Here is a 57,671-nt window from a genome sequence, read left to right as displayed (position 1 = left end):
GCGCTCGCCGCGGCGGTCGCGAGCGGCGACGACGCGGGTGCCGCCGGGGCGCTGAACAGCCTCGGCTTCATCCAGGCGCGGCTGGGCCGGCACGACGAGGCGGCTGAGCATCTCCAGCGCGCACGGGTCCTGTTCCATCGCGCCGGCGACGCGATCGGAGAGGCGCGGGCGCTCAGCAACCTCGGTCACGTCGAGGCCACGCGCGACCGCCTCCGGGTGGCCCTCGGATACCAGGAGGAGGCGCTGGAGGTCTTCCGGCGCGCCGGAGACGCCCTGGCGACGGGCCGGGGGCTGACCAGCATCGGCAACCTCGAACAGCGGCTGGGACGGTTCGACAGTGCCGCTGAGCACATCGGGGCGGCGCTGGGCATACTGCGCGGGGCCGGCGACCGCGAGGCCGAGGGGTTCGCGCTCTACAACCTCGGCGTCGTCGAGACGCGCCGCGGGCGGCTCGACAGCGCCGCCGCGTATCACCAGGCGGCGCTCGTCGCCTTCCGCGAGGTCGGCAACCGGGCCGGCGAGGCATGGGTACTGGACGGCCAGGGCGCTCTCGAACTGCGTCTCGGCTGGCCGGGCAAGGCGGCGGCGCGGTACCGGGCGGCGCTGGAGCTGTTCCAGGAACTCGGCTACCGGGACGGCGTACCGTGGGCCCTCAACGGTCTGGGGGAAGCCGCGCGCGCCGACGGGCGTGCGGCGGAGGCGCTCGACCACCACACCGGCGCGATCGCCGCGGCGGGCGGCTCGGATCTGCGTGACCAGCAGGCGCGGGCGCATACCGGGCTGGGGCTGGCCCACCGCGACCTGGGTGACCGGGAACGCGCCCGCGAGCACCTGGCGGCGGCACTGTCCACGTACGACGAATTCGAACTGCCCGAGGCCGGCGAGGTGCGCGCGCACCTCGCCGCGCTCTGACGGCGCCCACCTGTGTTCTACTTGCCGAAGCCGAGTGTCAGTCCACTGAGGAGCTGGCGGCGGCCGAGGGCGTACAGGACGAGGATCGGCAGCGTCGCCAGGACGACAGAGGCGAGCACGGCGGGTACGTTGACGCCGTACTCGCCCTGGAAGGTCCACAGCGCGAGCGGCAGGGTGCGCTGCGCGGGGCTCTGGGTGAGGATCAGGGGCAGCAGGAAGCCGTTCCAGATACTCAGTCCATTGTAGATCGATACGGTCACCAACGCGGGTCTGGTCAACGGAAACGCCAGATGCCACAGCGTGCCCCACTCGGAGGCGCCGTCCATCCGCATCGACTCGAAGAGCTCCTTCGGCACGTCGCGGATGAAGGTGGCCAGTACCAGCACCGACAGCGGCACGGCGAACGCGATCGACGGCAGGATGATGGCGAGCAGGGTGTCGTACATCTGCAGCCGGATGATGATCAGGTAAACCGGAATGATGGTGGCCTGCAAGGGAATGGCCAGTCCCATGAGGAACAGCACGTTGGTCCAGCGCAGAAACCGGCTGCCGGCCGAGCCGCGAATGATGGCGTAGGCGGCCATGAACGAGACCAGGACGGCGGGCACGACCGAGCCGACCGTCACGATGACGCTGTTGGTCAGGTAGCGGACGAACTCCGACTCGATGACAAGCCGGTAGTTCGCAAGCGTCGGGTCGGACGGCGGGGCGAGCGGGTTCTGTGCGTAGTAGCTCGAGCGTTCCTTGAGGCTGGTGATGACGATCCAGTAGAGCGGCACCACGACGATCACCAGCCACACCCAGCCGGCCAGCCCGCCCAGGACGTTGAAGCGCCCGAGGCCACCGCTCCGGGCACGGCCCCGTGGCCCCTGCCCGGGTGGCGCGCCGGCTGCCCTGCCGGTATCGGTCGTCAGCGTCGCCATGTCACATTCCTTCCTGCTGGCTCGCGCTGGCGTCGCGACCGCCGAGCCGGCGCAGCAGCAGCGCCAGCGCCAGGCCGACGAGAACGAGGATGACCGCGATCGCGCTGGCGGGCCCCATCAGGTTGGCCTGGAAGCCCCGCTTGTACATGTCGAGGGCGAGCACGCGGGTCGCGTCGCCGGGGCCGCCCTCGGTGAGCACGAAGATCAGGTCGAAGAAGGTCAAGGACCCGACGACCATCAGCGTCGACGAGGTGATGATCGTGTACTTGAGCTGGGGGAGCGTGATGCTGAAGAACTGCCGGATCCGCCCTGCCCCGTCGATCTGCGCCGCCTCGTAAAGGGTCACCGGGATCTGCCGCACCCCGCCCTGGTAGATCAGCGCGTGAAACGGTATGAACTGCCACGACACCACGAAGACGACGACGCAGAGCGCGAGGGTGCTGCGGCCCAGCCAGTCCTGCGCCAGCAGGGGGATGCCCAGGCCGGCGCCGAGGCCGAAGTTGGGGTCCAGCAACGCCTTGTACGTGATGGCGAGCGCCGCCGAGCTCAGCAGCAGCGGCACGACGTACACGATGGCCAGGATCTCGCGGTATCGCTGATGCCCGGCGAGGAACACGCCCATGAGCAGGCTCATCGGCGTCTGGAAGGCCCACGACAGCGCCATCACCAGAAACGTCACCCACAGCGCGTGCGGCAGGCCAGGGTCGGTGAGCACGGTGCGCCAGCTGTCGAGGCCGGCCGGGTGGATCGCGCCGATCCCGTTCCAGCGGGTGAAGCTGAGCAGCAGTACGCCGACGAGCGGTATGACGCCGAACGCGACGAAGATCGCGAGCGCGGGCAGGGCCATCCACGCGATCGACCCGCTACGCCCGCCGGCAGAGCCGGTCGCTGGCCGAACCCGGACGGCGGGCGGAGCGAGGCCTGTCATTGGCCGATGACCTGGTTCATGTTGTCAACGTACTGCTGGGGTGTGATCGACAGCTGGAAGAGTTTGGCGATGTTGTCCAGCAGCTTCTCGGCGGCGGTCGGGCTCAGCGCCTGGTCCCAGGACTGCGCGAAGACCTTGGCCTTGCTCGCGGTCTCGTTGACGAACGTGAGGAACTCCGGCGCCTTGGAGCTGGCGATCTTGCTTTCGCTGCCCTTGACGATGGGCACGCCGCCGGTGTCGAGCCACTCGCCGATCTCGGTGTCGTCGAGTACCGCGGTGCTGAAGAACTTCTTCGCCGTCTCCTTCTGCTCGGCGGACGCCTTCGAGGAGATCGCCAGGTACTGGCCGGGGTTGCCGACGGTGTCGCTCGGGTCGCCCTTGCCGCCCTCGACCGGCGGGAAGTTCATGAAGCCGAGGTTGCCGCCGGAGACGAAGTTGCCGCCTTCCTCCGCCATGGACCCGTACGTCCACGTGCCGTGCACCATCATCGCGGCCTTGCCGGTGTAGAGCAGGGCCTGGTCGGCGTTGGCGTCGGCGACGACGGACGAGAAGCCCTTGACGAAGCCGTTGGCCTTGATCAAATCCTGGATCTTGGTGAGCGCGTCGAGCGACGCCGGGTTGGACCAGGCACCCTTCTCACCGTCGAAGACGGCCTGGAACACCTCGGGGCCGCCGATACGGTCGAAGAGGAACTCCAGCCACATCATGTTGGTCCAGCGAGACTGCCCGGCGAGCGAGAACGGCGCGATGCCGGCCGCGTTGAACCTCGGCACCAGCGACATGATCTCGCCCCACGACTGCGGCGGCTCGGCCTTGATCTTGTCGAACGCCCGCTTGTCGTAGAACAGCACGATCGGCTCGACCGTCTCGCACGGCATCGCGTAGATCTTGCCGTTGACCGTCGCGGCGCCGAACGACGACGGGAACAGCCGGTCCTTGACCGCGGGGTTCTGGGCGAACCAGTCCGTCAGGTCGTCGACCTGGCCGGCGTCGACCCAACTCTTCAGGCCGCCGCCACCCCAGCCCCAGATGATGGTCGGCGCCTGGCCGGCGCCGATCGCGGTCCTGATCTTCGTCTTGTACGCGTCGTTCTCGAACGCGGTGGGTTTGATTTGACTGTCGGAGTTCGCCTTGTTGAAGCGGTTGACGGTGTTCGTGCGGATCTGCTCGCCCGGCGCACCCGTCAGGTACCAGTAAGTGGCCTCGCTGCCACCCTCGCCCTGGCCCGGGCCCGAGCTGCCGCAGGCGGCGAGCGCCACCCCCGCGCCGGTGCCGGCCGCGAGGTTGAGGAAACTCCGTCGGGACATCGCACTGTGTGCCACGCTGACCTCCGGATACCGGAAAGTTTACGGAGAGATTCAGGCCAACGTATGCAGCGGAAGGAGGCGTGTCAATATCGACCTGAGTCGGCGTGATGGCCGCCGTTCGGGGCGCGGTTGGCGAAACTTTCGGGGAAAGCGCGTGCCTGGATCGGGCTTGACGCGTACCTAAACTGACCGTGTGTCCGAGACGCAGCAGCGGAGAGGTGCCGCCGAGCCGGCCGTGCGGGTCAGCACGCTGGAACTCTTCTTCGACCTCGTTTTCGTCTTCACGCTGACCCAGCTCACCGGGCTGCTCGCCGACGACCTCAGCGCCCGCGTCGCGGTCCACGTCGCGCTGATGCTGGGCATCATCATGTGGATGTACGACGGTTTCGCGTGGCTCACCAACGCCGTCGTCCCCAACAACCGCCTGCGACGCACCCTTGTCCTCGTCGACTATTCGTGATCGCGGGCGGCCCCGGCTCGGCGCAGGCGATGCGGCGGCTCGCACCGATCAACCTGGCCATTGCGCTTCTGGTGCTGGTGGGCGGCTTCCTGCCTGACGAGTGGCGATACGGCGCGTGGGCGCTGGCGATCCTGCTCATCGCGGCGGCGCCGTACGTGCGGCAGCTCGGCGGCTTCACCATCTCGCCGGGCCACTTCGTCGAGCGGCACGGGCTCGTGGTGATCATCGCGTTGGGCGAGTCCATTGTGGCCATTGGTGTCGGTGCCGCCGGTCTCGACGTCGACCTGACGCTCGTCACCGTGGCCGCCCTGGGACTGACTTTGTCGTACCTGATGTGGTGGGTCTACTTTGGAGAGGGCGACGCGGCGGCTGAGCACGCGCTCAGCGCGGTCCCGCGGGAACGGCGGGCGACGGTGGCGGTGCGCGCCTACGGTTACGCACACTATGTACTGCTGCTGGGCATCGTGGTGGCGGCCGCCGGCGTGAAGAAGGTGATCGGGCACGCCGGCGACGAGCTGAAGCTGGCCGAAGCGGTCACGCTCGCGCTGGGCGTCGCCCTGTACCTGCTCGGAGACGCGGCGTTCCGGCGCGTGCTACGCATCGGCAGCACGCGCTTCCGTGCGGGCGGGGCGGTGCTCGCGCTGGCGACGATCCCGCTGGGACTACTGATCGGCGTCGGCCAGCTCGTCATGCTGATCGTGGTGCTGTTGGCGATGCTGATGATCGAGGCACGCGCCGCGGCGAGTCGGGTCAGTACGTGACGTCCTCGACCTCTTCGTACAGGGTGAAGTCGCGGGCTTCGACGCCGGCCCGCTCCTGAGCCTCCTTCAGCTCGGTGCTCTGCGCGAACCCGCGCGCCTCGTCGGCATCCCGGTACTCGGTGACAACGACGACCTTGTTGCGGTCGTCCAGACCACGGTGAAGCCGGTGCCCGGTGGCGCCGTGCTCCTTCCGCAGCTGGCTCACCGAGTCGAAGACGGCCTTGAAGGCGTCGAAGTCCTGGACATGGAGCTGGGCGATGAGCTTGACGGTCATGGCGGCCTCCGTGGCGATTTGTCGCACTTACCCACCTTCAACCTACGCCCACCCCCACTTCTCCACCCACCCTTCCCCCTTTCCCGCCGCGCCCGCCCCGTGCCGCGGCGCGGGGGATGCGGCGGCGTAGCCAGCGGGGGAGCCACCAGTTGGCGGGGCCGAGCAGCGTCATGGCGGCGGGCAGGAGGAACAGCCGGACGATCGTGGCGTCGAGCAGTACGGCGGTGGCCAGTCCGATACCGATCATCTTGGTGAACGGGGAAGGGCTGGCGGCGAAGGACAGGAAGACGGCGGTCATGATGAGCGCGGCCGAGGTGATCACCCGGCCGGTGCCGGCCAGGCCCCGTGCGATCGATTCCGTGGTGTCGCCGCTGGCGTTGTACTCCTCGCGCACGCGCGACAGCAGAAACACCTCATAGTCCATGGACAGTCCGAAGAGGACGGCGAAGAAGATCATGGGAAGCGGTGAGGCGATCGTGACGGTGTCCTCTGTGAACCATCCCCATTGGAACACCACGACCACCACGCCGTAGGCCCCGCCGATCGACAGCAGGTTCATCAGGACGGCCTTGAGCGGTACCAGGATGGAGCGGAACACGAGCATCAGCAACAGGAACGACGCGGCCAGGATGGCGCCCACGAAGATGGGCAGCGTGGTCGAGAGGTGGTGGGTGAGGTCGGCGGTCATGGCGGTGAGGCCGGCGACATAGGCGTTGTCGGGCAGCATCCCGCGTACGCGTTCCAGGGTTCGCGACGTCGCGGCGTCGGCGGGTGCGGTGGTGGCGGTCAGGCGCAGTATCACGGTGTCGTTGGCGGGAGACGTCACCGGTTCGCCGACCGAGGCGATGCCGGGATCCGCGGCGACGCGTCGCGCCAGCTCCCGGATGTCGCCGGCGCCAGTGCCGCGCAGGTCGACGACCAGGAGCAGGGGACCGTTGACGCCCGGGCCGAAGCCGTCGGCCAGCAGGTCGTAGGCGCGCCGTTCGGTGGTGCTCGTCGACTCGTCTCCGGCGTCGGGAAAGGCGGTCCGCATCGCCAGCGCCGGGGCGGCGAGGGTGAGCAGGAGCGCGACCGAAACGACGAGGTACGGCCACGGCCTTCTCGCGATGTGGTGTGCGAGCCGCCACCAGCCGGTACCTTGCGCGCGCCGCCGCCGCCGCGACGGGAGCCGCCCGCGGTCGAGGCGGTCGCCGAGGAGTGTGAGGAAGGCGGGAAGAAGCGTCAACGCGGCGGTGCCGGCACCGAAAACCACCAGTGCGGTGCTGAGCCCTACCGATACCAGAAAGCCCATGCCGGTCAGCAAGAGAGCGGCCATCGCGATGATGACGGTACCGCCGGCGAAAACGACCGCGGAGCCGGCGCGTCCCATGGCATCGACCAGTGCGGTGCTGTTGTCCGCGCCGCCGGCGCGGTTTTCGCGGTAGCGGGCCGTGATGAACAGGGCGTAGTCGATTCCGACGCCCAGTCCTATCATCGCGGCGATCGTCGGCGCGGCGGTCGACACGTCCATCGCGTTGGCGAGCAACAGGATGCCGGCGAGTCCGGCGGCGACGACGATGAGCGCGAGCACGATCGGCACCAGCGCGGCGACGACCGTACCGAAAGCCACCAGCAGAATCACCAACGCCGCCAGCAGCCCGACCGCCTCCGCGCCGGAGGTCTGTGTCTCGGAGTTGATGAACGCCGCGTCGCCGCCGAGTTCCGCGGTCAAACCGGCCTGACGGGCCGGTTCCAGCGCGCTGCCGACGGCTTTGAAGGGTTCGGGACCGAGCCTTGTCGCCGGCGCGGCGAAGGCGATTTCGGCGTATGCGACGCGGCCGTCGGGTGAGACGGTGCCCGCGGCGAACGGGTTCGCCACCGTGCTGACGCCCTCGGCCGTCGCGATCCGCGTCACCGCGGCGTCGACGGCGGCCCGGTGCTGTTCCAACCGTTGCCCGTCCGGCGCGGCGAACACGGCGAGCGCGGCGCCGTTGGCCGCCTCGGGAAACCGCTCCTCGAGCAGTTGCCGCGCCCGTTCGCTCTGGCTGCCGGGCGCGACGAAGTCTTCGGCGAACGCGCCGCCAGCCATGCCGGCCAGCGCGATGATGACGGCTGTGGCGACCGCCCACGCGGCGATCGTCGTCCATGGCCTGCGGGCGCTGGCCGCGCCCAGGCGGCGGGTGAAAGCACTCATGGCCGCCATCGTGGGCGTCGCCACCGTCCGCCGTCTCCCGGCGGGAGACGGGCAGGATCCGGGCGCGGCCTCCGCCCAGCGGGGGAGGACGGCCCCGTCGCCCAGGCGGATGACAGCATTTCCTGTACTGGCCTACCGTGAGCCCTTGTGAGGGTGGTGTCGTCCCGGGGCTTTCGTGGCCCGTTCGCGCGGTGGCCGCGTGCGTCTGACGCGACCCTCGCCGCCGTGCTGTTCCTGACGACCGTGTTCCTCACCGACGGGCCCGGCGACTCGTTGCTCCTCCGCCCGATCACCGACGTGCCCGTTTTCGTCCTCGTCATCTTCGCCGTCACCGGGGCCGTGTTCTACCTGCGCCGCCGCCGGCCGATCCTGGTGCTCGGCGTGGCGGTCGCCGGCTGGGCACTCCTGCTGCCGGCCGACCCCGCCGATCTTGTTGGCCTGGTCACGATGTTCGCGCTGTACAGCGCCGGCCGCTACGCCGCCAGCAGCCGCCACGGCCTGGCCGGCCTCGCCGCGGCCATCGCCGTGCTCGTCGTCGACGACGGCGTGCGAGGCTCGCTGTGGGCGGAGGTCAGTTTCGGCGCCGTCCTCATGTTCGTCGTCTGGTACGTCGGGCGGCGGCTGCGGCTGCGCGAGGAGCACGCGGTCGAGACCCGGCGCCAGCAGGAGGCCGAGGCGCGCCGGATCGTCGCCGAGGAACGCACCCACATCGCGCGCGAGCTGCACGATGTGGTCGCCCACCAGGTGAGCATGATGACGGTACAGGCCGGAGCGGCTCAGGCGGTGGTGGCCGCCGATCCGGAAGGCGCCCGCCAGGCGATGGCCGCCGTCGAGCTGGCCGGCCGCCAGGCCCTGGACGAGCTGCGGCACCTGCTGGGCGTGCTGCGCCCCGAGACCGAACGCGGCGGCCTCGGCCCCCAACCCGGGCTGGCCGACCTGCCCCGGCTCATCGCGCAGGTACGCGCGGCGGGGCTGGACGTGCGGATCACCGACGGCTTGCGGACGGCGCTCCCGACCCGGGTGCAGCTGTCGGCGTACCGGATCATCCAGGAGGCGCTCACCAACGTGCTCAAGCATGGCGGACCGGGCACCCGCACCGAGGTACACCTGCGCGAGGACGGGACGGACATCACCATCGAGGTCGTCGACCACGCCCCGCCGGGGTTGACCCGCCCGCAGGCGGCCGGCCACGGCATCGTCGGTATGCGCGAACGGGCGACCCTGCTCGGCGGCAGCCTCGAAACCGGCCCGCGTCCCGAGGGCGGCTTTCGCGTCGTCGCCCGCCTGCCACTGACCGGGGAGTCAGCATGAGCATCAGCGTGCTCGTCGTCGACGACCAGGCGCTGGTCCGCGGCGGCTTCACCATGATCCTGCGTACCCATCCCGACATCGAGGTAGTGGCCGAGGCGGGCACCGGGCTCGAAGCGATCGAAGCGGCCCAGCGGCACCGCCCGGACGTCATCCTCATGGACATCCGCATGCCCGAGCTCGATGGTCTCGAAGCAACCTCGCGGATCGTTCAGGAGGCCGACTGGCCGGTCCGGATCCTGATCCTCACCACGTTCGACCCCGACGAGTACGTCTATCAGGCGCTGCGCGCGGGTGCGAGCGGCTTCGTCCTGAAGGACATCCCGCCCCACGAACTCGCCACGGCGGTGCGGACGATCGCCGACGGCGGCGCTCTCATCGCCCCCTCGATCACCCGCCGCCTGATCAGCCGTTTCGCCGAGGGACCGACCGTCAACACCGCCGTCGCCGAACGCCTGCACCGCCTCACCGACCGCGAACGCGACATCGTCGCGGCAGTGGCGCGCGGCGACACGAACACCGAGATCGCCCAGCAGCTCTACATCGGACCCGCCACGGTCAAGTCACACGTCTCCAGCATCCTGACCAAGCTCGGCCTGCGCGACCGCACCCAGATAGTCGTGTTCGCGTACGAGAGCAGCCTGGTCAAGCCCGGCACCCAAGACATAGGCACCTAGCGGCGGCCCCTACGAGCGGGTGCCGATCAGCAACCCGAGGCACATCTCGTCGCTGGTGCCGTCGCCCCACACGACGTACCGGGGTGGCAGTTTCTGAAGCTGCGGGAGCATCCGGCGCAGGCCGGCGTCGTGGGTGCAGGTTACCCGGATGGTGTCGCCTTGCTTGACTTTCACGGGCGCGGCCAGCGGACGGATGGCCTGGTCGTCGAAGTTGTACTGCGGCACGTCCAGCAGCGTGGTCGCGCCGGCCGTACCCGGGTTGAGCTCGACCTTGATGGAGCGGCCCAGCAGGTGCATGTGCCCAGCCGTGGCGTAGATGGTGGCCGCTTCCTCCGCCGGGATGTCGCAGTGCTGGGTGGGCCCGGGTGCGGGCTTTCCCTTGCTGCACCATTCGACCAGTGCTCCGGCGGTGGAGCCGACGTCCTCGCCGAATCGCTTGGTCACGTCTTTGATCGCGGTCTCGCGGTCGCAGAGTGGGCCGCTCTCCTGCGGGGTGCAGGGCAGCTCGATCGGTGCGGACGCCAGGAATGTGTTCAGCGGGGTCATGCGGGTGCTGTCGTCGGCGAGGCGCAACCTGATGCGGGACTGATCGGTGCCGCCCGCCTTGCCGTCCGTGGCCAGCAGGTTGTAGTGCACCTGCATGACCATCTGCGAGCCGGGCGGCATCTCGTATCCGAGACCCTCGCCCAGCAGCACCTCGTTGGCGCCGGGCGCCCAGTGGGCCACCCACGCGCCCTCGCCTTCGCTGTCGACGCCGGAGTCGCCGAAGCACTGCCAGCCCTCGCCGGGACTGCGCTCGTCGAGCTGCCGGGCCTCCTTCACACCCACCGGCGAGAGCCGGAAGAAGATGGCGTGATGCACGATGTCGGCGTTCTGCGGCAGGAACTGGCTGCCGGTCAAGTATGCCTTTGTGGACAGTCCCGGATCCACGAGGAAGCAACGGTACTCATCGGTGCCCCCGTTCGGCGCGACCGGTGTGTACGGCCGCGGCATCGCCAGCTCGACGAAGCGTTCACCGGTCCGCAGCGGCTTCTCCACCGGCGGTGAGAGCTTGCCGTGCCCGGCGTGTGGTGAGCCGCTCGACTCCGCCGGAGCGGCGGGCTCGGTGTCGTCGGCGGCGCACGCCGCCCCGGCCCCGGCCATCGCCAGGATCGCGACTCCCACCACGAGTCGCCGGCCAACCCCCGTCGTGCGCATCATCGATGCCTCCCCTGTCGCCGGATCGCACTACCTCGATGATTTCGCCGTCGAGCGGTCGTGGATATCCGGGTTCACCCCCTGAATCACCCCAGAACCGCCTCAGGGGTCAGCTCGCCGATCGCCGCGATCACGAGCGCCGCCCGTCCGCGCGCGTCGTCGTCCAGCGGGTACTGCTGGTGCGGTACCGCGATCACCCGCATGCCCGCGGCGGCGGCCGACCGGATCCCGTTGGAGGAGTCCTCGACCGCGACGCTGCTGGCGGGGTCGGCGCCCAGCTGGTCCGCGACGGCCAGGTACACGTCCGGCGCGGGCTTGCCGCGCGGCACGTTCTCGGTCGACAGCGTCACCGCGAACGTCTCGGCGAGCCCGGCGGCGTCCAACGCGGCCGAGATGAGCCGCGGCGGCGACGAACTGGCCAGGCCGAGCGGCCAGCGCGCGGCCAGCTCGCGCACGACGCCGTCCGCGCCCGGCACCAGGGGCACCCGGGTCGCGTACCGGTCGACCATCTGCTCGACCACCTCGGCGGCGACCTGCTCCGCGGTCCGGCGCACGCCGAGCTCGCCGCTGAGATAGCGGGCCCATTCGCCGGTGCTCATACCCATGAGGCGGCGCTGGGTGTCGGGCTGCCACTGCCCACCGTTGTCCGCGACGTACCGCCGCCGGACCTCTTCCCACACCGGCTCGGAGTCGACGAGTACGCCGTCAAGGTCGAAGATCACCGCATCCACCACATGACCATCCTGCCTGGCGCGTCGCGTGGACCGGAGGAAAGCGCCACTACGCTCAGGCCGTGGCGCGATACTTCGAGGTGCATCCGGACAACCCGCAGCCCCGGACGATCCGGCAGGTCGTCGACCTCGTCCGCGACGGTGGGCTGATCGCGTACCCGACGGATTCGTGCTTCGCGCTCGGCTGCCAGCTGGGCAACCGCGCCGGCCTGGACCGGATCAGGAAGATCCGTCAGCTGGACGAGCGGCACCACTTCACGCTGGTGTGCCACGACTTTGCCCAGCTGGGCCAGTTCGTGCACATCAGCAACTCGGTGTTTCGCATGGTCAAGGCGTGTACGCCGGGCAGCTACACGTTCATCCTGCCGGCCACGCCGGAGGTGCCGCGCAAGCTGATGCATCCCCGGAAACGCACCGTGGGCGTACGCATCCCGCGGCACACCGTCGCACAGGCGCTGGTGGCCGAGCTCGGCGAGCCGCTCATGTCGAGCACCCTGATCCTGCCCGAGGAGAACGAGCCGATGACCCGGGGCGACGACATCAGGGAGCACCTCGACCACGCCCTCGACGTGATCCTCGACGCCGGCGAGTGCGGTATCGAACCGACCACCGTCGTCGACCTGTCACAATCCGAGCCGGTGGTCCTGCGACGGGGAGCCGGCGATCCGTCCCCGTTCGAGTAGCGGGACCGAGAGCTGCCCAGAACCGCGTAACGAAGAACCGGGAACGAAGGTGGGAGATGGATTCGGCGAGCTTCGCTGATTTGGGGCTTCGGGAAGAGCTGCTGCGGGCGCTGTCCAGCCTGGGGTACGAGGAGCCCACGCCGATCCAGGGTGAGGCGATCCCGCCGCTGCTAGAGGGGCGTGACCTGCTCGGGCAGGCGGCGACGGGCACGGGAAAGACGGCCGCGTTCGCGTTGCCGGTGCTGCAGCGGCTGGCCGCCGGCGAGCAGGGTACCGATCCGGTGGGGCTTGTCCTGGTGCCCACGCGTGAGCTGGCCGTGCAGGTGTCGCAGGCGTTCCACCGGTACGGCCGGGACCTGGGCGTGCGGGTGCTCCCGATCTACGGCGGGCAGCCGATCGGCCGGCAGTTGCAGGCGCTGGAGCGCGGCGTCGACGTCGTGGTGGCCACGCCGGGGCGGGCGCTTGACCACATCGGCCGCGGCACGCTCAGCCTCCGGGCGGTCGCGACCGTGGTGCTCGACGAGGCCGACGAGATGCTCGACATGGGCTTCGCCGAAGACATCGAGGCGATCCTGGACGAGACGCCCGAGGCCCGGCAGACCGTACTGTTCTCGGCCACGATGCCCTCCCGGATCGACGCGATCGCCCGGCGGCACCTGCGCGACCCGGTCCGCATCGAGATGGGCCGCGAGCCGGTGGCCCAGGGTGAGGCACCGCTGGTGCGGCAGAGCGCCTACGTGGTCGCCCGTGCCCACAAGCCGGCCGCCCTGGGGCGGATCCTGGACGTCGAGGCGCCCTCGGCGGCCATCGTGTTCTGCCGCACCCGGGAAGAGGTCGACGAGCTCACCGAGACGATGAACGGGCGCGGCTACCGTGCCGAGGCGCTGCACGGCGGGATGGGCCAGGAGCAGCGCGACCGCGTCATGGGGCGGGTGCGCGCGGGTACCGCCGACCTGCTCATCGCCACCGACGTGGCCGCACGCGGGCTGGACGTCGAGCACCTCACCCACGTCGTCAACTACAACGTCCCGTCGGCGCCGGAGGCGTACGTGCACCGCATCGGGCGGGTCGGGCGCGCCGGGCGGGAGGGCGTCGCGATCACCCTGGCCGAGCCGCGCGAGCACCGGATGCTGAAGGCGATCGAGCGGGCGACCGGCCAGCGGATCGTCGTGGAGAAGATTCCCACCGTCGCCGACCTGCGGGCACGGCGCCTGGAGCTGACCCGGGCCGCCCTGCGGGAGAGCCTGCTCGGCGAAGACCTGGAGCGCTTCCGCGTCGTGATCGACACGCTCACGGACGAGTTCGACATCGTCGACGTGGCGCTCGCCGCGGTGAAGCTGGCCCACGAGGCGGAGGGCGGCACCGACGACGACGAGGTGGAGATCCCGCACGTCTCGCAACGGGCCTTCGAGGGGCGGCCGGAACGCCGCGACGGCGATCGCCGCCCCGGCCACGGTCGCACCGCGGACCGCCGGATGGCGAAGGTGTTCTTCGGCATCGGTCGCAGCGCCGGTGTCCGCCCGCAAGACCTGGTCGGCGCCATCACCGGCGAGTCGAGCCTGAGCGGGCGAGACATCGGCGCGATCGAGATCACCGACCGGTTCTCCCTGGTGGAGGTGCCGGAGGGCGCTGTGCGCGAGGTGGTCGCGGCACTGCGGCACAGCGCGATCAGGGGCAGGAAGGCGACGGTACGCCCGGAGCGCGACCAGCAGAAGAGGCGCCCACGCTAGGGCTACTCGTGCTTGCGTCCGATCGTCTGGTGGCCGGTCAGCGCGATCTCGCCGTCGGTCCACACGCCGCAGGCGCCGCCACCCGGACTGACCTCGAGCTCCAGCGGCGTGCCGTCCATGCGCAGGGCGGGGTGGTAGTAGGTGGCGACCTGTTGCGCGTCGCCCTGGATGTAGTGGCCGATCAGGGCGCGCCGGAACCGGTCGGTGGTGGAGTTCGGCGCGCTGCCGTGCACCAGTGAGCCGTTGAAGAACAGCACGTCACCGGCCTCCATCACCACGGGCTCGACGGGCTGTCCGGGCGGCAGCGGCACGGTCACGTCGGTGAAGCTGACCGAGGTGTCGGCCTTCTCGACGCACAGGATCGGCCAGCGGTGACTGCCGGGCACGACGAGCATGCAGCCGTTGGCCTCGTCGGCGCGGTCGAGCGCCATCCACGCGGCCACACAGGTGCCGGGATCGGCCCGTAGGTAGTAGTTGTCCTGGTGCAGGGCCTGGCCGCGGGCGCCGGCCGGTTTGAAGTACAGCATCGTCTGCACCGCGTACGGGTCCGAGCCGACCAGCGCGACCAGCGCGTCGCGCAGCCGGGCGTCGAGCAGCCAGCGCAGCGAGGTGTCGTCCCAGCGGTGCATCTGCGCCATCCGGGGGTACCGGCGCAGCGGGTCCCGGCTGGTCGGATCGACGCCGACGAGATCCCTTTCGTAGGAGCCGCGCCTACGCAGCGTCATGTAGTGCTCCCGCAGCTGGTCCACCTCCGCCGTGCCGAACAGCCCGCGGGCCACCACGTAGCCGTCCCGGTCGAAGGTGTCCTTGAAAGAATCGCTCATGAACGAAAGCATCGGAGCTGCAGGGCCTTGATGGCTGGTGCTTCGACACGCAAGGAGTTGCACTTTTGACGCAGCTGAGCTTCAACTCGCCGCCCACGTACTGGCGGTGCGAGCCCGGCTGGTTCTGGCACTCCCGCCCGTTGCACGACCATCTGCTGTGGTGCGTCATGGACGGCGTCGGCGAGCTGACGCTGGACGGCCGCCAGGAGCAGCTCGGGCCGGGCAGCTGCGCGGTGTTCCGCCCCGGAGACGCCCCGATCGCCAGGCACGACCCGCACCGGCGGCTGCTGGTGTTCGGCATGCACTTCGACATCGAGGCTGGTGAGCTGCCGCCCCCTGGGCCGGTACGGGTGCAGGACATGACGCTGCTCGGTGCGCTGGCGCGCCGGTGCGACCGCAGCTTCCGCCGCGGCGGGCCGCTGGGCGCCCGGCACAGCCAGCTCTGCCTGGAACAGCTGCTGTGCCTGCTGCACGAGGAGGCCACCGACGAACCGCTCGGCCCGGTCGACGCCGAGCTGGACCGGATCACCGAGGCGATGCGGCAGGACCCGAGCCGGCGCTGGACGGTGACGGAGCTCGCCCGGCTGGCGGCGCTGTCCCGCGCGCAGTTCACCCGCCGGTTCATCGCCTACACCGGGTTGACCCCGGCCCGATATCTGATCAACGTCCGGCTCGCCCGCGCTCACGAACTGCTGACCGAGACGAACATGACGGTCACGCAGATCGCCGCGACCCTCGGGTACATCGACGTCGCGTATTTCAGCCGGCAGTACAGGCGGCACACGGGACGCCCGCCCAGCGCCGTCAGGCAGGAGTAGCGCGTGAGGAGATCCTCCGTTACCGTTCACGTTAACGGTAACGGAGGCTTGCAATGGCGCATCAGCTCCGCCCCCGTGCCGCGGGCGCCGCCGGCGGCATGCGGAACATCCGGAAGGCCCACCGCCTGGCCGTCCTGCGTGAGATCTACGCGGCCGGGGCGGCCACGCGGCGCGACCTCGCGGCCCGCGCGGACGTCAGCGTGGCCACCGCGTCCAACATCGTCGCGGAGCTGATACGAGCCGGGGTGGTGCGGGAGACCTCGTACGAGGAGTCGGATGGCGGGCGCCCGCGCGGCCGCATCACCGTCGACGCCCGCCGCGGCGCGCTCGTCGGGGTCGAGGTCCGCGCGAGCAGCATCCACATCGACGTGTACGACCTGGCGCTGGAGCCGCGTACCCAGCGGATCGTTCCCGCGACAAGCCGGCGCGACCTCGCGCGGGTGGTGTCCGCCGCGCTCGCTCAGGCGGGGATCGACGCCGGCCGGCTCGCCGGCGTGGGCATCGCCGCACCCGCTGGGCCGCACCGCGCCTGGCTGGACCCGGCGGTCCTGCCGGCACCCGTGCACGTGGCCGAGCCCGCGACCGCCGCGGCGGTGGGTGAGCTGTGGCTCGGACCCAGCCGCCACGCCGCCAACCTGGTCAGTGTCACGCTGGCCGACAGCGCCGGCGCCACCGTGCTGGTCGGTGGCGCGCCGCTGGCCACGACCGGCGGCTGGGGTCACACCACCGTGGTACTCGACGGCCGGCCCTGCTCGTGCGGCCGGCGCGGTTGCGTGGAGTCGTACCTCGGCGCGCCCGGAATCCTCCAGACCGTCCGCGAACTGGCCCCCGGTAGCCGGCTCGCCCGCGACACTCCGGAGGCGACGGTCCGGGAACTCGGCCGCGCCATTCGAGACGGCGATCCCGCGGCGGCCGCGGTGATCGACGCCACCGGCCGTCACCTGGGCATCGGGATCGCGAGGCTGGTGAGCGTCATCGACCCGGACGCGGTCGCGCTCAACGGCTGGGTCGTCGGCGGGCTGGGCCGCTGGCTGCTGCCGGCCGCCCGCGAGGAACTCGCGCGCCGGCGCTGGCCGTCCAGCGTGCGGATCGAGGCCAGTCCGGTGCCGCGCAACGCGGTCACCGCCGGCGTCGCGGCAGCCGCCCTGCAAACATCGGCGTACCTGGCGACCGCGCGCCGGTGACAGCGACCGGGCCGGGCCCGGTAGATCGAGACGTGTGGCAGCATCGCGGGGGTGGCGAAACAGGTGCCCAGACCGATCAGGAATCGAGAAGCGCTGGTCACCGCGCCGCGGTTAGCGTGATGCGCTGAACCCGTACGGATAGATGGAGTGACGATGCCGCACCGTGCCGACAGCCACGACCTGATCCGCGTGCAGGGCGCGCGCGTCAACAACCTGAAGGACGTCAGCGTCGAGATACCGAAGCGCCGGCTGACGGTGTTCACCGGCGTGTCCGGCTCGGGCAAGAGCTCGCTGGTGTTCGGCACGATCGCCGCCGAGTCGCAGCGGATGATCAACGAGACCTACAGCGCCTTCGTGCAGGGCTTCATGCCGACGCTCGCCCGGCCCGAGGTCGACGTGCTCGAAGGGCTGACCACCGCGATCATCGTCGACCAGGAGCGGATGGGTGCCAACGCACGCTCCACGGTGGGCACGGTGACCGACGCCAACGCCATGCTGCGCATCCTGTTCAGCCGGCTCGGCAAGCCGCACGCCGGCCCGCCCAACGCGTACTCGTTCAACGTCCCCTCGGTGAAGGCCAGCGGCGCGATCACCGTCGAGCGCGGCGGCAAGACGAAGGCCGAGAAGGCGACGTTCACCCGGCTCGGCGGCATGTGCCCGCGCTGCGAGGGGATGGGCTCGGTCAACGACTTCGACCTGTCCGCCCTGTACGACGACAGCAAGTCGCTCAACGAGGGCGCGTTGACGATCCCCGGGTACAGCATGGAGGGCTGGACCGGCCGGCTCCTGCGGGGCTGTGGGTACTTCGACCCGGACAAGCCAATCCGCAGGTACACCAAGAAGGAGCTGCACGACCTGCTCTACCGCGAGCCGACGAAGATCAAGGTCGAGGGCATCAACCTGACGTACTCGGGCCTGATCCCGCAGATCCAGAAGTCGTACCTGTCCAAGGACGTCGACGCGATGCAACCGCACATCCGCGCGTTCGTGGAGCGGGCGGTGACGTTTCAGACCTGCCCCGACTGCGATGGCACCCGGCTCGCCGCGGAGGCCCGGGCCTCGAAGATCAAGGGCAAGAACATCGCCGACGTGTGCGTGATGCAGATCAGCGACCTGGCCGAGTGGGTCCGCGGCCTCGACGAGCCGTCCGTGGCGCCGCTGCTCGGCAAGCTCCTGCACAGCCTGGAGTCCTTCACGGAGATCGGGCTCGGCTACCTCAGCCTCGACCGGCCGTCGGGCACGCTGTCGGGCGGCGAGGCGCAGCGCACCAAGATGATCCGCCACCTCGGTTCGTCGCTCACCGACGTCACGTACGTCTTCGACGAGCCGACGATCGGCCTGCACCCGCACGACATCCAGCGGATGAACGAGCTGCTGCTCCAGTTGCGCGACAAGGGCAACACGGTCCTCGTCGTCGAGCACAAGCCGGAGGCGATCGCGATCGCCGACCACGTCGTCGACCTCGGTCCCGGCGCCGGCACGGCGGGCGGCACCGTCTGCTTCGAGGGCACCGTGAAGGGCCTGCGGGGCTCCGACACCATCACCGGCCGCCACCTTGACGACCGCGCGAAGCTCAAGGAGGAGGTGCGTCCGGCCTCCGGCGCGCTGGAGGTCCGCAAGGCGTCGACCCACAACCTCCAGGACGTGAGCGTCGACATCCCGCTCGGCGTGCTGTGCGTGGTCACGGGCGTCGCCGGTTCCGGCAAGAGCTCGCTGATCCACGGCTCGGTCGCCGGCCGCGAGGGCGTGGTCGTGATCGACCAGGCCGCGATCCGCGGCTCGCGGCGCAGCAACCCGGCGACGTACACCAGCCTGCTCGAACCGATCCGCAAAGCGTTCGCGAAGGTCAACGGCGTGAAACCGGCACTGTTCAGCGCCAACTCCGAGGGCGCCTGCCCCACCTGCAACGGCGCCGGCGTCATCTACACCGACCTGGGCGTCATGGCCACCGTCGAGTCCACCTGCGAGGACTGCGAGGGCAAGCGGTTCCAGGCGGCGGTGCTGGAGTACACGCTGGGCGGCCGCGACATCGCCGAGGTGCTCGCGATGTCGGTGACCGAGGCCGAGGAGTTCTTCGGCACCGGGGAGGCCCGCACCCCGGCCGCCCACGCCATCCTCGACCGGCTCGCCGACGTCGGCCTCGGATACCTCAGCCTCGGCCAGCCACTCACCACGCTGTCCGGCGGCGAGCGGCAGCGGCTCAAGCTGGCCACCCACATGGCGGAAAAGGGCGGCGTCTACGTCCTCGACGAGCCGACCACCGGCCTGCACCTCGCCGACGTCGAGCAACTGCTGGGCCTGCTCGACCGGCTCGTCGACTCCGGCAAGTCCGTCATCGTCATCGAGCACCACCAGGCGGTCATGGCGCACGCCGACTGGATCATCGACCTGGGTCCGGGAGCCGGTCACGACGGCGGGCGGATCGTCTTCGAGGGCACCCCGGCCGAGCTCGTCAAGGACCGCTCGACCCTTACCGGCAAGCACCTCGCGGCGTACGTCGGGGCGGCCAAGCTACGGTAAAGCCATGGCGGTTGTGAAGATCAACGCGATCGAGGTCCCCGAGGGCGCCGGCCCGGAGCTGGAGAAGCGGTTCGCCGCGCGGCTGCACGCAGTGGAGAACCAGCCCGGCTTCCTGAGCTTCGAGCTGCTGCGCCCGGTCGCGGGGGAGAGCCGCTACTTCGTCTACACGAAGTGGGAGAGCGAGGAGGCGTTCCAGGCGTGGACCAACGGCCCGGCCAAGGAGGCGCACGCGGGCGCCCGCGCCAAGCCGGTCGCCTCCGGCGCTTCCTTGCTGGAGTTCGAGGTCGTCCAGAACGCCTGACTCAGCCGGCACGCACCGGAAGGTGCGCGTAGCCGCGGAGCACGAGGCGGTCGCGGCGCACCGGGGCGCCGTCCGGGCGGAGCTTGGGGAAGCGGGTCAGCAGCAGCGGAAACGCGATCTGCGCTTCGAGCCGGGCAAGAGCTGCACCCAGGCAGAAATGCGCGCCCGCGCCGAACGACAGGGGCGCGTTGTCCGAACGCGCCGGGTCGAACGTGTCGGCCGCCGCGAACCTCTCGGGGTCGCGGTTGGCCGCGCCGAGCAGCACCGTGACCTCGACACTCCCGTCGACCGCGGCGTCGCCGACGGTCATGGCCGTCGCGGGCACCCGGCTGGTGACCTGCACCGGGGCGTCGAAGCGCAGGAACTCCTCCACATAGGCCGGTGCCAGGTCGGGCGCCGCGCGCAGCCGCGCCATCGCGGCGGGATGATCGAAGAGTACGGCCACGCCGTTGCCGATGAGGTTGGTCGTCGTCTCGTGCCCGGCGAGCAGTAGCAGCGCCAGGTTGCCGAGCAGCTCAGTGCCCGACAGGGCAGCGCTGTCCGACGCCGCCGCGGTGGCGAGCTGGCTGGTCAGGTCGTCGGTGGGGCTGCGCCGGCGGTCGGCGACCAGGCCGATCAGGTAGTCGCGCAGCTGGGCGGCGGCATCGTCGGCGCGCTTGGCGGTTTCGGCGCTGGCCGCGTACTCGACGGCACCGGCGAAGTCGACCGCCACCGGCCGGAACCAGGCGCGGTCCGACTCCGGCACGCCGAGCAGCTCGCAGATGACCGCGAGCGGCAGCGGCACCGCGAACTCCTCGATCAGGTCGACCGGCCCGCCGCTGTCGAGCCGGTCGGCCAGCCGCGCGGCCTGCGCGTCGATCGCGGCGCGCAGCCCGGCCACCCGCCGGGGCGTGAACGCGCCGCTGACCAGTTGACGCATCCGCCGGTGGTCGGGCGGGTTGGTGTTGAGCACCGAGTCGGTGAGCAGCGCCTGCGACGGCCGGGCCGCGTACGCCGGACCGAGCTGGCGCCGCAGCATGTCGCGGTCGGCCACCAGCATCCGCGGGTCTCGCAGCACCGCGCTGGCCTGCTCGTACGAGGTGACGATCAGCTGGCTGCCCAGGTGCAGTACGGGCCCGTGTGCGCGCAGGGCCGCGTAGAGCGGGTACGGGTCCTGGCGGCCCCGCGCGGTCATGAGGTGGCTCGCTGCCGACACGGGATCCATGCCCACGATCGTGCCAACAACCGGCAACAGGGGTCAGCGCGGGTGTAGGACGGCGCGGACTGGTTCGGCGGGGCGGAGGGTGATCATCGGTGTGAGGGGGAGGCGTTCGTCTAGCGCCTCGATCCGGTACCGGGCGAGCACCGTGCGCAGCAGTACAGCCGCCTCCAGCAGCGCGAAGTGCTCGCCGATGCAGCTGCGCGGCCCGCCGCCGAACGGGAAGTACGCGTACCGGGGCCGGTCGTGCCCGCCGGTGAACCGGTCGGGGTCGAAGCGATCCGGGTCGGGCCAGAACTCCGGGTGCCGGTGCGTGACGTACGAGGAGAGCATCACCCTGGTGCCGGCCGGCACGTGGTAGCCGGAGAGCGTGGTGTCGACGTCGGCGAGGCGCTCGGTGCTGTACGCCGGCGGGTACAGCCGCATGCCCTCCATCAGGGCCGCGCGGATCAGGCCCGGGTCGCCCGCCGCGACGCGCTCCTGCGCCGCCGGGTCCCTGCCGAGCAGGTACAGCGTGAAGGTCAGCGCCCCCGCGGTGGTCTCATGACCCGCGAGCAGGAACACCAGCACCTGGTCGCGGATCTCCGCCGCGGACAGCGGCTGGCCGGTTTCGGGGTCGCGGGCGGCGACCAGCCGGCTGAGCATGTTGTCGCCGTCTTCGCCGGCGCCGCGGCTGGCGTGCTTGGCGATGATCCGGTCGACGATCGCGTACTGCTCCGCGCGCGCTCGCACGATCCGGCGGGCCCGGGGCGTGGGCCAGCGCAGCGACGGCCGCACCACCTGCAGGGCGCGTGCCAGCGCGAGGTCGCCCAGCACCGGCACGAGCCGTTGCAGCTCGGGCACCGCCTCGTCGACGTCGTCGCCGAACAGCGCCCGGCTGACCACCCGCAGCGTGTACAGCTGCATGAGCTGGTGCAGGTCCACAGTGGAGCCCGACTCGACGCCGGGCTCGGACGCGATGCGCGCCGCCTCGGCGGTCATCAGCTCGGTGTATCCGGCCACGCGGCGCGGCGTGAACAGCGGCTGCAGCGTGCGGCGCTGGCGCAGCCACACGTCGCCGTCGCTGGTCAGCAGGCCGGTGCCGATGAGCTCGGTGAGCACCTGGAACCCGGTCGTGCGGCGGCTGAAGGTCCGGCCGGTGGTGAGCACCTCGTGGACGGCGTCGGGGTGGTGGGCCATGATCACCTCGACGCTCAGCGGTGGCCGCCCCCAGCGCGGCCCGAACTGGTACGCGACGACGTCGCCGTGGTCGCGGAAGCCGGCCATCAGCGTGCCCAGCATGTCGCGCTTGAAGGCGGGCGCCATGCCCAGAAACGGATGCCCGGCCGGACCGGGAGCGGATGCCCGCGCCGTCGATTGCGCCGTCATATCGACAAGCTTCCCACGCCTCCGCAATCGGCGGGGAATTTTCTTGAGTGACTCCAGAAGATTTTCTTGACTGATTCCAGAAAAGTGATCCATACTCGTCCGGTGCGATCTACGCTCGATGCTGAGCCCCTGCTGCGGGAGGCTGCTCTGCGCGTGACCCGACCCAGGGTCGCGGTGCTGACAGCGGTGCACGAGCATCCCCACGCAGACACGGACAGCATTGTCGGCATAGTTCGTAAGGATCTTGGTGAGGTGTCCACGCAGGCGATCTATGACGTCCTGCGGGCGTTGACCGCCGCGGGTCTGGTGCGGCGCATCCAGCCGGCCGGTTCCGTGGCCCGCTACGAGTCGCGGGTCGGTGACAACCATCATCACGTCGTGTGCCGGTCCTGCGGGGCGATCGCCGATGTCGACTGCGCCGTCGGTGAGCCGCCCTGCCTGACCCCGTCCGACGATCGCGGTTACGTGATCGACGAGGCCGAGGTTGTGTACTGGGGCCGGTGCCCGGCTTGTACCAGCTCAGCAAGCATCTGATTTACCGCCTAAGGAGAGCAACGTGGCAAGTGAGAACAATGGCCTCATCTCGGGCGAGGCCCCCGTGCGCCCGCCGAAGGCGAGGTCCAACCGTGACTGGTGGCCCAACCAGCTGGACGTGAGCGTCCTGCACCAGAACCCGCCCGCCGGTGACCCGATGGGCGACTTCGACTACGCCGCCGAGTTCAAGACCCTTGACCTCGCCGCGGTGAAGGCGGACATCCACGAGGTCATGACCACCTCGCAGGACTGGTGGCCGGCCGACTACGGCCACTACGGGCCGCTGTTCATCCGGATGGCGTGGCACAGCGCCGGCACGTACCGCACGAGCGACGGCCGTGGCGGTGGCGGCTCCGGCGACCAGCGCTTCGCGCCGCTGAACAGCTGGCCGGACAACGCGAGCCTCGACAAGGCGCGGCGCCTGCTGTGGCCGGTCAAGAAGAAGTACGGCAAGAAGATCTCGTGGGCCGACCTGATGATCCTCGCGGGCAACGTCGCGCTGGAGTCGATGGGCTTCAAGACCTTCGGCTTCGCCGGCGGCCGCGCCGACGTCTGGGAGCCGGAGGAGGTCAACTGGGGTACCGAGGACACCTGGCTCGGCGACAAGCGCTACAGCGGCGACCGCGAGCTCGCCAAGCCGTACGGCGCGGTGCAGATGGGCCTGATCTACGTCAACCCCGAGGGCCCCAACGGCAACCCGAACGCGCTCGCGGCCGCCCGCGACATCCGGGAGACGTTCGGCCGGATGGCGATGAACGACGAGGAGACCGTGGCGCTCATCGCCGGCGGTCACACGTTCGGCAAGGCGCACGGCGCCGCCAACCCCGACCGGAACGTCGGTCCGGAGCCGGAGGCCGCTCCGATCCAGGAGATGGGCCTGGGCTGGAAGAACGCCCACGGCACCGGCAAGGGTGGCGACACCATCACCAGCGGACTCGAAGGCGCGTGGACGCCCACGCCGACCGCGTGGGACAACAGCTTCTTCGAGACGCTGTTCAGCTTCGAGTGGGAGCAGACCGAGAGCCCCGCCGGCGCGAAGCAGTGGAAGCCGACCGATCCGGCCGCGGGCGATCTGGTACCGGACGCACACGACGCGTCGAAGCGCCACGCGCCGATGATGCTCACGACCGACCTCGCCCTGCGCGTGGACCCGATCTACGAGCCGATCGCGCGCCGCTTCTACGAGAACCCGCAGGAGTTCGCCGACGCCTTCGCCAAGGCGTGGTTCAAGCTCACCCACCGCGACATGGGCCCGATCGCCCGGTACCTGGGCCCCGAGGTCCCCGCTGAGCCGCAGATCTGGCAGGACCCGGTCCCGCCGGTGACGCACGAGCTGGTCGGCGCGGATGACATCGCCGCTCTCAAGGAGACGATCCTCGGCTCGGGCCTGTCCATCGCCGAGCTGGTCGCCACCGCGTGGGCGTCGGCGTCGACGTTCCGCGGCACCGACAAGCGCGGTGGGGCCAACGGCGCCCGCGTCCGCCTCGCGCCGCAGAACGAGTGGGAGGTCAACGACCCGGCCCAGCTGGCGAAGGTCCTGCGGACCCTGGAGACGATCCAGCAGCGGTTCAACGCGACCGCTGGCGCCAAGCAGGTCTCGCTCGCCGACCTGATCGTGCTCGGCGGTGCCGCCGCCGTGGAGCGGGCCGCCAAGAACGCCGGGGTCGACGTCGAGGTTCCGTTCACGCCGGGGCGCACCGACGCCACGCAGGAGCAGACCGACGTGGAGTCGTTCGCGGTACTGGAGCCCACCGCCGACGGTTTCCGCAACTACCTCGGCAAGGGCCAGGTACGCCCGACCGAGCAGCTGCTGGTCAACCGGGCCCAGCTGTTGACGCTGAGCGCCCCGGAGATGACCGTGCTGGTCGGTGGCCTGCGGGTGCTGAACGCCAACACCCAGCAGTCCAAGCACGGCGTGTTCACCGAGCGGCTGGAGACGTTGAGCAACGACTTCTTCGTCAACCTGCTCGACTTCGGTACCACGTGGGAAGCGACCTCGGACGAGGAGGAGACGTTCGAGGGCCGCGACACCGCCACGGGCGAGGTGAAGTGGACCGCCACCCGCGTCGACCTGGTCTTCGGCTCGAACTCGGTCCTGCGGGCGCTTGCGGAGGTCTACGCGAGCGACGACGCGAAGGAGAAGTTCGTGCGTGACTTCGTCGCCGCGTGGGTCAAGGTCGCCAACCTCGACCGCTTCGAACTGGTCTGATCCGCCTACTGGCGAACCGCGAAGGCACCGTGCGATCCCGCGCGGTGCCTTCGCCGTACCGGAGCGCCGCTCGGTCCCGGCGCAGGATGTGGACCGCGACGGCCACACCGGTAACCGTCAGCGCGGCACCGACGAGGTAGAGCGAGCGCATGCCGAGGCCGCTGTCGATGACTCGGCCGCCCAGCCAGCCGGCGAAAGCCGCGGCGAGCTGGAATCCGGAGGCGTTGACGGCGATCGCCAAGGTCGGCGCCGAACGGGCGGTCGTGAGGACGCGTGCCTGCATGCCCGGGATGATGGCGAAGGCCAGTACGCCGGTGGCGAAGACCATGATCGTCGCGGTCGCCTTGCTGTCGCCGACGAGCCAGAACAGGGCCAGGACACCGGCGAGGGCGGCGAGCAAGCCGATCAGCGACGGCATCAGCGCCTTGTCGGCCAGCCAACCGCCGAGGAAGTTACCGGCGACCGCGCCGACCCCGTACACGAGCAGCAGCACCGCGACGGCGTCGGCGGTGAATCCGCTGACGCCGGTCAGCAGCGGCGCGATGTATGTGAAGACGGTGATGACGCCGAGGTTGCCCAGTGCGGTGAGGGCGAGCGCCCACTGGACCCGGCGATCGCCGAACACCCGTAGTTCGCTCAGTACCGGCCCCGAGGTGGCGGCGGGTTGGTCGGGTACGAAGCGCAGCACCAGCAGCAGCGCCGCGACACTGACCGCCGCGACCGTCAGGAACGTCGCCCGCCAGCCCACGTTGTGGCCGATGACGGTGCCGATCGGTGTGCCGAGGACGATGCCGAGGTTCATGCCCAGCGCCACCTTGGCCACCGTGGAGGCGTGCTTGTCGGGCGGAGACATCGAGATCGCGGTCGCGATCGCCACGGCGAAGAAGGTGGCCACGACGGAGCCGGCGGCGAACCTCGAAGCCAGCAGGACAGGGTAGTTCGGCGCGATCGCCGAACCGAGGTTGCCGATGACGGATACCGCGATGAGGGCGACGATCAGCGGCTTCCGCGCTACGCGTGCGGTCAGGACGGTGATCGAGGGACCGCCGACGATCATGCCGACCGCGTAGGCGGTCACGAGCAGGCCGGTCGCCGCGACCGAGACAGACAGGTCCGCGGCGACGTCAGGCAGGATGCCCGCGATGACGAACTCACCGGTCGTGAGGCCGAAGACCATGAGCATGAGCGAGAAAATGGGCAAAGGCATCGCCCAGAACCCCCAGGTAGTTCGAGCTTGAATGATGTGAACTAGAACTATCACAGTTCGAAGTAAGGCGCTAGACTCGCTGGCGTGGCAGGCCAGGCGGATGTGGCGACGGATGCGCAGCTCGATCGGGACGTGTGCAAGCTGATACACAAGTTCGTCCAGCGGCTCGACGTGCACGTGCGACGAGTGGCCGAAGACCTGAGCCTGACGCCGTCGCAGGTGATCGCCCTGCGCGAGCTCTCCGAACCGATCACCGCGCGGGAGCTCGCGGTGCGGATGGCGTGCGAGCCCTCGAACGCGACGTTCGTGCTCGACCGGCTGGAGCAGCAAGGGCTCATCGAGCGTCAGCGGCATCCGACCGACCGGCGCGCGAAGCGGATCGTGCTCACGTCAGACGGGCAGCGGGTTCGCGCCGCCGCCGTCGAGCGACTCGGCAGGCAGTCACCGTTGACCGCGTTGGACGGCGGCCAGCAGGAGTCCCTGCGCGATCTGCTGCGTGCGCTCGTTACGGAGCCGCGTCCCGGTGACGCCGTCTGATCAACAGCCGGGCCATCTCGGCCACTGCGGGTGAGGTGTCGGCGGAGCGGGTCGTCACGTGGATGGTCCGCGCGAGGCGTGGCGGGTTGGCGATCGGCAGTACGGTGACGCCGGCGCGGGGAGCGACGGCAAGCTCGGGAACCAGGGCGACGCCGAGGCCGGCCGCGACCAGGTCCAGGATGACGTTGTAGTCGTCGGCCCGGCAGGTCACCCTCGGCTCGAACCCGGCGGCGCGGCCGACCATCTCGGCGATCGCCTGGAACCCCTCGGTGGGCGAGGTCGCGATCCACTCAGCGCCCGCGAAGTCGCGCAGCGACACCGGCGAGGCGTCCGCGGGGCGCAGCCGGGCGGGCACCGCGAGCAGCAGCGGATCGGTCAGCAGGTGGGTCTGCGCGAGGCCACGCAGGTCGGGTTCCGGAAATCTCGCGTACTGGTGGGTGACCGCGAGGTCGAACTCGCCGGCCCGGACAGCGGGCACGGACTGCTCGGGCTCCACCTCGTGAAAGGTGACCGCCACCTTCGGGTACCGCCGGGCGAACGCTGCCAGCGCGGGCATGCACAGCCGGGCCGCCGCCGTGCCGAACGAGGCCATCCGCAGCCGCCCGCCCTGAAGCGTGGCGGTGGCCGTCACCGCCTGCTCGGCCGCTTCCAGGTCGGCCAGTATCCGCGTGGCGTGCTCGACGAGCAGCTCACCGGCGGCGGTCAGCCGCACGCTGCGGGCCGAGCGTTCGAGCAGTTGGGCACCGGTCTGGCGCTCCAGAGCCGACAGCTGCTGCGAGGCGGCCGCCGCACTGCAACCCGCGACGGACGCGGCGCCGGCTATCGAACCGCTGGTGGCGACCGCGACGAGAATCCGCAGCTTGCGAGGGTCGAGCATAAGGCGAGCTTACGCTCAGCGCAGTAAGCGACGGCTTCTTCGGGGCTCGGGTAGCTGCCACGCTCAGCGCATGACCATGACGATCCGAGCGGTCCGCACGCCCACCCTCGCCGACATCGACCGTGCCGCCCGTGCGGTCGCGCAGCACCTGGAGCGGACGCCGGTCGCGGCCGGCATGCCGGAGCTGGCTCTGAAGCTCGAAGGGCTGCAACCGACCGGCTCGTTCAAGGTGCGCGGCGCGCTGGCCGCACTGTCCACGGTGGACGCGGACGTGCCGGTGGTGACCGCGTCGGCCGGCAACCACGCGCTGGGCGTCGCCTTCGCGGCCCACGTGCTCGGCCGGCGCGCCACCGTGGTGACCTCGGCGACCGCCTCGCCCGTCAAGGTCGCCGCCATCCGCCGCTTCGACGTCGACCTCGTACAGGTCGGCACCCGCTACGACGACGCCGAGCGGCACGCCCTCGAACTGGCCGCGCGGGGCGCCCACTTCGTCTCCCCGTACAACGACCCGGACGTGATCGCCGGGCAGGCGACGATCGGGGTCGAGCTCGCCGAGCAGCTCCCTGGCCCGCTGACCGTCGTCTGTGGAGTGGGCGGGGGCGGGCTGTCCGCCGGGCTGGGCCTGTGGGCCTCGACCCGGCCGGACGTACGGGTGGTCGGCGTGGAGCCGGCGGCCTCGGCGGCGATGGCGGCGGCGGTCGCGGCGGGACACCAGGTGCCGATCGAGGTCGGCGCCACGCTCGCGGACGGAGCCGCCGGGAACATCGAGCCCGGCTCGGTCACCATCGACCTCGTCTCCCGGTACGTCGACGAGCTGCTCACCGTGACCGAAGACGAGATCCGGGACGCGATCCGCTTCCTCGCGACGCGGTGCGGCGTCATCGCCGAAGGTGCGGCCGCGGCACCCGTCGCCGCCGTCCTCGCCGGGCGCGTCGCCACCCGTGGACGCGCCGTCGCCGTGGTCTCCGGCCGCAACATCGCCCCGGCGGTACTCGCCGAGATCGTCACAGCGGCGGGTACGCGTTCTGCATGAGCTGCTGGAACTGAGCCGGGAACCAGGCACCCTCGGCCGGCGCGGCGGGCAGGGCGCCGGTGTGGATGCTGCTGCCGCGCGGCGGACCGGTGTACGTCGGGTCGCACATGCGGTCGAAGGGCGTGTCGAGGATGTTGGTGCTGGCGCCGTCGGACTCGCCCGGCGGCTTGATCCAGGCGTACGCGTGGACACCCACGGCGGGCGCGGCGGCGGGGCGCTCGCCGAGGCCGGCGCCCGCCTGGTTGCAGTAGTTCGACTTGATGAAGCGCCGGTCGATCCGGGACTCGTCGACGAACCTGTTGAGGTCCAGCGAGGTGCTGGGCGCGGTTGGCCGGGCGGAGCCGCCCCACCCGTTGCGCGAGGTGTCGACCAGGAAGCCGATATCGGGGGAGAAGCCGGCCGCGACGAGCTCGCCGCGCAGCGCCTGTGCGAAGGTCAGCTCGTCGTTGAAGTGGTTCCAGTCGATCCAGCGCGTGGTCCGGGTCCGGTCGTCGACGGCGACGAACGGCTCCCGCAGTGCCGAGTAGTTGGCCGTGTTGGTGGCGAAGCCGCGCACGTAGGCGGGCATGCTGCCGGACGCGCTGGCGGCCTGCCGCAACAAGGCGATGGTGGGCGCCCGGTTGTCGGGCCACCCGATCACGCCGTGGTGCGTCACGTCGACGTAGTTGTACACATTGGACAGCGCGCCGAGCTTGGCGAGCGCGTACCCGATCCCTTGCACGTAGCCGCCGTTGGCCGCCATCGCGTTACAGAGGACGGTCGCGTTCCACCGCGTGCCCGTACTGGTGACAAGGCTGGGCAGCGAGTTGGGCTCGATGACCGTGACGATCCGCAGGTTGGCGTAGGCGGGCCGGGCGAGGAGCCCGGCGATCGGGTCGATGAACTCCGCCTTGTACCGCGGCAGGTCGCCCGGGCCGAGCTCGCCGCCGGACGCCAACCGCCCGCAGTCGCGCCCGGGCAGGTTGTAGAGCACGAGCTGCACGACCGTCGGGCGCCTGGCCGTCTGGGCGACCGCCCGGTCGAGGTGTGCCGCCAGCCCCTGGACGTCGGCGATGCTGTCGAGCCACACCGCGGTCGGCTGGTGTGCGACCCGGTCGCCGCCGGGCTCGGCGAGCGCCTTGGCGCTCCACTCTGGATTGACGTAGACCCGGGCGCCCAGATAGGGGTTGGTGACCCGGGACGTCCGCGGGGCGGCGTGCGCGCCGGCGGCCGCGAATGCGACGAAAGTGGTCGTTAGCGCCGCGGTCACGGCGAGCGTGAAACGCCTCATGACCCGCCAGTCTTGCATAGATAGATATCGATAGCAACGTTTTCGTATAGCGTTGGCACGTGGTGACAGGCCCGCTGGTCGGAGACGTGTTCGGCGCCGTGGTGCGCGATGCCTTCGCGGTGGCGAGGGGCGTGGGCGTGCGCCCGCTCGCCGGCGGCCGGCTGCCGCGGCCGGTGATCGAGATCGTCGAGCGCGACGACGGGCTGATCACCGGGGTGATGGCGGACGGCTACCTGGCCGAGCCGGACCTGTGGCCGGCACACGACCGGCGGGCGCTGGATCTGGTACACGGAAGGGTGCTGGACATCGGCGTGGGTGCCGGGCGGGCGGCGCTGGCGTTGCAGGAGCGCGGCGTGCCCGTGACCGGTCTGGACATCTCGCCCGGCGCGATCGCCGTGTCCCGCGCGCGGGGGGTCCGCGACCTGGCACACGCCACCGTCGAGGAGCACGCCGCTTCTGGCCAGCTATACGACACGTTCCTGCTGATGGGCAACAACCTCGGGCTGCTGGAAGGGCGCGAGCGGGCGCCGGCGTTCCTCGCCGCGCTCGCCCGGATGGCCAGTCCGGGGGCGCGGGTGATCGCGCAGGGCACCGACCCGTACGGCACCACCGACCCGGTCCAGGTCGGCTACCACAAGCGCAACCGCGAGCGCGGCCGGTTCGGCGGGCAGTTGCGGCTGCGGCTGCGCTACCGCGACCTGGCCACGGACTGGTTCGACTACCTGGTCTGCTCGGTCGACGAGCTGTCGGAGCTGCTCGCCGGCACCGGCTGGGAGCTGGCCGCGCTCGACGCCACCGACGCCCCGTACTACGTGGCGACCCTTGTGCAGACGGAGGGCCTTGTACACGCGGAAGGCCACCGGGTCTGACGACCCGGCGGCCTTCTTGGTGGATCAGGCGGCGGCTTCTGGTTAAGCGGCGGCGAGGCGCCGCTTGCGGTTCAGAAGAGGCACGACGTTCAACAGCAGGCCGGCCAGCGCGACGCCCGTGACCAGGTTGATCCCCGGGTGGTACTGGCCGAAGTCAGCCGTCGCCGCGGCCGGCCCGGTCACCGTGACCAGGGCGGTGACCACGGCCAGCACCAGCGCGGCGCCGACCTGGCCGGAGGTCTGCACGAGACCGGCGGCCAGCCCCTGCTCCGAGTCGTCGATGCCCTCGGTGGCCTGCGACATGATCGAGCTGAACCCGAACGCGAACCCGCCACCGAGCAGCAGCATGGTCGGCAGGACCGTCACCAGGTAGTGCGGCACCGTGCCCGAGGTCAGCAGGAACCACACGTACCCGAGGGTCAGCGACGCCATCGCGGTGTTGATGAGCCGCTGCGTCCCGTACCGGTTGATGAGCCCACCCATCAAGGGCGAGGTGAACGCGACCAGGAGCCCGGCGGGCAGCAGGGCCAGCGCCACCTTCAGCGGCGACCAACCCTGGGTGTTCTGCAGGTACAGCGTCATCATGAACTGGAAACTCAGGTACGAGCCCATGAGGGCGACGATGCTCAGGTTGGCCCGGACGATCGAACCCACCCGCAGGATGCCGAGGCGGATCAGCGGGTGCGCGATCCGGTTCTCGGTGACCACGAAGGCGACCAGCAGGGCCACCGCGACCAGTGCCGATCCGAGCGTGACCGGGTCGAGCCAGCCGCGGTCGGGTGCGGAGACGACCGTGTACACGGCCAGCAGCATGCCGCCCGTCAGCGTGGCCGCGCCGACCAGGTCGTGACCGCCACCAGCGGCCGGCCGGTCACGCGGGATCAACGCGAGGCCGGCGGCCAGGGCGATCAGCGCCAGCGGTACGGGGATGAGGAACGTCCACCGCCACCCCAGGCTGGTGAGCAGGCCACCGAGAATGAGGCCGGAGGAGTAACCGCTCGCGCCGAAGACCGTGAAAATCGACAGTGCGCGGTTGCGGGCGGGGCCCTCGGGGAACGTCGTAGTGAGGATCGACATGGCGGTCGGCGCCGTGAACGCGGCGGCGAGACCCTTCACGAACCGGGTCACGATGAGCAGCGTGCCGTCGTCGACAAGTCCGCCGACGAGCGAGGCGACGGCGAAGACCGCGAGGGCGATCAGGAAGATCTTGCGCCGCCCGAGGAGGTCCGCGGTGCGGCCCCCCAGTAGCAGCAGGCCCCCGTAGCCCAGCACGTAGCCATTGACGATCCACTGCAGCGAGGTGGTCGACATGCCCAGGTCGGTGCCGATGGACGGCAGCGCCACACCAACCATGGAAACATCGAGACCATCGAGGAACAGCACGGTGCACAGCACCGCGAGCACACCCCAGAGCCGAGGCGTCCAGCGCTGTGCGGCTGGCTCGTGCGCGGTCGACGGGATGGTCGCGGTCGCGGCGCGCGCCGGACCGGTGGAGGCTTCGGTGATAGACACGTCGGGAACATTAGATGCACGTGCATCAGATGTCCATGCACAGAATGTCGGCGCATGTAATGCGGGTGCATCTACGCGGCTTGGCGAGTACTATGCGCGACAACCCTTGCCGGATGGTGCCTGACCTGCGAAAACGCGCTCCTTCCCAGCCTGTCAGGGGTGTGGAGCCGCCGGCAAACCGCTAGCTCGCGGATCACTGTGACAAGCGCCGCACCCCAAGATCTGCCTCCGCGTTTCTCGGGTGGGCTGTCGCGCTCTCTGCGCATGGCTCGCTGCGCTCTCCGCGTGGTTGCCTGCGCTCTCCGCGTGGTTGCCCGCGCTCTCCGCGTGGTTCCGCGCTCTGCGCGTGGTTGCCCGCGCTCTCCGCGCCGATCAAGGGCGAATGCACGTGGTTGGATCTCTGATCTGCGCGCGGGGGCCGCGCGGCGAGCGCGGTGCGGCGTGTCGCCACGCCGGTTGCGCCGATCAAGGGCGAACGCACGTGGTTGGATCTCTTTTCCGCGTGCGTTTGCCCTTGATCCATGCAAATGCCCTTGATCGCGCGTTCCTCGCGGAAGTGGGTGGGTCTTCGAGCGGGTGGCGCCGTTCGGCGCCTTCTCCGCGCCGATCAAGGGCGAACGCACGCGCTTGGATCTCTTTTCCGCGTGCATTTGGCCATGATCGATGCGATGTTCCTTGATCGGCGGGCCGTTCGCAGCCGGGGGCGCCGGGTGCAGGCGCCGCCGCCCGCCGCCGTCCACTGCCGTCGGCCGGCGCCCGCCGGCTGGAGCGCCGTCCGCTGCCGGCTGCCGGTTGCAGTGGCGCTGCCCGCTGCCCGCCGCCCGCCGGCGCGGGGCTGGGGCGGCTGGCTGCGGCGGCGTCGATCAGGAGATGTCCATCGATCAAGGGCGGACGCACGCGGATCCACGATCGAGCCACGTGCGTCCGCCCTTGATCGGTGGGACTTGTGCGAGGGGCGAGTTAGCGGGGGGTACAGGTTGGGGTCATGCCGGTGCCGGTACCCGAGCCCTGGAAGCCGAACTCGGTGGACTGGCCGGCGGCGACGTTGCCGTTGTAGGCGACGTTGGTGAACTGGACCGCCCCGCTGTTACCGCTGCGGTTGACGTTCCAGGCATTGGTGACGCTGGCGCCCGACGGCAGCGTCATTGAAACCGTCCAGCCGGAGATCGACGAGGAGCCGGCGGTGACCCGTACCGTCGCGACGAAGCCGCCGGTCCACTGGTTGAGCGATACCGATGCCGCGCAGCCGCTGCCGGTCGGCGGGCTCGTCGGCGGTGTGGTGGGTGGCGTGGTCGGCGGGGTGGTGGGGGGAGTGGTGGGCGGCGTGGTCGGAGGGGTCGTGGGCGGTGTCGTCGGAGGCGTGGTCGCCGGGCCGTCACCGAGGACCGGCGTCGTCCAGTCGCGCCACTCGGCCAGGTTGCCCGGCTTGCGGCTGGAGATGCGGAACGTGCCGGCCGCGTTGCCCGTCTTCAGCAGGAACTTCTGGATGGTCTGCTGCAGCGGCGTACGCCATTCTGGCCGGCTGGCGCAGTGGGTGCCGTCGGCGACGTCTGACCAGTACGTGATGTTGTCGCCCGCGCCGAGCGCCTTGTAGACCTCGGCACCGGCGAGAGCCGCGTTGCTGCCGGACCGCGCGGCGAGCCAGTCGATGTGCGGGTTCTCCATGATGAACAGCCCGCGCGGCGCGACCATGGCCACCGCCGAGTGCGTGTCGATGGGCAGCGTGTTCGGGTTGCCGGTGAAGGCGCTGAACGCGTCGCCGAGCCACGGCTGCTCACCGTAGGCGCTGCTCAGCGGCTGTGAACCCGATTCGCCGGGAATGCCGCGGAAGATGGGCGCGCCGCCGCTGCCCGACTCGATGGGCATGGTCAGGCCGATGCGCTGGTCGAACACGCCGGCGACGAAGGCGCCCTTGCCGTACCGGGAGCACCCCGTGACGCCGGTCGCGTCGGCGCGCAGGATGTTGCCGCCGGACTGCTCGATCACGTCGATGATTCGGCTGACGCCCCAGGCCCAGGCCATCAGTAGGCCGGTGCTGCTGGTGTTGCCGTAGATGGTGTAGAACGCGCCCTGCTTGTTGTTGCGCGCCGTGCCCTCCCGGCCGACCGTGAAGGGGTCGTAGCTGATCACGGCGGCGCCGGAGGCGCGGATGGTCGCCGTGTCGGCGCCGAACCCGCCGTAGACCACGACAGCCGGGAACGGGCCGGTGCCGCTGGGCAGCTGCACGCTGGCCGAGAAGCTGGAGCTCCGGCCGTTGTGCGACACGTTGACAGTGATGCTGGAACCGGAGACCGTGCCGGTGACGCTGGCGGGCTTGGCAGGCTTGTCGCCGTAGACGTACCTCTCCGACAGCTCCCTGATCTCCGCCCGCCGGCAGCGCCAGTCGGCCTTCGTGGAGATGCGGGTGCCGTCTACTTTCCGGAACGGGTCCGGAAGCCGGGAGTTGGAGGTCAGCGAGACGTTTCCGGGTACCGGACAGTCGGCACCCTCGTCTTCGACGAGCGCGGCGGCCATGGCATTCGTGGTTTTAAAGACCACGGTCACCGCGCCGGTGGCGGCGAGTGCCGTCACCGCCAGCGCGATGATCGTTTTGCGGATCTTAGGGCGGCCCGAGCCGATGAACACTAGGGCTCTCCTTCCGGGTGAGAAGCCGCGGCGTGATCGATGATCACGAATATTGAGTACGTCAAGTGTCGGCCACCCTCTTCCGGGGTGTCAACGTCATCTCCCGGAAGTTTTCCGATAGCGAGATCGGGTGTCAGATGGTGAAACGGAGACTCGACTGCTCGCCGCGTGCCAGCCGCTCGGTGTGGTCGGCCAGGTTGACGCAGTCGCCGAGAGCGGCGCCCTGAGCCAGCCAGTCTGCGACCCGCGCCTCGGTCGCCATGAGCTTGGCGGCGGCGGTGAGGGACCCGATCGCGGTGGCGGGGTCGAGCACCACGATGCCGTCGTGGTCGGCGATGACGATGTCGCCGGCGCCGACCCGGACACCACCGCAGCTGACCGTCTCGCCGACCGTGGCGAGGCGCGTGGTCGTGCCCGCCATCGGGGTGACGTGGCGGCTGTAGACCGGCAGGTCGCAGGACGCGACGAAGCGCAGGTCGCGGTAGCCGCCGTCGACGACAATGCCGGCCAGCCCCTTGGCGAGCGCGGCGCGGGCGAACAGTTCGCCGGCAAGGGCGGTCTCGTGGCCGCCGCCGTCGACCACCACGACGTCGCCCGGTCCGGCGTACTCGATGGCCTGGACGACGCCGAGGAAGTCGTGGCGGCAGCGCACGGTCACGGCCGGTCCACACAGGATCGGGTTGCTCGACCGGCATCGCAGGGCTGGCGACATCGCCCTGGTGTCCTTGGCCACGTCGCACAGCGCGGTGGTGTCGACCCTCGCGGCGAGCCGGCGGATCGTGGCCAGGTCGTCTGCTGTTGACTGCGGCACGATGCGACGTTACCTGTCTCGCGGCTCAGCGGGGCGGCTGTTCCGATGTGTACGCGGGCAGCGGCTTGCCGAGCAGGAACGCGCGGAGCAAATCGAGGTACACCGCCGGCTGGTCGCTGGCGATCGCGTGGCCGGCGTCCTCGACGTACACCAGGGTCGCTTCGGGCAGGGTCCGCTTGTAGTCGTAGGTGACGGCCCATTTCTTGTAGTCACCCTCCGCGCGCATCACGAGCGCTGGCACGTGTACCTGCCGGAGGGCGGGCCGCGGGTCGGCGACGCGCTCGGCGTCCAGGCTGGTGAGCTGGTTGGCGTAGAAGCCCGGCATGTTGTCCGGCGCCCGCAGGGGCGGTGCGCCCGGGTACTGGGCGGCCGGCGCGGCGGCGAGCAGGACCTCCCGGAACAGCAGGTCGGCCTCGGCGTCGCCCATCAACGCGTGCGCCGCGTCAGGGTTGATGCCCTGCAGCAGCGAGGCTGCCACGAACCGCGGCCGGTACGATAGCGCGTCGATCTCGGCCTCCTGCGCCGGCGTGAGGCGGTCCCAGATGTCACCGGTGTCGCCGTCCGGGAATGCGCCGTCCCACAGGGCCCCGGGCGAGGTGAAGGCCACCTTGGCGACGTGCTGCGGGTACGCCGCCAGGTAGTGGGCCGCGAGCGTCGCGCCCCAGGACTGGCCAAACAGGACCATCTTGTCCGCCCCGATGGCCTGCCGGATGGCCTCCAGGTCCGCGACGTGGCGGGCGACCGTGTATCCGTTCACATCGGACAGTCGCGTGGAGCGCCCGCTGCCGAGCTGGTCGTACTCGTAGACGTCGAAACCGTCGGCGGTGAGCGCGCGGCCGGTGTCGTCGATGCCGTCGCCGGGCGTGCCGGGTCCACCGTGGAGGAACACCACCGGCGTGGGGCGGGGCGTGCCGCGGGCGGGCGCCTTGCTGTACGCCAGCCGGGATCCGGTCGGCAGGTCCCAGTACCGCAGGCCGGTGGGCTCCGACGCGGCGGTGACTGTCGGCAGTGGACGGAAGACGGTCAGGATCGCGAGGCCGGCGGTGGCGACGGCGAGTATGCCGGCGAGGGCCGCCGCGGCGGTACGCCGGCGGGTGCTGCGCAGCAGCGCGAAGGCCGGCCAGGCGAGCAGGAACGCGACCGAGGCCAGGGCGGCGAGGCCGGCGGCGGCGAGGACGGGGATCGTGGCGGTGACGGCGGCGGTGCCGAGGAAGGCGAGGGCGCCGGCGGTGAGGGCCAGCACGATCGCAAGGAGTAGGAGCGTGACGCCGGCGGCGCGGCGAAGCAGTGTGCGTACCATGGCGATGACGCTATGCGGGCGAAACGGACTTTCCGTCGTGCTGTGGAACGGTTCTCCGCCCGTCCGAAGCGGCCTCCCAGCGGGGCGGCACCCCCGCCGCGCGGCGGGGGTCGGGTCGTGCGGCGGGGCGGGCCGCGCCGGCCCGCCGATCAAGGGCGATTGCATCGATCAAGGGCGAACGCACGTGGTTTTGAGATCAAAGCACGTGCGTTCGCCCTTGATCGGCGGGCAGAGCGCGCGGCGGCGCGGCGCGGCGGGCAGAGCGTGCGGCGGCGCGGCGCGGCGGGCGCGGCGGGAGGGCGCGCGGCGGGGGTGGCGGGGAGTGCGCGCGGCGGGCACGGGTGCGGCGGCGCGGCGGGGTACGGCGGCCCGGGCGTGGCGGCGCGGCGGCGTGGCCGGGTGAGCGCGCGGCCGCGCGGGCGGTCCGGCGGGCGGGGGTTAGAGGCCGGGGCGGATTAGGCCGGTTTCGTATGCGGCTATCGTGGCCTGGACGCGGTCGCGGACGCCGAGTTTGCTCAGGATCACGGCAACGTGGTCCTTGACCGTTGCGGGACTGATGCCGAGCGCCGCAGCCGCCTCCATGTTGGACAGTCCACGTGCGACCTGCCGGAGGACGTCGGTTTCGCGCGGGGTCAGCGTGGCGAGGCGGCCGGCGTCGTCGGGGCCGGGGCCCGCCGCGAACCGGTCGATCAGGCGCCTGGTCACGCCCGGGTCGAGGAGCGCGTCGCCGGCCGCCACCACGCGTACCGCGTCGACCACGCGCTCGGGCTCGGCGTCCTTGAGCAGGAACCCGGCGGCCCCGGCGCGCAGCGCGGCGAACACGTACTCGTCGAGGCCGAAGGTGGTCAGCACGACCACCCGCGTGGCCGGTACCTCGGCGGTGATGCGCGCGGTGGCGGTGAGCCCGTCGACGCCCGGCATGCGGATGTCGAGCACGGCCACGTCTGGCCGCAGCGCGAGGGCCTGCGCGACGGCGGCCTCCCCGTCGGCGCTCTGCCCGACCACCTCGATGTCGGCCTCGGCCGCGAGCACGGCGGCGATACCGGCTCGCACGACCGCCTGGTCGTCGGCCACCATGACACGGATCATGTGACCATCATCCCGGTAGCCACACGCTGGTCGAATCGGCGGCCGCCGCCGTCACCGCGCCACCGGCGGCGTCGGCGAGCGCGCGCAGCCGCCGGACCTCCACACCGTCCGGCCGGGGCGCGGTGAGCCGCACACCGTCCACAAGGTACGTGACGGTCAGCGTGCCGTCGGCTCGCAGCATCAGGTCGGCCAACCGGTACGCGGCGACCTCCATCTCCGGCGCGATCGCCCGCCGGCTACCCGAGTACCGGACCGTGGCGCGCCGCCGGGCCGCCAGTACCGCGACGCCCGCGATCGTCGGCGGTGGCTCGTGGCCGGCGTCGATCCCGCCGGCGCGCAGCTCCGTCAGCAGCTCGCGCATGGCGGCGAGCCCGGCACGCGCCTCGGTGAGCACATCGGACAGCCGGCCGGCCTCCGCCGCGTCGACCACCGCCTCGGCGTGGCGGCGGGCGGTGACCCGCAGGCCGGCCGCGATGCGCCGCCGCTCCGTCTCGACCGCCGCGACGGCGTCCGCCTCGACCGTGGCGCGCCGGGCCGCGATGCGCCGCCGCCTGGCACGGACCAGGATCCCAATGGCCCATGCCAGGAGCGCCGGACCGGCCAGCACCGTCGAGAAGATCACCCAGCCGGCGACGACATCGCCGGTCAGCCCGCTGACGAACACGAACCCGTCGACGGCGGCGATCGCGAGCGGCGCCGGCCAGCCACGCCGCGTCCGGTAGGCGCCCACCGAGTACGCGAGCACGAGCTGCGCCCACAGCGTCCAGCCCAGCAGGTCGGTGCCCTCGGCGGGGGTCCAGCCGGCGACCTCGGCGCCCAGCCAGGCCAGCAGCGCCGCCAGGTTGGCCAGTACCGCTCGCATCGGCGCGAGCCGCCGCCAGCGCAGGGGCGCCGCGAAGAGCACCAGGAGAAGCATGAGCAGGGCGGTACCCGGGTCGGGGTGCGACAGCGGGTCCGGCGAGCTTCCGGGCAGGAGGCCGGCGCCCAGCGGCAGCGCGATCGCCAGTACGGTCAGCGCCCAGTCCAGCGCGGCCGGTCCCCGCCAGGCCGGGCGGCGCCCGGGTGCCGGGGCGGTCGCCGGCAGTACGGCGCGCACCGTCCAGCCGGTGCCTTCCGGGCCGGCGTCGAATGTCCCGCCCGCCGCGCGTACCGCCTCACGCAGTCCCGCCAGGCCGCCGCCGCTGCCCACGCCGGCCGCCGCGGGGGTACCGCCGCTGTCCGCCACCGTCACGGCGAGCCGTTCCGCGTCCGCCGCGATCCGGACGCTCACCGGAGCGCCACCGGCGTACCGTGCGGTGTTCGTCAGCGCCTCCCGCACGACCCGGTACGCCAGCGCGCCGGCCTCGACCGGCCCCGCGCCGCCGGTGCGGGTGTAGGTGACCTCGGGGCGCTCCGCGACAAGCGTGTCGACGTCGTCCAGCCCTCCCGCCGGCACGTCCTCGTCGAGATCGGCCAGCCGGTCCAGCTCGGCGAGGGCCTGCCGTCCCGCCTCGATCGCGTGCCGGCCCGCTTCCGCAACGAGTTCGGGGTCGCCGAGCCGGTGCGCCGCGGCGGCCGACACGACGATCCCGGTGAGCCGGTGCGCCGCCACGTCGTGCAGCTCGGCGGCCAGCCGGCGCCGCTCGCCCGCGGCGGCGTACAGCGCGATGGCCGGCGCCTCCGCGTCGAATACCGCCACCGCCGCCGCGTCGGTGCGACGGCGGCGTCGCGAGCGCCCCCACACCCATCCGGCGGCAGCCCCGGCGACCGCGATCAAGGCGTACCCGATGAGCGCGCGCGGTGACCCGCCACGCAGCGCGACCGTCGCGGTGAGGGCGACCACCGTACCGAGGCCGCCGAGCGCGGCGACGCCGGCCGTGCGGTGCGTGGCCAGCGCGAGAAACGCGAACGCCGCGGCCACGAACCCGAACGGCGCCCGCTCGCCGAGGCCGGCTCCGAGCGGCACCGCCGCGGCGAGCGTCGCGACCAGGGCCGGTCCGGGCGCGATCCGGCGCCACAGCAGGGCCGCGCACGCGACCGCCGTCCCGGCGGCGGCCAGCGCGATCGCGGTGCCGTCGGCGGGCTCGCCGAGCCAGCCGGGGACCAGCGGCCACCACAGCGCCTGTAGCACGGCCAGCGCCGCGGGCAGCGGCGCCTCCCGCCATCGCGGTCTCACCGTGGAACCGTAGCCGGCGAAGATGGCTCGAACCGGATCCGCGCGTCCGGCCAAGAAGAGGTAGATGAACGATTTCCGAGGCGTTCGCCGCCGTCTTCGACCGCCACGCGGCCGAGATCTACCGCTACCTGTCGCGGCGGGTCGGCGCTTCGACCGCCGATGACCTGACCGCCGAGACGTTCCTGGTCGCCTTCCGCGAGCGGGCGCGGTACGACGCGAGCCGCCCCGACGCGCGCCCGTGGCTCTACGGCATCGCGACCAACATGCTGCGCGGGCACCACCGCACCGAGGTCCGGCGCTTTCGTGCCTTGGCCAAGGGTGAGGCCGACCCGATCGCGCAGCACGACGCCGACGGCGTACTGGACCGGGTGGCCGCCGGCCAGGCTGGCCGGCGACTGGCCGCCGCGCTCGCCCGGTTGTCGACCGGCGAGCGGGACACGCTGCTGCTGTTCGCCTGGCAGGACCTCGGGTACGGCGAGATCGCCGTGGCCCTCGGCATCCCGATCGGCACGGTCCGTTCCCGGCTCAACAGCGCGCGCAAGCGCCTGCGGTCGGCACTCGCGGACCTCGCCCGGCCCTCCTTCCCGACTTCGACACAGAAACGGATCCAGCATGAGTGAGATCGAACTGCTGCGCCGCATGCGCGGCGACCAGCCGGCAGACGCCGACGCCCTCGCGCGGGCGCGGTTGCGGCTCATGGACGAGGCGCGCGGCGGTTCCGCCGCGATGACCCGGGCCGCGCGGCCTCGGCCTCGGTTCGGCTGGCGGCTGGCCATCGCGGGCGGGCTGTCTCTGGTACTGGCCGCCGGAGTCGCCTTCGCCGTGGCGGGCGGATCATCGGAAGGCGAGCCGCCGACCGGCAGCGCTGTCCGGGACGCCGCCTGGATACTGCGCTCGGCCGCGGTGGCGGCACGACAGGAGCCGGAGCTGGCGGCCAGGCCGGACCAGTTCGTGTACATCGAGACTGTCCAAAAGGGACTGACGCCGAAATTCACCGGCACGGAACGGATGTGGCGCTCCGTCGACGGCACGCGCGACGGGCTCGTGCGGTGGGAGCCGAAGGCGGGCGCGAAGACGGAGGAGCCCGTCGAGGGGTGCGCGACGGACAGCTGCACGCGGTACCCGGGTATCAAGACCACCCTGCCCACCGATCCGGAGGCGATGTGGCAGCACCTGGTCACGCGGGCGGCCGCCGATCCGGTCGCGGACGAGTTCACCATCGCGTTCTGGACGGTCCGGCGGTCGTACGTGACGCCCGCGTCCCGGGCCGCCCTCTTCGAGGCCATGTCCCGGATACCGGGGATCGCCGTGGCCGAGGGCGTGACGGACGCGGCCGGCCGTGCGGGTGTGGCCGTGGAGAGGGACGGCTTCAGCCTGATCTTCGATCCGAAGACCTACGCCTACCTCGGTGACCGTACCGCCGCCGCGGAAGGCTCGGCCCGCGTGCGGACCGCGATCGTGGACCGGTCGGGCGAGCTTCCCCAGTAGTCACCGCGGGACAAGGGCGAGGAGCTGGATCGCCGCGAGCCCGTACTGCGAGGCGTCGTTGGTGCTCACGAACGGCGCCTCGTCGACGGGCATGAGCACGCCCGCGCCCCCGACCCGAGTGAGTGTCCACTGTGGCTCTCGCTGCAACGGGTTGCTGTTGAGCTGGTCGCCCTCGTCGAGGCGGAACTTGCGCCACGCCAGGTCGGCCAGCTCGGCGTCGCCGGTGCGGGCGGCGGCGTACGCGGCGAGGCGGCTGTGCGCCTGGACGAGCGAGATGCCCCGCAGCGCCTGCCCGACCTCGGCCTCCTGCCGTTCGGGCGGGGCGAGGTAGAGGCGGCAGTAGTCGAGCCAGGCGCGTTCGAACTCCGGCAGGCCCAGGTCGAGATCGAGGAGCTCGGCGATCACTTCCGGCAGGCCGAAGACGGCGGACAGGTGCGAGACGCTGATCGTGTCCAGTTGGGTATCGAAGCGGCCGGTGCGGAGGTCGAGCCGCGCCTCGCCGGTGAGGAACCCGTGCGGCAGCGCGCCGATGTCCGCCATCGTGCCGAGCAGGCGATCGCGGGCACGCTCGTCGCCGTGCCGCTCCCAGCGGGTCAGCCAGGCGGCGGCGAGGGAGCCCCAGTCGGTGCCGAGGCTGACCGACAGGGCGTGCGGGTCGGGCACGTACACGTCGGTGCGCACCTTGCGCAGCGGGTCGATGGCGACGAACGTCTCCTCGGGCACGGACAGCTCGTCGAGCAGGTCGCCGGTGCGCTCGTCAGCGGTCAGGTAGTAGTGGAACCGCCGGTAGATCGCGTTGGAGATGCGCAGCTGCTTGCAACTGCACCCCCAGTGCTGCACGTTGTGGCGGCTGCCGAGGCCCTTCCACCGGCCGAGGTGATAGACGTCGACCTCGCCGGTGTGGCGGGTCATCGCCTCCGCGAGCCGGAAGACGTCGGCACGGCCGGTGCGCAGGTACTGATACCACAGCCACAGGTCGGGGGAGAGCTCCGAGTTGTCCCACGCGTACCCGCCGACGTCGTACCGCCACGTGTGCCGGTCCGGGTCGTACGTGTGCATGACGTCGCCGTAGTCCCAGAAGCCGTACCACCGGCGCTGCTCGCGCTGGCGCAGGTAGTAGTCGACGAGGAAGTTGAGGCGCTCCTCGATGTCGCGGTGCCGCGGGTCGGGCAGGCCCCAGGTGCCGAAGACCTTCGCCGCCAGCAGGGTTTCCGGTGCCGCGGCGAGCAGGCCGGGGGAGTCGAGCAGCCGCGCGTGCTCGGCGAGCGCGTCGTGCGAGGGCGTCGCGTCGTGCACGCGCAGGGTGAGCTCGTGGGTGCGGGCGATCCCGTACGGCGTGCCGAAGCCTGGTTCGTAGTCCTCGTACGTGATTTCGAGGCCTTCGAGCTGCTCGGCGAAGGTGTCCTGGCCCATGCCGTCGTGCCAGAACCGCAGGTCCATCGCCGGGGCGCTCGGCGACCACAGCCACACCGTCGCGGTCGCGACATCCGTTGCGGCGCCCCGGATGTCGAGCCGGGTCGGATGCAGCCTCCAGAAGTCACGCAGGCCGAACCCGAGGCCGCCACCGGTCGCGCCGCCGACGTACCCGTAGCCCGGCGAGCGCGTGCCGGAAGGGATGGTGACCCAGGCGTGGCCGGGCGCCGTGCGCTTGCGCAGCAGGAACCCGTCGGCGCTGTTCTGGTCGAGCGTGTAGTCGTTCCACTGTGGAATCAGGTGGAGCCGGCCGGACACCTCGGGATTGGGGATGTCGCCGACGGGGCGGCCGCCCACCTGGTCGGCGCGAGCCTGCTGGCCCGGGTCGCGGCGCAACCCGGTCAGGCCGCGTACCGCCTCGGTCAGGAAGCCCTCCGGTCCCGCCAGGCGGATGTGCCGGTCGTGCGGGAGGTCCCGCATCACCACGTCGGCGCTCAGCCCGAGGCCGGCCAGGAAGTCGCGGTCGGGGTCGCCGTCCCAGACGAAGGTGTGGACGACCCGGACGTCGGTGGCGCCGGCGTAGAAGTACAGCCGGACGCTGAACGGCAACCAGTCGCCGTGCCGCCCTTCGAGGCGTACGACGGCACGCACGGGACCGTCCTGCTCGACGGTTATCCGTTCGACCTCCGCGGTGGTGTGCTGGCCGTCGCGGATGCTGACCGGGCGCACGTCACGCACGACCGTCGTCTGACCGTACTCAATGGACGAAACGAGGTGCGGGCGCCGCAGCGTCCATGTCACCGGCCCGGTGCGGACCTCGAAGCCGTCGCCGGACGGTGTCACCGTGACCGGTGTGGACGGTGCTTCCGGTGAACGCCCGGGGACCACCTCGTAGGTGTCGCGCGGCTCGTCCCGCTGGCCGATCGCGTGCGCCGACCACTTGACCGAGCCGTCCGGCCAGGTGGCGGTGACCCAGCTCTGCAGGGGAGTGCCGTCCGCGAGCGCGAACGGCGTATCCCGTGCGACCGTGCCGCGCGGCCACGGCTGTCCCCAGGTCGTGCCCTGCGAGGCGGGGCCTTCGAGCCAGCGAACCGTCACTCCTTGACCGACCCGATCAGGACGCCCTTCGCGAAGTGCTTCTGCAGGAACGGATACACCAGCAGGATGGGCACCGTCGCGAGCACGATGACGGCGAACTTCAGCCCCTGCTCAGGGAAGAAGGCGTCGGACTGCGTGCCCAGCATGTTCGCCGTGTCGGCGTTCGGCGCGGTGATCTGGCGCACCAGCACCTGGAGTGTCCACTTCTCCTCATCGTTGATGTAGAGCAGCGGCGACATGTAGTCGTTCCAGATGGCGACCGCGTAGAACAGCGAGAACGTCGCGATGACGGGCTTGGACAGCGGCAGCACGATGCGCCAGAACACGCCGATCTCGTTGCAGCCGTCGATCCGCGCCGCCTCTTCGAGGGCCTCCGGCATCTCCTGGAAGAACGCCTTGACGATCAGCAGGTAGAAGGGGTTGATGGCCAGCGGCAGGATCAGCGCCCAGTAGCTGTCGAGCAGTCCGAGCTCGCGCACCACCAGGTAGGTCGGGATCATGCCGCCGCTGAACACCAGCGTGAACAGGACCAGGTTGATGACGAAGACCCGGCCCGGCAGGTGCCGCTTCGACAGCGGGTACGCCATCGTGAGCGTCAGCGCCACCTGGATCACCGTGCCGACGAGCGTGACAATGATGGTGGTGAGCAGCGCGCGGATGAACGTGTCACCGGCGAACATGTAGTCGTACGCGTTGGTGACGAAATTCTCCGGCCACAGGAAAAACGGCCGCGAGTCGATCTCGCCCTCGGACGCGAACGAGCCCGCGAGCACGTAGAGCAGCGGCAGCAGCGTGATGGCCGCGAGCGACAGCAGGATGAGCACGTTGACGACGTCGAACACCCGGCTGCTGACCGAGTCGTAGTGGCGGACGGAGCTTTTGCGGCGGCCCGTGGTGGCCTTCATGACTGCCATGGCACGAGCCTCCTCAGTAGAGCCCGCGCTGGCCGAGGCGCTTGGCCAGCCAGTTCGAGCCGACGATCAGGAACACACCGACCACGCCCTTGAACAGCCCCACCGCGGTGCCGTAGCTGAAGGCGCCCTGGCTGATGCCGACGTAGTACACGTAGGTGTCGAAGACCTCCGCCACCGAGCGGTTCAGCGACGATGTCATGAGCCAGATCTGCTCGAACCCGGTGTCCATGATGTTGCCGGAGGTCAGGATGGCCATCACCACGATCGCCGGCCGGATCGCCGGCAGCGTGATGTGCCACAGCTGGCGCCACCGGCCCGCGCCGTCGACCCGGGCCGCCTCGTACAGCTGAGTGTCCACACTGGCCAGTGCCGCCAGGTAGATGATGGTGCCCCAGCCGGTCTGCTTCCACAGCAGCTGCAGGATGATGAGCGGCCGGAACCACTCCTCCTGGGCCACGTAGTCCGTGCGCTGCCCGCCGAAGATGTCGTTGATGTAGCCGGCGAGCACCCCGAAGTCCGCGGAGAACAGCAGGTACGTCAGCGAAGCCACGATCGTCCAGGACAGGAAGTGCGGGATGTAGATCAGCGACTGCACCGAACGCTTGACGATGTTGACGCGCAACTCGTTGAGCAGCAGGGCCACCACGATCGGCGCCGGGAAGACGAACACGATGGTGAGCAGCGCCAGGATCAGGGTGTTCGTCATGAGGCGGCTGAAGTCGCCGCCGGTGAACAGCTCCTCGAAGTGCTTCAGCCCTACCCACGGGCTACCCGAGTAGCCGAGGAACGGGATGTAGTCCTTGAAGGCGATGTGGAGGCCGTACATCGGCCAGTACTTGAAGACCAGGAAGTACACCACGCCCGGCAGGAGCATCAGGTACAGCCAGCGGTGCCGCAGTAGCAGCGCCAGGCGGCGGGCGGGACTCTTGCGGGTGACGCGCGGGACCCGTGGCTGGGTTTTCGGCGTGTCCGGCGCCACGCCGGGAACCAGATCGGTGGCCACAGCGGCCTCCCATCGAGGAGAGGGAAGGGGCCCGGCTCTGTCGACCGGGCCCCTTCGACATCGTTACTTGGGAAGCTTGGACACCAGGTCGTTGGTCTCCTGGGCCACCTCGGTGCCACCGCTGCTGTACCAGCGCTTGATCTCGGCGCGCAGCTGCTCTTCGGTGATCGCGCCGGACAGGAACTTGATGCGCGCGTCCGGGACGATCAGGTTGAGCGTCTGTCCCTTCTGGACCTGGGTCGGCGCGATGACCGGGAGCGCCGGGTTGTAGACCGCGGTCTTCAGGTCTTCCTTCATCAGCGTGTCGCGCAGGTCGAACAGCTTCTGCGTGGGCTCGTCCGGGTACTTGAACGGGTACTGGCCGAGGCCGACGCTGGCCCGGGTGCCGAGCTGGATGAACGCCTTGTCCACGTCGTTCTGGACGATCTTGACCGCGGGGTCGTCCTGGTTGATCAGCACGGCCTTGCCGTCTTCGAGCTTGTAGTTGCGGCCCTCGATGCCGTTGCTCAGCAGGGCGGAGCCCTCCTTGCCCTGCATCTTGTCCAGCGCCGAGAGGACGTCATCCAGCTGGTCCTCGGTGCGGATCCGCTGCTTCGAGATGGCGACGACGTTGTTGTAGCCGGTGAAGGGCAGCGAGAACTTCTGGCCGTCGGACCTCTTCAGGTTGCCGACCATCGTCACCTTGTCGAAGTCCTTGGGGTTCTTGTCCTTCATGCGGACCGAGAGGTCGGTGCCGCGGACGTTGACGTCGATGATGATGCCGCCCTTGCCCTGGACGAACGGGTCGTTCCAGTTGGCGCTGTCGAGCGTGGCGAAGTCCTTGTTGACAAGGCCCTCGTCGATCCACTTCTTCAGGAAGCGGTTGGCCTGGATGAACTCTTCGGTGTCGAAGCCGGGCACCAGCTTGCCGCCCCGCTCACCCCAGCCGTTGGGGGCGCCGAACCAGGTCTCCATCGTGTCGTACGGGCTGGAGCTGGCGTAGAAGCCGGGCCACTTCGGGATGATCAGGCCGTACGTGTCCTTCTTGCCGTTGCCGTCCGGGTCCTGCTCGGTGAACGCCTTCGCGACGTTGTACAGGTCGTCGACCGACTGCGGTTCCTGCAGGCCGACCTTCGCCAGCCAGTCCTTGCGGATCATCACGGCCGACCGGAGCTCCGGCCGCACCCGGTAGATGCCGAAGATCTTGCCGTTGATCGAGGAGTTGAGCCCGACCCGCTCGCTCGCCGGCTTGAGGTTCGGGTACTTGTCGAGCTTGTCCGTCAGGTCCCAGAAGGCGCCGGCCGTGGCGGCCTGGACGAAGGCCGGGGCCTTCTCGTCGGCGACCAGCAGGTCGGGGATGTTGTTCGACGCGAGCGTGACGTTGAGCTTCTCGCCGTAGTCCGCGTTGGGTACCCAGGTGATGTCGAGCTTCTTGCCGACCACCTTCTGGATGGCCTGCTGCATCTCGCCATTCGGGTCCGGCGCGGTGCCGAACAGGCGGGTCATCACCGTGATGGTGTCGAAGGAGGCCGCCTTCGGCTCATCCTCACCGCAGGCGGCGAGGGTCATGGCTGTGCTCACGGCAAGCGTGGCAGCGGCGAGCCGCCGTCCCTTCGGTATTTTCATGAGATTCCTTTCGCGTGAAGTTTCGCCTCGTTCTCGGCAAAGAAGCGCAGGCAAAGCCAGGTGTCGAGCTGGATCCAGCCGCCAACGGCGAGCACCAGCACGAGGAACGGGAACGTCGTGGACACGAACACGACCGCTGTGAAGACGAACAGCAGCAGTACGGACGAGGCCGGACGGGTGAGGGCGAACAGGGAAGCCTTGGGGAACAACCGCGGGGTCCGCAGGTCGTAGTGGACGGCCATCGGCAGCGCGTACGCCGCGATCACGACCAGGAACCCGAGCGCCACGGCGATGGGGAGCCGCAAGGCCGGGAAGGCGTGGTAGTTGGTGACCAGCAGGCCGATCACCGCGGCCAGCGGGAGGACCAGGACGCTGCCGCGCACGAACTCCCGGCGGTACGCGGAGACGAACTCCGGCCAAGAACGAAACGATTCACCCATGGCCCGACGGCGAGCCAGCGTGTACGCCGCGACCGTGGCCGGGCCGACGCCGAACAGCACGCCACCGGCCAGCGTGAAGAGGATCCAGAACACGTTGAGCTTGGCCGCCCAGGCCACCTCGTCGGCCGCCTCGTAAAGCCTGATCGCCCAGTTGGGCGAGGTCTTCGCACCAGGTGGGGCGAAGATGGGGGGTGAAACTCGTCGCTGCACCGGGGCCTGCCTTGAGACGAGCGGTTAACGGGATCGAAATGTGGTGCGAACGTAGCCCTGAATCGTCTCAATGTCAACGCCCGGAAAGGGCTTCCCTAGCGGGTCTCAAGCTCCGTGACACGGAGGTTCGCGTACTCGCCGATCATGGGTGCCATCTGCCGGAATCCGACCTTGCCGCCGGGCAGCGGAGAGTCGTCGCGCCACTGAAACGACACCAGATCCGCGATCTCGAACGTGATATCACCACTGTGGACAGTGAGGCGCACCGGGTACGGGCCCTGCGCGTCGAGCACCGCCGGCAGCGGGTCCGGCCCTTGCGCGACCAGATGGAAGCCGTAGCTCTTGCGCAGATTGCAGGTGTGTAACTTCCGCTCCGAGGGCCACATCCGGCGGAAGTACGACACGTGGTAGGCGTCCAGGTCACCGTGGTGGTACTGCTCGTAACGCCCTGTGCGCGGTGCGAGGTCGAACAGGTCCTCGCCCTCACGACCTCGCGCGTGGAAGAAGAAGATGCACAGGCCCGGCTCGTGTATCGGCCAGAAGTCCCATTCCACCCTGACGTTCGGGCCGAAGTCGCGCGGGCACCACAGCACGACGTTCGCGTCCTGGCCGTCTTCGGGCGGGCGCAGGCTCTCCAGCCTCAGCCGCCCCCTCGGAAACGACATCGCGCCGTCGCCCTCCAGCCGGAACCCGGCGAGGTCGTCCGGTGAGGCGAGCGGGTTGTGGTACGTCATGCTCCGGGGACTCCTCATCGTTGCCGGGTGGTGGCCCGCGCGACCAGCTCCGGCGTGAAAAGCACCTGCTGATGCCGGTGGTAGGGGTTTGTCGCCTCGTCGATCAGCAGCTCGGCGGCGGTGCGTCCGAGCTGCCGCCGGGGCTGCCGCACCGACGTGAGGGGTACAGCGGCGGCAGCGGCGAAGTCGATGTCGTCGTAACCGACGATGGCCAGGTCGTCGGGCACGCTGATCCCCAGGCTGACGCACTCCTGCAGCAGGCCGAGCGCCAGCAGGTCGTTCGCGCACACCGCCGCCGTCGGCCGCGTCCTGCGGGCCATGCCGGCGATCCGCGCACCCGCGCCGCGGCCCTCCGCGACGGTCAGCGCCTCGGTCTCCACCACCACCAGGTCGTCGCGCGAGCGGCCCGCGGCCACCAGCGCGTGCCCGGCACCCTCGCGCCGGTCGCGCACCTGCCCGATCCGCTCCGGACCGCCGATGTACGCGATCCGCTCGTGCCCGAGATCGAGCAGGTGGTCGGCCGCCAGGCGCCCGCCGAGCACGTCGTCGACCGCCACCGAGCAGCACCTGCCGCCGGCGACGGTGCGATCGACGAAGACCACCGGGGTGCCGTGCTGGGCGAGGTCGCCCAAGGCGGGATCGTCAGCGTCCACCGGCGTTATCAGTACGCCTTGGACGCGCTGCTCCTTGAGCCGGGTCAGGTACGACCGCTCGCGCTCGGCACGCTGGTCGCTGTTGCAGATGAACACCGCGAGGTCGGCCAGCTCAGCGACGTCTTCGATTCCGCGCGCCACGTCGGTGAAGAACGGGTTGGTCGCGTCGAGCATCACGTACGCGAGCACCCGGCTGTGACCGGCGCGCAACTGGCGGGCGGACTCGTTGCGCACGAAGCCGAGCTCGCGCATCGCCTGCTGGACCCTCGCCCTGGTGCGCCCGCTGACCCGTTCGGGACGATTCAGGACATTGGATACGGTGCCCACCGACACGCCCGCCGCGGCGGCGACGTCCTTTACGCTCGCCGGCCGCGTGGCGCCTCCAGCGGCCATCAATACCATGCCCTCGCTCCTCGGTCCGCGCTTAAAACGTGACAGCACACGGAGGCACCGGCGTCGAAGCCGCAACCGGGCTGCGTGGCTCGGGCTGACCAGAACTCTTACGCCACGTGCGCTCTAGGGCCCAGCGGCGGAAGTGCAGCGAATCGTACGCGCAGATTGAAACATTTCACAAGTGCCGGCCAACACAGGCGTCCGCGGCGACGCGAGCCAGGGTGCGCCGGCCCATCCGGCTCATCGTCGGGTTGCTGCGCTCGTAGTACCAGACCACGCCGATCGCCTGCACGAAAGCCCACGCCCGCCCGCGCAGCCATTCGCCGTCGTCGCAGCCGAGGGCGGCGCGCAGCGCCCGCCGAGGCCCGCTGTCCAGCAGGTGCCAGGCGCCGACGAGGTCGAGCGCCGGATCCGCCGGCCCGAAGCCGCCGACATCGAGGACCCCCGCCAGGCGTCCGCCCGACACCAGGACGTTTCCGGGTATCAGATCGCGGTGGGCCATCACATCAGGGGAGTCCCCGCGTGGCAGATTTCGCATGTCCGTCCACAATCGACGGAGAGTGTCGACGTCGAGGAGCCCTTCGCTATTTCGCAGGCACGTTTCTACCCAAGCCTCGTGCGACCGCAGCTCGCCGCCCCTGCCACCGCCGCGGAACGTCCGGCCGCGGGTGTCGATCGCGCGCACGTCCGCGATAAACTCGGCCAGGTCGTGGGCGAACGCCGTCGATTCCGCCGGGTCGTCCGCGGTGGCCGGGGTCCCCGGCACCCAGGTCTGCACCGACCACGGCAGCGGATAGCCCGACCCGGGCTCGCCGAGCGCGACCGGCTCGGGCGTCGGAAACCGGGTGCGGCCGGCCAACTCGCCCGCCGCCTCCGCCTCGGCCCGCAGCCACCGCCGCGTGGCCTCGACCTCGCCGGGCTGAAGCGGCAGCCGCGCCGCGAGCCCGTCACCGAGGCGGAAAATGGCGTTGACCGTCCCCTCCGAGGCGACGCCCCGGATCGCGAGGCCGCGCCACCGCGGAAACTGGTCATGCACCAGCCCCCGAACGGTCTCCAGCGACACGGTCAGCTGGTCCGCGTGCATCCGCATCCCGCGAGCCTAGACAGCCGCGGGTCAGGTTCAGAACCGGTTTTGAGCTGCCGCGATGTCCGCCGCGCTCCAGGCGCGCTGCTCCCGCGGCCGCACTCTCCGCGTTCCCACAAGCCACCCCCGGGGGTGCCTGTGAAGCGCGGAGGGTGCGGCCGCGGGAGCAACGGCCTAGCCCACGACGAACGCCGCGGCAGCTCGGAACCGCCCTGTCCTGCCCGCCGATCAAGGGCAAACGCACGCGCTTGGATCTCTTCTCCGCGCACGTCCGTCCCCAGGCCAGCCCGTGACGGCGTGTCGCCACGCCGCTTCCGCCGATCAAGGGCGTATGCACGTGGTTGGATCTCTTTTCCGCGTGTATTTGCCCTTGATCCATGCGAATGGCCTTGATCGCCGCGCACCGCGCACCGCGCACCGCGCACCGCGCACCGCGCACCGCGCCGCTTCCGCCGATCAAGGGCGTATGCACGTGGTTGGATCGCATTTCCGCGTGCGTTTGCCCTTGATCGATGCGAATGGCCTTGATCGCCGCGCAGGGCGCCCTGCGCGGCGCGCCCTGCGCACCGCGCACCGTGCACACCGTGCGGCGACGTGCCGGCGCCAATCGCTCGAACCCGGCGGTTGGTCCCGGCCGCGGCGTGCGCTTGCCCTTGATCGGCGCTCAAGGGGTGGCCGTGGCGCTTGCTTCTTGCGCTGGTTGGAAGGTGTCGCGGGAGTATGGGGTGTGTCCGGCGTTGTTGCTGTCCACTGTGGATGTTGTCGCGTTGAGGTAGCGGACGAGGGTGGTGACGGCGGCGCGGCCGGCTCGGTTGGCGCCGACCGTCGACTGCGAGGGTCCGAAGCCGATCAGGTGCACGCGCGGCTCGCCGGCGACCTGGGTGCCGGTCGTGCGGATGCCGCCTTGGTCGTTGCGGAGTCCGAGGGCGTCCAGGTGGGTGAGGGCGGCCTTGAAGCCGGTTGCCCACAGGATCGCGTCGACCGGGGTGAATGTGCCGTCGGCCTCGCGGATGCCGCCGGGCTCGATCGCGGTGAACATCGGGCGGCGTTGGAGTGCGCCGCGGTCCCTGGCGGCGAGGGCGTAGGGGGTCCAGGCCAGTCCGGTGTAGGAGACGACGCTGCCGGTGGGGCGGCCGGCTTCGACGTCGGCGGTCACCTTGGCGATGATCTCGCGCCCTTCGACCTCGGGGTTGAAGCCGCCGTCGCGGAAGAACGGTTCGCGGCGGGTGTACCAGAATGTGGTGGCGACCCGGCTGATCTCTTCGAGTTGCTGGAGTGCGGAGATGCCGCCGCCGACCACTGCGACCCGCTGGCCGGCGAACTGGTCGGCGGAGACGTAGTCGCGGGTGTGGGCCTGGAGTCCGGCGAAGGTGTCCTGTCCGGGGTAGTGCGGGCGGACCGGGTTGGTCCAGGTGCCGGTGGCGTTGATGACCGCCCGGGTGCGCCAGGTGCCGTGGCTCGATTCGACGAGCAGGTCACCGTCGGGGTCGGCATCGGCCCGGCGTACGGCGGTGACGGTCACCGGGCGCAGGATGGGCAGGCCGGCGTGGTGCTCGAAGCCGGCGAAGTAGCGCGGCACGGCCGTGCGGCTGGGCTCGTCGGGGTCGATCGGGGGCTTGGGGAACCCGGGCAGGTCGAAGATGCCGTTGACGGTGGCCATCCGCAGCGACTCCCAGCGGTGCCGCCAGGCGCCGCCCGCCGCCGGCTCCGCGTCGAGCACCACGAAGGTCCGCTCGGCGTCCGGGTGCGACAGGGCGCTGGCGAAGCCGCGCCGCTTCAGGTGGTAGGCGGCGGACAGGCCCGCCTGCCCGCCGCCGATGACCACCACGGTTGACCGCATACTCGTCTCAACCGCATGACCATTCATGTATTCCGGCGACGAGCTGTGCGCGCGCTCACGCCCTAGGGTGTGTGGGTGCTCTTGCTCGTGGCCGCGCAGGCCGACATCGCTCCCCTTGCCGTCCCGCGGATGGGGAACGACGAAGACGTACGGCCCGGACTGACGCTGACCAACCGGTTCCTGCGCCGCGACGGGCGGCCGTGGATCCCGGTCTCGGGGGAGATGCACTACAGCCGGGTGCCCCGGGACCGGTGGGAGCAGCGGCTACGGTTCATGCGCTCCGGCGGCGTCACCGTGGTCTCCAGCTACGTGCCCTGGCTGCATCACGTGGAGCGCCGGGGCGCGCCGAGGTTCGACGGCAACCTCGACGTGGCCGCGTTCGTCGACCTGTGCCGCGCGACCGGTCTGGAGGTGGTGCTGCGCATCGGTCCGTGGATCCACGGCGAGATGCGCAACGGCGGCTTCCCGGACTGGGTGCAGCGGGCGCCGGTGGCTCACCGCCGCGATGATCCCGCGTACCTGCGTCTGGTGCGGGAGTGGTTCGGCCAGATCGGTGCGGCGCTGGCCGGGCGGTGTACGCCGGAAAACGTGCTCGCGATCCAGTTGGAGAACGAGCTGTACGACCAGCCGGGCCACCTGTCGACCCTCAAGCGCCTGGCCCGCGAGGCCGGCATGTCGGCTCCACTGTGGACGGCCACCGCGTGGGGCGGCGCCGAACTGCCCACGGAGGAGGTCATGCCGGTCTACGGCGGCTACGGCGACGGGTTCTGGGTCGACGCCGGCGCGCCCTGGGACTCCTCGTTCCGGGAGCACTTCTTCTTCTCGCACACCTGGGACGACCCGGGGATCGGCGCCGACCTGCGCGCCGACGACCGCGGCGCGCAGGCGGAGGCGTCGGAGCTGTTCCCGCCGGCCACCTGCGAGCTCGGCGGTGGGATGGCTACCGCGTACCACCGCCGGCCACGACCGTCCGCATTGGACATCGCGGCCGTGGCGCACTGCAAGATTGGCAACGGTTCGGCGTGGCAGGGCTACTACATGTACGCCGGCGGCACCAACCCGGCGGGCTCGAAGCAGGAGTCCCACGACACCGGCTATCCGAACGACGTGCCGGAGCTCGGGTACGACTTCCATGCCCCGATCGGCGAAGCCGGCACCCTCTCCGCGACCCACGCCGAGCTACGCCGCCAGCACGCGTTCCTCGGCGCGTTCGGAGACCGCCTGGCGCAGCTGCCCAGCAGCCTGCCGGAGATACGGCCCGACGGCGTGGCGGACACCACGACGCTGCGCTGGGCACTGCGTAGCGACGACCGCGGCGGATTCCTGTTCGTGGCCTGGCACCAGCCGCACGTCCCGCTGGCGACGTACGAGGGCGCCCGGTTCGAGGTGACGCTCGAATCCGAGCCGCTCGTGCTTCCGTCGGCGCCGGTCGACATCCCCGCCGGCACCCTCGCCCGCTGGCCCATCGGCCTGGACGTGCAAGGGGTACGCCTCGACTGGGCCACCGCCTCCGCGCTGACCCTGCTGCCCGGCCCGGTGCCGACCCTCGTGCTCTGCGCCGACCCCGGAATCCCCGTAGAGGTGGCCATCGGCGGCACGACCACGCTCGTCCAACCGAGCCGGGAGCCCGTCCGGCTGAGCGGTGACTCAGGCGTACTCGATCTGCTCGTCCTGCCGGCGGCGGACGCCGGCGCGGTATGGGTGGAAGAAGGGCGCCCCGAGCGCCGGCTGCTGCTGTCGCACGACGACCTCGCCTGGGGCGCGGACGGGCGGGTCGTCGCGCGTACGATCCGACCCGCGCCGGACGTGCGGGTCTACGAACCGGCCAAGCGCGGCTTCGCCCCGCTCCCTCTCCAGGGTGACGCGCGCGCCGCCGCCGTCGCCGATGTGCGCGTGACGCCCCAGCGGCCGCCGCACGCCGCCGTACCCCCGAGCTACGGCACGCGGGAGAACCGGCAGTCCGCGCCCGCAGCCGCCGTCTTCGACGAGCTGGCCGCGGTCTACGAGCTGCGCCCGCCCGAGTGGGCCGGCGAGCCGGACCAGGACGCCCTGCTGCGCGTCGACTGGGCCGGCGACGTGGCGCGGCTGCGGGTCGACGGCCGCACCGTCACCGACCGGTACTGGGACGGTTCACAGTGGACCGTCAGCCTCCGTGACGCCGGCTACCGGCCTGGTTCCACGCTCACCCTCCACGTGCTGCCCCTGTCGACGGAGTCCTCCGTCCACCTGCCGCAGGACGCCGCCGCGCGCCTCACCGCAAGCTCGGGGCAGCTCGTGGCCGTCGACGCGGTACGGGTCGAGGCGCGGCGGACCTGGCACGAGGCGCGCACGACCTCTGGACCGGGGTCCTCATGACGGCGAGTGGCTCACAGTTCCCATACGGCGGGCCGGACGGCGCCGGACGCGTCCCGGACGTTCGCCACGAGCAGGCGGTGGTCGGTCAGTTCGACTACCGAGCTGACCGACCAGCCGTCGGGTGTGGTGAGTGACCTGAGCAGACCGTTGTGCCACAAGGAAAGCCGGACGCTGCCGTCCTCGGCCTCGGCCTGAATCACCATCCGGCCGCCGTTGGCGACCGCCACGCCCTTCGCCGAGCGCTCGCCCGCCGCGAGTGGGACCAGAGTGCGTTCGTTGGCGGCGTTCCAGTACGCCGCGCGGGTGCCCTCAGCGTCGGTCACGAACCCGGCGATGCCACCGTCGGCCGCGAGATTGTCGGGCTTGAACCCGGAGGTGCACGCGAGGCCAGCAACCGGTTGCCCAGCGGCGGTGGCCCGCGACAGTTCGACGTTGGTGCCCGGCACCCCGCCCACGTGCCGCACCATGACAAGAGCGACCGTGCCGCCGTCGATGGTGTACCCGCTGGAGACGACGCTGCCGTCGGCGAGTACCGGTGAGACGCACGCCGACCTGAGGAAGTAGGAGCTGACGACGGGCAGGCGCTGCGTGGCGCCGCTGACCCACAGGACCGGCCGCGCGGTGGTGCCCATGCCCACGCCGTCGGTGACCCACACCAGCGCGGTCGCCGGCCCGCCGATGGAGCCGACGGTGCGCCGGTAGCCCGCGTCGAGTTCGGGTGTACCCGCGAGCAGCGTGCGGGTGCCGTCGCGGGTCACCAATTCGGCGTACCCGGACGCGGGCAACTGTGCGGTGTCGGTCGCCACGCCCCACGGCCCGTGCGGACCGACGGCGGTCACGCCCGTGGCGGCGTCACCGATCAGCGTCGAGGACAAACCACTGGCCGACCAGCGCACGGCGCGCGAGACACCGTCCACTGTGACCCGGCCGGCCGCCTCGATGGCGTTGGTGAGCCCGTCTACGACACCGGAGGTCGCGCCGTCCGGCAGCGCGAGCGGCTGGCGGACCCACCCCAGCCGCGGGACGCGCGCCCAACGCTGCGGGGTGCTGACCGTCGATACGGTCCCGTCCGGGTTCGTGACCTGCACCGATGCCGTTCCCGCGATTACACCCAGCGGCGCGGCGTCGACAGCGGTGACGGTGAGCTGCCCGGCCGGCACCGGCATCAGCGTGGCCAGAACAGGGTCAGGGGCGGGGGAGGCGGCGGCCGGAGCGGCACCGGACGCCACGATGACCGTGGCCGACAGGAGAACCGGCAGCACCGACCGCAGGACGGGCAACGCCATCGTCGTCATCGTCACCAGGACAGTCTTGTTGCTGCATGTATAGGTGTCTATACTTCAGCCACCCCAAATCTCGTCACCAAGAAGCGCCCAGGGGCCCATCGTCGAAACGCTTCGAACGACTCAGCGTGACGATCAGTTTGAAAGAGAGGGGATACCTATGCGTTCCCGGGTCAAGAAGGTTGGATCCGCTTTCGTCGGTGTCGTGTTGGCATCCGCCGGGTTTGTGTCCGCTGTGACGATGCGAGCCTCGGCCGATGTGGTGGTCCAGGCGAACGCCTCGCAGCTCGTCGCCGACATGGGGGCGGGCTGGAACCTGGGCAACTCGCTGGAAGCCAACGTCAACGGAGTCCCCAGCGAGACGGCATGGGGCAACCCGGTGGTCACCCAAGCCTTTGTCGACAGAGTGAGAGCGGCGGGTTTCAGAACGATCCGCATCCCGGTCTCCTACCTGTCGCACATAGGGGCCGGGCCGAACTACACGGTCAGTTCCTCCTGGCTGAACAGGATCCAGGAGGTCGTCAACTACGCGTACAACCGGGGCATGTATGTGGTCCTCAACATGCATGGCGACGGCTACAAGAGCGTCACCGGCTCCTGGCTGATCTGCGATTCAGCCAATCAGACGACCATCCGAGACAAGTATCAGAAGGTCTGGCAACAGGTCGCGACCAGGTTCCAAACCTACAACGACCACCTGATCCTCGAATCAATGAACGAGGAATTCGACGGCCAATACGGCAACCCGACCCAGCCGTGCTACTCGAACATCAATTCATACAACCAGATCTTCATCGACACGGTAAGAAGAGCCGGCGGAAACAACAGCTCAAGATGGCTGCTCATCCCCGGT

The 57,671-nt window shown here is 70.7% G+C and carries 49 protein-coding genes (2 of these 49 cut by a window edge); 20 read left to right on the top strand and 29 right to left on the bottom strand.

From position 1 onward, the window contains the following. Window positions 1-912, top strand: the end of a protein-coding gene (locus tag QMG73_RS24935; RefSeq protein ID WP_281899530.1) for an ATP-binding protein. It extends 1,608 nt beyond the left edge of the window; only the last 912 of its 2,520 coding nucleotides appear in the window; its start codon lies off the left edge, out of view; its stop codon occupies window positions 910-912. Between the two features lie 17 nt (window positions 913-929). On the opposite strand, the gene QMG73_RS24930 is transcribed toward QMG73_RS24935, so the two are convergent. From QMG73_RS24930 to QMG73_RS24920, 3 genes are read right to left on the bottom strand one after another with little or no spacing between them, the layout of a single operon-like run. Further along, on the bottom strand, window positions 930-1,835 hold the full coding sequence (locus QMG73_RS24930) for a carbohydrate ABC transporter permease (RefSeq protein WP_281899528.1): 906 nt from the start codon (window positions 1,833-1,835) through the stop codon (window positions 930-932). 1 nt (window position 1,836) lies between these two features. Next, complete coding sequence (locus tag QMG73_RS24925; RefSeq protein WP_281899526.1) at window positions 1,837-2,763, bottom strand: carbohydrate ABC transporter permease; 927 nt, start codon at window positions 2,761-2,763, stop codon at window positions 1,837-1,839. Beyond that, on the bottom strand, window positions 2,760-4,070 hold the full coding sequence (locus QMG73_RS24920; RefSeq protein ID WP_281899524.1) for a substrate-binding domain-containing protein: 1,311 nt from the start codon (window positions 4,068-4,070) through the stop codon (window positions 2,760-2,762). Before QMG73_RS24920 ends, QMG73_RS24925 begins: the two co-directional genes overlap by 4 nt. 193 nt (window positions 4,071-4,263) lie before the next feature. Here QMG73_RS24920 and QMG73_RS24915 point away from each other — a divergent pair, with 193 nt between their 5' ends. After that, the gene (locus QMG73_RS24915; RefSeq protein ID WP_281899523.1) at window positions 4,264-4,530 is read left to right on the top strand and encodes a low temperature requirement protein A; all 267 of its coding nucleotides are present in this window, start codon (window positions 4,264-4,266) and stop codon (window positions 4,528-4,530) included. After that, the gene (locus QMG73_RS24910) at window positions 4,527-5,291 is read left to right on the top strand and encodes a low temperature requirement protein A (protein WP_281899522.1); all 765 of its coding nucleotides are present in this window, start codon (window positions 4,527-4,529) and stop codon (window positions 5,289-5,291) included. Before QMG73_RS24915 ends, QMG73_RS24910 begins: the two co-directional genes overlap by 4 nt. Here QMG73_RS24910 and QMG73_RS24905 read toward each other — a convergent pair. Both QMG73_RS24905 and QMG73_RS24900 read right to left on the bottom strand, forming a co-directional pair. Further along, entirely contained in the window at window positions 5,281-5,592 is a 312-nt protein-coding gene (locus tag QMG73_RS24905; protein ID WP_281899520.1) for an antibiotic biosynthesis monooxygenase family protein, read from the bottom strand. The two genes, QMG73_RS24910 and QMG73_RS24905, sit on opposite strands and share 11 nt — an antisense overlap. A 10-nt stretch (window positions 5,593-5,602) precedes the next feature. Next, window positions 5,603-7,738 carry an MMPL family transporter gene (locus tag QMG73_RS24900; protein WP_281899519.1) on the bottom strand — a complete coding sequence of 712 codons (2,136 nt, stop codon included), beginning with the start codon at window positions 7,736-7,738 and terminating at the stop codon, window positions 5,603-5,605. A gap of 225 nt (window positions 7,739-7,963) precedes the next feature. On the opposite strand from QMG73_RS24900, the gene QMG73_RS24895 reads away from it, so the two are divergent. Continuing rightward, entirely contained in the window at window positions 7,964-9,049 is a 1,086-nt protein-coding gene (locus tag QMG73_RS24895) for a sensor histidine kinase (RefSeq protein ID WP_281899517.1), read from the top strand. Then, on the top strand, window positions 9,046-9,723 hold the full coding sequence (locus QMG73_RS24890) for a response regulator transcription factor (protein ID WP_281899515.1): 678 nt from the start codon (window positions 9,046-9,048) through the stop codon (window positions 9,721-9,723). The genes QMG73_RS24895 and QMG73_RS24890 overlap by 4 nt, the downstream gene beginning before the upstream one ends. Window positions 9,724-9,732: 9 nt before the next feature. On the opposite strand, the gene QMG73_RS24885 is transcribed toward QMG73_RS24890, so the two are convergent. Together QMG73_RS24885 and QMG73_RS24880 are read right to left on the bottom strand one after the other, a co-directional pair. Next, entirely contained in the window at window positions 9,733-10,923 is a 1,191-nt protein-coding gene (locus QMG73_RS24885) for a monooxygenase (protein ID WP_281899513.1), read from the bottom strand. Between the two features lie 83 nt (window positions 10,924-11,006). After that, window positions 11,007-11,654, bottom strand: a complete 648-nt coding sequence (locus QMG73_RS24880) for an HAD family hydrolase (protein WP_281899511.1) — start codon at window positions 11,652-11,654, stop codon at window positions 11,007-11,009. A 59-nt stretch (window positions 11,655-11,713) separates the two neighbouring features. Between QMG73_RS24880 and QMG73_RS24875 the strand changes: the two genes are divergently transcribed. Both QMG73_RS24875 and QMG73_RS24870 read left to right on the top strand, forming a co-directional pair. Further along, window positions 11,714-12,334, top strand: coding sequence for an L-threonylcarbamoyladenylate synthase (locus QMG73_RS24875; RefSeq protein WP_281899510.1), 621 nt, complete (start codon window positions 11,714-11,716; stop codon window positions 12,332-12,334). Between the two features lie 56 nt (window positions 12,335-12,390). Then, window positions 12,391-14,064 (top strand): DEAD/DEAH box helicase, encoded by a 1,674-nt coding sequence (locus QMG73_RS24870; protein WP_281899508.1) that lies wholly within the window; start codon window positions 12,391-12,393, stop codon window positions 14,062-14,064. Between the two features lie 2 nt (window positions 14,065-14,066). Here the strand turns inward: QMG73_RS24870 and QMG73_RS24865 are convergent, their stop codons facing one another. Beyond that, window positions 14,067-14,888 carry a phytanoyl-CoA dioxygenase family protein gene (locus QMG73_RS24865; protein ID WP_281899507.1) on the bottom strand — a complete coding sequence of 274 codons (822 nt, stop codon included), beginning with the start codon at window positions 14,886-14,888 and terminating at the stop codon, window positions 14,067-14,069. A 65-nt stretch (window positions 14,889-14,953) separates the two neighbouring features. On the opposite strand from QMG73_RS24865, the gene QMG73_RS24860 reads away from it, so the two are divergent. From QMG73_RS24860 to mhuD, 4 genes are all read left to right on the top strand, one after another. After that, window positions 14,954-15,706 carry an AraC family transcriptional regulator gene (locus QMG73_RS24860; RefSeq protein ID WP_281899505.1) on the top strand — a complete coding sequence of 251 codons (753 nt, stop codon included), beginning with the start codon at window positions 14,954-14,956 and terminating at the stop codon, window positions 15,704-15,706. Window positions 15,707-15,759: 53 nt separating this feature from the next. After that, complete coding sequence (locus tag QMG73_RS24855) at window positions 15,760-16,890, top strand: ROK family transcriptional regulator (protein ID WP_281899503.1); 1,131 nt, start codon at window positions 15,760-15,762, stop codon at window positions 16,888-16,890. Window positions 16,891-17,043: 153 nt separating this feature from the next. Beyond that, window positions 17,044-19,410, top strand: coding sequence for an excinuclease ABC subunit UvrA (locus QMG73_RS24850; RefSeq protein WP_281899502.1), 2,367 nt, complete (start codon window positions 17,044-17,046; stop codon window positions 19,408-19,410). A gap of 4 nt (window positions 19,411-19,414) precedes the next feature. After that, window positions 19,415-19,711 (top strand): mycobilin-forming heme oxygenase MhuD, encoded by a 297-nt coding sequence (gene mhuD / locus QMG73_RS24845; protein WP_281899500.1) that lies wholly within the window; start codon window positions 19,415-19,417, stop codon window positions 19,709-19,711. Between the two features lies 1 nt (window position 19,712). Here the strand turns inward: mhuD and QMG73_RS24840 are convergent, their stop codons facing one another. Both QMG73_RS24840 and QMG73_RS24835 read right to left on the bottom strand, forming a co-directional pair. Further along, window positions 19,713-20,915: a cytochrome P450 gene (locus QMG73_RS24840; RefSeq protein WP_281899498.1), complete on the bottom strand. Its 1,203-nt coding sequence runs from the start codon at window positions 20,913-20,915 to the stop codon at window positions 19,713-19,715. A gap of 33 nt (window positions 20,916-20,948) precedes the next feature. Next, on the bottom strand, window positions 20,949-22,277 hold the full coding sequence (locus QMG73_RS24835; RefSeq protein WP_281899497.1) for a cytochrome P450: 1,329 nt from the start codon (window positions 22,275-22,277) through the stop codon (window positions 20,949-20,951). 102 nt (window positions 22,278-22,379) lie between these two features. Between QMG73_RS24835 and QMG73_RS24830 the strand changes: the two genes are divergently transcribed. Both QMG73_RS24830 and katG read left to right on the top strand, forming a co-directional pair. Next, window positions 22,380-22,811, top strand: a complete 432-nt coding sequence (locus QMG73_RS24830) for a Fur family transcriptional regulator (RefSeq protein WP_281899548.1) — start codon at window positions 22,380-22,382, stop codon at window positions 22,809-22,811. Between the two features lie 22 nt (window positions 22,812-22,833). Then, the gene (katG, locus tag QMG73_RS24825; protein ID WP_281899495.1) at window positions 22,834-25,020 is read left to right on the top strand and encodes a catalase/peroxidase HPI; all 2,187 of its coding nucleotides are present in this window, start codon (window positions 22,834-22,836) and stop codon (window positions 25,018-25,020) included. Here the strand turns inward: katG and QMG73_RS24820 are convergent. After that, window positions 24,983-26,227, bottom strand: coding sequence for an MFS transporter (locus QMG73_RS24820; protein ID WP_281899494.1), 1,245 nt, complete (start codon window positions 26,225-26,227; stop codon window positions 24,983-24,985). The genes katG and QMG73_RS24820 overlap by 38 nt on opposite strands. An 84-nt stretch (window positions 26,228-26,311) precedes the next feature. Between QMG73_RS24820 and QMG73_RS24815 the strand changes: the two genes are divergently transcribed. Beyond that, window positions 26,312-26,764, top strand: coding sequence for a MarR family winged helix-turn-helix transcriptional regulator (locus QMG73_RS24815; protein WP_281899492.1), 453 nt, complete (start codon window positions 26,312-26,314; stop codon window positions 26,762-26,764). On the opposite strand, the gene QMG73_RS24810 is transcribed toward QMG73_RS24815, so the two are convergent. After that, window positions 26,733-27,641, bottom strand: coding sequence for a LysR family transcriptional regulator (locus QMG73_RS24810; RefSeq protein ID WP_281899490.1), 909 nt, complete (start codon window positions 27,639-27,641; stop codon window positions 26,733-26,735). The two genes, QMG73_RS24815 and QMG73_RS24810, sit on opposite strands and share 32 nt — an antisense overlap. A gap of 70 nt (window positions 27,642-27,711) precedes the next feature. Between QMG73_RS24810 and QMG73_RS24805 the strand changes: the two genes are divergently transcribed. Next, entirely contained in the window at window positions 27,712-28,674 is a 963-nt protein-coding gene (locus QMG73_RS24805; protein WP_281899488.1) for a threonine ammonia-lyase, read from the top strand. On the opposite strand, the gene QMG73_RS24800 is transcribed toward QMG73_RS24805, so the two are convergent. Further along, on the bottom strand, window positions 28,646-29,944 hold the full coding sequence (locus tag QMG73_RS24800; RefSeq protein ID WP_281899485.1) for a glycoside hydrolase family 6 protein: 1,299 nt from the start codon (window positions 29,942-29,944) through the stop codon (window positions 28,646-28,648). The genes QMG73_RS24805 and QMG73_RS24800 overlap by 29 nt on opposite strands. Window positions 29,945-30,006: 62 nt before the next feature. Between QMG73_RS24800 and QMG73_RS24795 the strand changes: the two genes are divergently transcribed. Further along, a complete protein-coding gene (locus QMG73_RS24795) occupies window positions 30,007-30,813 on the top strand; it encodes a class I SAM-dependent methyltransferase (RefSeq protein WP_281899546.1) in 807 nt (268 codons plus the stop codon). A 42-nt stretch (window positions 30,814-30,855) separates the two neighbouring features. Here the strand turns inward: QMG73_RS24795 and QMG73_RS24790 are convergent, their stop codons facing one another. The 6 genes from QMG73_RS24790 to QMG73_RS24765 all read right to left on the bottom strand — a co-directional run bounded on the left by QMG73_RS24790 (window position 30,856) and on the right by QMG73_RS24765 (window position 40,305). Beyond that, window positions 30,856-32,325, bottom strand: coding sequence for an MFS transporter (locus tag QMG73_RS24790; protein WP_281899484.1), 1,470 nt, complete (start codon window positions 32,323-32,325; stop codon window positions 30,856-30,858). A 960-nt stretch (window positions 32,326-33,285) separates the two neighbouring features. Then, window positions 33,286-34,950, bottom strand: coding sequence for a glucuronyl esterase domain-containing protein (locus tag QMG73_RS24785; RefSeq protein ID WP_281899482.1), 1,665 nt, complete (start codon window positions 34,948-34,950; stop codon window positions 33,286-33,288). A gap of 133 nt (window positions 34,951-35,083) precedes the next feature. Beyond that, the gene (locus QMG73_RS24780) at window positions 35,084-35,761 is read right to left on the bottom strand and encodes an RraA family protein (protein WP_281899481.1); all 678 of its coding nucleotides are present in this window, start codon (window positions 35,759-35,761) and stop codon (window positions 35,084-35,086) included. Between the two features lie 25 nt (window positions 35,762-35,786). Next, window positions 35,787-37,061, bottom strand: coding sequence for an alpha/beta fold hydrolase (locus QMG73_RS24775; protein ID WP_281899480.1), 1,275 nt, complete (start codon window positions 37,059-37,061; stop codon window positions 35,787-35,789). Window positions 37,062-37,499: 438 nt separating this feature from the next. Further along, entirely contained in the window at window positions 37,500-38,150 is a 651-nt protein-coding gene (locus tag QMG73_RS24770; protein WP_281899479.1) for a response regulator, read from the bottom strand. A gap of 7 nt (window positions 38,151-38,157) precedes the next feature. After that, window positions 38,158-40,305 carry a sensor histidine kinase gene (locus QMG73_RS24765; protein WP_281899478.1) on the bottom strand — a complete coding sequence of 716 codons (2,148 nt, stop codon included), beginning with the start codon at window positions 40,303-40,305 and terminating at the stop codon, window positions 38,158-38,160. A 71-nt stretch (window positions 40,306-40,376) separates the two neighbouring features. Here QMG73_RS24765 and QMG73_RS24760 point away from each other — a divergent pair, with 71 nt between their 5' ends. Continuing rightward, window positions 40,377-40,925: an RNA polymerase sigma factor gene (locus tag QMG73_RS24760; RefSeq protein ID WP_281899544.1), complete on the top strand. Its 549-nt coding sequence runs from the start codon at window positions 40,377-40,379 to the stop codon at window positions 40,923-40,925. Continuing rightward, window positions 40,918-41,793 (top strand): CU044_5270 family protein, encoded by an 876-nt coding sequence (locus QMG73_RS24755; RefSeq protein ID WP_281899477.1) that lies wholly within the window; start codon window positions 40,918-40,920, stop codon window positions 41,791-41,793. The genes QMG73_RS24760 and QMG73_RS24755 overlap by 8 nt, the downstream gene beginning before the upstream one ends. Here the strand turns inward: QMG73_RS24755 and QMG73_RS24750 are convergent, their stop codons facing one another. The 9 genes from QMG73_RS24750 to QMG73_RS24710 form a co-directional block, all read right to left on the bottom strand. Next, window positions 41,794-44,304: an exo-rhamnogalacturonan lyase family protein gene (locus QMG73_RS24750; RefSeq protein WP_281899476.1), complete on the bottom strand. Its 2,511-nt coding sequence runs from the start codon at window positions 44,302-44,304 to the stop codon at window positions 41,794-41,796. Further along, entirely contained in the window at window positions 44,301-45,218 is a 918-nt protein-coding gene (locus tag QMG73_RS24745; RefSeq protein WP_281899474.1) for a carbohydrate ABC transporter permease, read from the bottom strand. The genes QMG73_RS24750 and QMG73_RS24745 overlap by 4 nt, the downstream gene beginning before the upstream one ends. Before the next feature lie 13 nt (window positions 45,219-45,231). Further along, window positions 45,232-46,221, bottom strand: a complete 990-nt coding sequence (locus QMG73_RS24740; protein ID WP_281899473.1) for an ABC transporter permease — start codon at window positions 46,219-46,221, stop codon at window positions 45,232-45,234. Between the two features lie 63 nt (window positions 46,222-46,284). Further along, the gene (locus tag QMG73_RS24735; RefSeq protein WP_281899471.1) at window positions 46,285-47,826 is read right to left on the bottom strand and encodes an extracellular solute-binding protein; all 1,542 of its coding nucleotides are present in this window, start codon (window positions 47,824-47,826) and stop codon (window positions 46,285-46,287) included. Further along, complete coding sequence (locus QMG73_RS24730) at window positions 47,823-48,476, bottom strand: YesL family protein (RefSeq protein ID WP_281899469.1); 654 nt, start codon at window positions 48,474-48,476, stop codon at window positions 47,823-47,825. Before QMG73_RS24730 ends, QMG73_RS24735 begins: the two co-directional genes overlap by 4 nt. A gap of 95 nt (window positions 48,477-48,571) precedes the next feature. Then, window positions 48,572-49,210: a DUF1961 family protein gene (locus QMG73_RS24725; protein ID WP_281899468.1), complete on the bottom strand. Its 639-nt coding sequence runs from the start codon at window positions 49,208-49,210 to the stop codon at window positions 48,572-48,574. Between the two features lie 14 nt (window positions 49,211-49,224). Then, window positions 49,225-50,265, bottom strand: a complete 1,041-nt coding sequence (locus QMG73_RS24720) for a LacI family DNA-binding transcriptional regulator (RefSeq protein WP_281899466.1) — start codon at window positions 50,263-50,265, stop codon at window positions 49,225-49,227. Between the two features lie 166 nt (window positions 50,266-50,431). After that, window positions 50,432-51,346 carry an aminoglycoside phosphotransferase family protein gene (locus QMG73_RS24715; RefSeq protein ID WP_281899464.1) on the bottom strand — a complete coding sequence of 305 codons (915 nt, stop codon included), beginning with the start codon at window positions 51,344-51,346 and terminating at the stop codon, window positions 50,432-50,434. A 658-nt stretch (window positions 51,347-52,004) separates the two neighbouring features. Beyond that, a complete protein-coding gene (locus tag QMG73_RS24710) occupies window positions 52,005-53,180 on the bottom strand; it encodes a flavin-containing monooxygenase (RefSeq protein WP_281899462.1) in 1,176 nt (391 codons plus the stop codon). 75 nt (window positions 53,181-53,255) lie between these two features. Here QMG73_RS24710 and QMG73_RS24705 point away from each other — a divergent pair, with 75 nt between their 5' ends. Beyond that, complete coding sequence (locus tag QMG73_RS24705; protein WP_281899461.1) at window positions 53,256-55,535, top strand: beta-galactosidase; 2,280 nt, start codon at window positions 53,256-53,258, stop codon at window positions 55,533-55,535. Between the two features lie 11 nt (window positions 55,536-55,546). Here the strand turns inward: QMG73_RS24705 and QMG73_RS24700 are convergent, their stop codons facing one another. Beyond that, window positions 55,547-56,836, bottom strand: a complete 1,290-nt coding sequence (locus QMG73_RS24700) for a hypothetical protein (RefSeq protein WP_281899459.1) — start codon at window positions 56,834-56,836, stop codon at window positions 55,547-55,549. Between the two features lie 223 nt (window positions 56,837-57,059). Between QMG73_RS24700 and QMG73_RS24695 the strand changes: the two genes are divergently transcribed. Beyond that, a protein-coding gene (locus QMG73_RS24695) for a cellulase family glycosylhydrolase (RefSeq protein ID WP_281899456.1) crosses the window boundary here: on the top strand, window positions 57,060-57,671 show its 5' end (the start). Its footprint extends 903 nt past the window's final position; 612 of the gene's 1,515 nt are visible here — the first part of the coding sequence; the start codon lies at window positions 57,060-57,062; its stop codon lies beyond the right edge, outside the window.

This window comes from Phytohabitans aurantiacus (assembly GCF_027923225.1).
GTDB lineage: Bacteria > Actinomycetota > Actinomycetes > Mycobacteriales > Micromonosporaceae > Phytohabitans > Phytohabitans aurantiacus.
The sequence above is the reverse complement of the archived record's forward strand: the minus strand, read 5'-3'. Positions and strand labels throughout refer to the sequence as shown.

Bases quoted from the DNA above. Each gene is read 5' to 3' on its own strand.
- QMG73_RS24930 (WP_281899528.1), bottom strand. From the start codon at position 1,835: ATGGCGACGCTGACGACCGATACCGGCAGGGCAGCCGGCGCGCCACCC.
- QMG73_RS24925 (WP_281899526.1), bottom strand. From the start codon at position 2,763: ATGACAGGCCTCGCTCCGCCCGCCGTCCGGGTTCGGCCAGCGACCGGC.
- QMG73_RS24920 (WP_281899524.1), bottom strand. From the start codon at position 4,070: ATGTCCCGACGGAGTTTCCTCAACCTCGCGGCCGGCACCGGCGCGGGG.
- QMG73_RS24900 (WP_281899519.1), bottom strand. From the start codon at position 7,738: ATGAGTGCTTTCACCCGCCGCCTGGGCGCGGCCAGCGCCCGCAGGCCA.
- QMG73_RS24890 (WP_281899515.1), top strand. From the start codon at position 9,046: ATGAGCATCAGCGTGCTCGTCGTCGACGACCAGGCGCTGGTCCGCGGC.
- QMG73_RS24885 (WP_281899513.1), bottom strand. From the start codon at position 10,923: ATGATGCGCACGACGGGGGTTGGCCGGCGACTCGTGGTGGGAGTCGCG.
- QMG73_RS24870 (WP_281899508.1), top strand. From the start codon at position 12,391: ATGGATTCGGCGAGCTTCGCTGATTTGGGGCTTCGGGAAGAGCTGCTG.
- QMG73_RS24865 (WP_281899507.1), bottom strand. From the start codon at position 14,888: ATGAGCGATTCTTTCAAGGACACCTTCGACCGGGACGGCTACGTGGTG.
- QMG73_RS24855 (WP_281899503.1), top strand. From the start codon at position 15,760: ATGGCGCATCAGCTCCGCCCCCGTGCCGCGGGCGCCGCCGGCGGCATG.
- QMG73_RS24850 (WP_281899502.1), top strand. From the start codon at position 17,044: ATGCCGCACCGTGCCGACAGCCACGACCTGATCCGCGTGCAGGGCGCG.
- mhuD (WP_281899500.1), top strand. From the start codon at position 19,415: ATGGCGGTTGTGAAGATCAACGCGATCGAGGTCCCCGAGGGCGCCGGC.
- QMG73_RS24840 (WP_281899498.1), bottom strand. From the start codon at position 20,915: ATGGATCCCGTGTCGGCAGCGAGCCACCTCATGACCGCGCGGGGCCGC.
- QMG73_RS24835 (WP_281899497.1), bottom strand. From the start codon at position 22,277: ATGACGGCGCAATCGACGGCGCGGGCATCCGCTCCCGGTCCGGCCGGG.
- QMG73_RS24820 (WP_281899494.1), bottom strand. From the start codon at position 26,227: ATGCCTTTGCCCATTTTCTCGCTCATGCTCATGGTCTTCGGCCTCACG.
- QMG73_RS24810 (WP_281899490.1), bottom strand. From the start codon at position 27,641: ATGCTCGACCCTCGCAAGCTGCGGATTCTCGTCGCGGTCGCCACCAGC.
- QMG73_RS24805 (WP_281899488.1), top strand. From the start codon at position 27,712: ATGACCATGACGATCCGAGCGGTCCGCACGCCCACCCTCGCCGACATC.
- QMG73_RS24800 (WP_281899485.1), bottom strand. From the start codon at position 29,944: ATGAGGCGTTTCACGCTCGCCGTGACCGCGGCGCTAACGACCACTTTC.
- QMG73_RS24775 (WP_281899480.1), bottom strand. From the start codon at position 37,061: ATGGTACGCACACTGCTTCGCCGCGCCGCCGGCGTCACGCTCCTACTC.
- QMG73_RS24770 (WP_281899479.1), bottom strand. From the start codon at position 38,150: ATGATCCGTGTCATGGTGGCCGACGACCAGGCGGTCGTGCGAGCCGGT.
- QMG73_RS24755 (WP_281899477.1), top strand. From the start codon at position 40,918: ATGAGTGAGATCGAACTGCTGCGCCGCATGCGCGGCGACCAGCCGGCA.
- QMG73_RS24745 (WP_281899474.1), bottom strand. From the start codon at position 45,218: ATGGCAGTCATGAAGGCCACCACGGGCCGCCGCAAAAGCTCCGTCCGC.
- QMG73_RS24735 (WP_281899471.1), bottom strand. From the start codon at position 47,826: ATGAAAATACCGAAGGGACGGCGGCTCGCCGCTGCCACGCTTGCCGTG.
- QMG73_RS24725 (WP_281899468.1), bottom strand. From the start codon at position 49,210: ATGACGTACCACAACCCGCTCGCCTCACCGGACGACCTCGCCGGGTTC.
- QMG73_RS24720 (WP_281899466.1), bottom strand. From the start codon at position 50,265: ATGGTATTGATGGCCGCTGGAGGCGCCACGCGGCCGGCGAGCGTAAAG.
- QMG73_RS24715 (WP_281899464.1), bottom strand. From the start codon at position 51,346: ATGCGGATGCACGCGGACCAGCTGACCGTGTCGCTGGAGACCGTTCGG.
- QMG73_RS24710 (WP_281899462.1), bottom strand. From the start codon at position 53,180: ATGCGGTCAACCGTGGTGGTCATCGGCGGCGGGCAGGCGGGCCTGTCC.